The following is a 56,151-nucleotide window of genomic DNA, read 5'->3' as shown; positions in this document are numbered from 1 at the left end:
GAAACACCAGCACGTTGAGCAGGATGATGAGCCCCATGATGAGCCCGCCCCCGACCGTCGTGGCGATCTTGCGGGAATCGACGGTGTCGACGGCGTCGGCGAGAGGCCCGGTGAAACCGGTACGCATCCCCGCCTCTGAGAACTGCGTCCGGGCGGCGTCCCTGAAGGTCCGGTAGACGCCCTGGACGCCCCTATCCGCACGATTGCCGATCAGCTCGACGGAGAGCAGCTCGAAACTCCGGTCGGGTGCCGTCATCGCCGGGGCGATCGTGGGGGTCTGGGAGCGGTCGGGGAGCAGGTACTGCTGCGGACCGTCGTCCTCCCTCGGCATGATCACCCGGCGCTTGGCCAGCTTCGCCGCCTCGGCCTCGATCCGCTCCTGGTCAGCGGCGCTGAGGGCCTTGCCGTCGGAGCGGGCGACCAGCACCGTCACCGTGGTCGCGTCGGGATTCACCCCGAACCGCTCCTCGGCGATGTTCAGGGCGGCGGCCGAGTCGTAGCTACGGGGCAGGAAGTCCCCGGTCTGGTTCTGGGTGACCCGGTCGAACAGGGTCGGGATCAGGGCGCTCAACGCGACGCCCAGCACCGCCCAGAGGGCGATGACCTTCCATGGGTGTCTGGTGGAGTATCCGGTCAAGGCGCGGATCACGACGTGCTCCGGCGGACGGAAGCGGCGCAGAGTGCGTTGTCGATCAGGCGGGCCGTGGCCTGGCCCTGCTCTCGCGTGCCGGGGTAGGTGCTCCGGGAGACGATCACGCTGGTACGGCCGTCCTGGGTGACGGCGTTGTCGGTGATGAACCCGGGGGTGCCGCCGGGGTGCGACCAGGCCGTGACCCCGCAGCTCAGTCGCTGCTTGGCCATACCCAGCCCGAACTCCCTGCCGGGCACGCCGACAGGGACCGTGGTCATCATCTTCTTCAGTTGTTGCTGCGACAGCACCTGCTCGCCCAGCAGTGCACGCCAGAACCTGACCAGATCTTCCGTGGTGGTGACGGCCTCGCCCGCCGCGCCGGCCCAGCCGAGGCTGAGCAAGGTGGAGCGGAACGGGCGCGCGGTTTCGGCGTCCTCGGTGTAGGACTGCACGTGCGGCTTGGGCAGGAGCGGGGAGTCGCCGGGCAGGGTCGTGTTCCGCAGCTTCAGCGGCTTGATGATCCGGCGCGTCACCTCCTCGCGCCAGGAGTTCCTGGCGGCCTTCTCGATGATCATTCCGGCCAAGGTGTAGTTGATGTTGGAATAGCTCCAGCGGGAGCCGGGGGCGAACAGCGGTCGATGGCCGATGCTGAGCGCCACCAGCCGCCGCGGGCTCATGCGCAGGAACCGGTAGGTGCGGTAACCCCGCTCCGTGTGCATCTTCTTCTCGATGTCGCCCACGGAGTCGTGCAGGCCGCTGGTGTGCTGGAGCAGGTGCTTGACGGTGATCGCGCGTCCGTCGTTGCCGTTGCCGCGCACCAGCCCGGGAAGCCACCGCTCGACGCTGTCGTTGACGGAGAGCCGCCCTTCCGCCTCGAGCTGCAGGATCACGGCGGCGACAAAGGTCTTGGTGTTGCTGCCCATCCGGAAATGCCCGCCGCTCGGGACCGGCACCTGGCGGCCCAGCACCGCCGTACCACTGGATGCGGCCAGATCGGCGCGGGGCGAACGCACCCGAGCCTGCACGCCCAGCGTGCCGGCGTCGCGGATCGCGTCCAGGTCCGCTTGCAGGGCCGCCCGGTCGTAACCGGGGGAAGACGCGTGCGCCGGGCTCACCGCCAGCACACCGGCCGACACGGCCACGGCCGCTGTCGCCACGACCGCATGGAATCGACGCTGGCCAACACTCATTTTTGCCTCCTGGCAGATGTACCTGGTGCCGGGGGTTCCCGGCCGGTATCCAGACCATCAGTCAGAAGAGCGGCAAACCTCCTGGCAGCGGATGATCCTGACCGGGGCCCTGAGGCCTTCCCCAAGGCCGCGACCAGGACCCTGGTCCTAGTCCAGGTCCGCGCGGTGAGAGCATCGCGACTGCTGTGCAACCCTGTTTCGGGGGCCAAGAGGCCTGATACAGGGGGAAGTCAGACATGTCCAGGAGCCGATACGTCGGGTCCGGCGATGCCCGGGAGCTGCCGTGGAGCCGTAACGACGCCCTCGTGACCGGCGGCGCCTGCGTGATGAACCTGCTCAGCTACGTGTTCTTCAACGCCTCCGACGGCCTGCACACCGTGAGCGTGACCGGGTTCCTCTTCGTCGCGCTGACAGCACTGCCGCTGCTGGCCCGGCGCCGCCACCCGGTGGCGGCGCTCGCCGCCGTCCTGGCACTCGACGCGACGGCCACCCTGACCGTGCCGCTGCCCCGGCACTTCGGCGCCGTGCTGGTGGTCGCCCTGTACTCGGCGGCCAGGGCCTGCCCCGGCCGCGTGACGGCGCTCGCGGCCGTCGTCACGGTAGCGGTGACGCTGCTGAGCCAGAGCAACGGCCGCATTCCGCCCTGGCAGGACGCGATCACCCCGCCGCTCACCATCCTGATCGTCGTCGGCGCCGCCATGGTGATGAACCGCTGGCAGCGGGAGGTGGACGCCAACCGCAGGCTCCTCGCCGACCGTGCGGTGGCCGACGAACGCCGCCGCATCGCACGGGAGTTGCACGACATCGTGGCCCACCACATCACCACCATGCAGCTGATGGCCGGCGGAGCGCGGGCCAACCTCGCAGAACCGGAGGTGGTCAAGGAAGCCCTGGTCACCCTGGAGTCCTCCGGGCGGCTCGCGTTGCGCGAGATGCGCCAGCTCCTGGACGTACTGCGGGACGGCGACGAACCCGAGGTCGCGCCGTCCCAGCCCCAGCCTGGTATCGACGACCTCGACCGCCTGGTGGCCGAATCCCGCTTCGCCGGAGTGCCGACCGAGTTCAGTGTCCACGGGCAGCGGCGCCCGTTGCCGCCGACCGTCGGCCTCACGGTGTTCAGGATCGCTCAGGAGGCCCTCACCAACACCCGCAAGCACGCGGGGGCCGCCCGCGCGTCCGTGGAGCTGATCTACCGTCAGGATCGAGTCATCGTCGAAGTACGTGACGACGGCGGGGACGGCCCGCCACAGGAGGGGGCGCGCGCCGGCGGATACGGCCTGATCGGCATGCGCGAACGCGTCGTCCTGCACGGCGGCACCCTCACCGCGGGCCCGCAGGCCGACGGGGGGTTCGCCGTGGTGGCCGACCTGCCGCTGACCACGGACGAGGCCGTCCAGCACGAAGGGGCGCACCGATGACCGCGCCGCCGATCAGGGTGCTGATCGTGGACGATCAGTTGCTGGTACGGCGCGGCCTGTCGCTGATCCTTTCCCCCGACCCGTCCTTCGAGGTCGTGGGAGAGGCCGAGAACGGCGCGCAGGCCGTCACCCTTGCCCGCCAACTACGCCCCGACGTCGTGGTGATGGACATCAGGATGCCCGTCCTCGACGGAGTCGGCGCGACCAGGGAACTCGCCTCCACCGTGCCCGGCAGCCGGGTCCTGGCCCTCAGCACCTTCGACATGGACGAGTATCTCGTGGGCGCCCTGCGCGCCGGAGCCTACGGGTTTCTGCCCAAGGACAGCTCACCTGAGGACCTGAGCGCGGCGATCCGCACCGTCCACGCCGGCGACGCCGCCGTCGCGCCACGCCTGCTCACCCGGCTGATCTCCACCTACGTACGGGCGCCTCACGGCACCCGGCCGACACCCACGGGCCTGGACGAACTCACACCCCGCGAGGTCGAGGTATGGCGGCTGATGGCCACGGGCCTCGACAACACCGAGATCTCCCGCGCCCTTGGCCTCAGCCTCTCTACCGTCAAGAACTACATCACCAGCATCTTCGACAAGCTCTCCGTGCGCGACCGCGCCCAGGCGGTCATCGCGGCCTACGAATCGGGCCTGGTCACCGCCCGCCAGGTAACCGGGAACCCGCCCACCGGATAGCGCGGCCTGCCGGTGCGGATGCTTTCACACCACCGCGTCGCCACCGTCCACGACCAGGTCACCGCCCGTCACCCAGACCGACTCCGCTGAGGCCAGGAAGACGGCGGCGCCCGCGAGGTCCTCCGGGGTCCCGCACTGGCGGGATTACCGTCGGATACCGCCCTGAGCTGGGGATAGTGTCATCCACCCGAAATTCGTCGGCGATATTGAGCGAGGGATCCGAGGATCTCCTCGGCTTTCTTGGTCCACGCGAACGGCTTGGGGGCCTCGTTCCACTGGTCCATCCAGGCGCGGATGTCCACGCAGGCCCGTGCCGCCGGGCTCGACGTCGTGAAGATCGCGCAAGATCCGGGGCCGGAGCCAGAACACGGCGCAGCCGCAAGAACGGCCAGCCAACAGCGGAACAACGCCGCCCCGACCGTCACGCCCCTGCCGTGCACCGAGCTCCCGCCGAGGCACCGGAGAGCATCGCCCAGGGCACGGCGCCTAGCCACTCCTCCGGCAACGGCGGGCGACGACGACTGCTGTCGGCGTTCTCCGGCTTTGGGGAACACCGGTACAGCCGTTGGCGCTGAGATCGATCATGGTCCGGCTGTAGTGCCGGGAAGAGCGTGACGCGGTTCTCGTAACTCTGGCCATGTGGAACACCAGTACGGCGGTTAACGCTGAGCCGGTGACCGGCGCCGGCCTGCTCGGCGTCACGGCAGAAGCCGGTCAGGAATCGCCGTGCCCGCCTCTGCGCGCCAGGGCGGCGGCAATGCCGTCCAGGACGGTTTCCAGGCCCGCGGTGAACTGGGCCTCCAGATCCCAGGGCTGGGTACCTGCGGCCATGGCCCGGGCGAGGCGGGGGAAGTCGGAGAAGTCGTCCGGAGGGCCAAGGGATGTGGCGGGCCCGGTGGAGGCTTTACCCGCGACCAGAGTGAGTGCCACACCCTGTACGTAGGAGGCGAAGGTGAACATGTGGCGGAAAGCTTCCGCCGGTTCCAGGCCGAGTCCGTCGAAGGAGGCGAGCGCGCTCTCGCTGTCGGCGGCCACTCCCCGACCGAGCCGCCCACGGGTGGAGATCATGACCTGCGGCAGGATCCAGGGGTGGCGGAGGTAGAGCTCCCAGTCGCGCCGGGCCGCCCGCCTCAGCCCTTCCCGCCAGCCGTCCGCCGGGGTCTGCGGCGGAGGCACCTCGTTCTGTGCGGCCTCCACCATGAGTGCGAGCAGTTCGTCCTTGGACGGGACGTGCCGGTAGAGGGACATGGTCGCTGCCCCCAGAGCCTCTGCGACCCGGCGCATCGACAGCGCGTCCAGCCCCTCGACGTCCACGATCCCGATCCCGGCGCTCACGATCCGGTCCACGGAGAGGGGGGACTCGGTGTGAGAGGGCGGGCCGGCGTCCGGCCCCGGAAGGCCGGAGCGCCCGTCCAGTTCGTCGTGCCCCGCGCGGCGGGCCCGGTACGCGCGTGCCTGGCAGGCGCGCGAGCAGTACTGGCGCGGGCGTCCCCGCTCCGCGTGTTCGAACGGCGTGCCGCAGTACGCGCATCGCGCATCGCCCGCCGTACCGCTGCCTCCCTCCACCACCATTCCGACCTCCCTTTTCGTCACACCGCCGGACCGTGACGAAATTCTAACGCAACGGAAGTCATGGCGACCATCTCGGGGTTTTAAAGCCTTTTTTGATTTCCTGCACTCGTGCGTATGCTGTACGCGTCGGTTTCGGAATGAGCCCTTCGCATGCGGTGGAATCCCCGGCCGACGCACAGATTCATGAGCAGAGAGAACGAGGCAGAACCGATGAACGGAACAGTGAAGGACCGCGTGACCGAACGCGCCGGACGCAGACAGTGGGCGGGCCTGGCCGTCCTCGTCCTGCCCTGCGTACTGGTGTCGATGGACATGTCCATCATGTTCACCACGCTTCCGACCCTGACCGCCGACCTCCGGCCGAGCAGCTCCGAACTGCTCTGGATCATGGACGGCTACGGCTTCATGCTGGCCGGCCTGCTGATCACCATGGGCACCCTCGGTGACCGCTTCGGCCGCCGCCGCGTCCTGCTCGGCGGAGCAGTGGCATTCGGTCTCGCCTCCGCCCTCGCCGCGTTCTCCACCACCCCGCAGACGCTCATCGTCGCCCGGATGCTGCTCGGCGTCGCGGGTGCCACGCTGGCCCCGTCCACCCTCTCCCTGATCCGCGCCATGTTCAACGATGAGAAGCAGCGCACCACCGCCGTCGGCGTGTGGACGGCCGGCTTCGCCGGCGGCGCGGTACTCGGCCCGATCATCGGCGGCCTTCTCCTGGAGCACTTCTGGTGGGGCTCGGTATTCCTGGTGAACATCCCCGTGATGGCACTGCTGCTCGCCCTCGGCCCGCTTCTGCTGCCCGAGTTCCGCGTCCCCGCTCCCGGCCGCTTCGACCTCGCCGGCGCCATCCTCTCCCTCCTTGCGGTCCTGGGCGTGATCTACGGCATCAAGTCGGGTGCGGAACACGGCTTCGGCGCTCCGGCACTGCTGTCCCTGGCCGCCGGGCTCGCCTTCGGTTACGTCTTCCTGCGCCACCAGCGCCGGAGTCCCCACCCGATGCTCGACCTGGGGCTCTTCCGCGAGCGCCGCTTCAGCGTGGCTCTCGGCATCGACGCACTCGCCACCTTCGGCATGGTCGGCTTCTCCCTGTTCAGCTGGCAGTTCCTGCAACTGGTCCTCGGCATGGAGCCGTTCACGGCAGCCCTGTGGACACTGCCCACCTTCCTCGTCATGCCGGTCGGCATCGCACTTGCCACCATGGCCGCTCCACGCCTCGGAAAAGACCGGGTGATCACCGCCGGACTGACCATCGCCGTCGCCGGGTTCATCCAGCTCGCCTTCACCGGCGCACATAGCGGCTCCCTGCACATCGTCATAGGCATGGGGATCGTCTCGATCGGCATCGCCGCCGTCTCCGCCGTCGTCACCGAGGTGATCGTCTCCGCCGCTCCGCCCGAACGGGCCGGAGCCGCCTCGGCGATGGCCGAAACCTCCGCCGAGTTCGGCGGGGCCCTCGGCATCGCGATCCTCGGCAGCATCGGCGCCGCCCTCTACCGGGCCGACATCACGGCGACGGCCCCCGGCTCACTCGACCCGCAACAACTGGAGGCGGCAGCTGCCACCCTGGGCGGAGCCGTCGACCTCGCTGCGGATCTCCCGCTCTCGATCGCGGCGGCCATGCGCGACAGCGCCTTCGCCGCCTTCGCACACGAGACCCGTATCGCGGCCGTCGTCTGCGCGGCACTGGCAGCGGCGGGCGCACTCCTGGTGGCCACAGTGCTGCGGCGGCCCCGCACCCACCCCTGACCGGTTCCTCCGATACGCGTCACGGACCGTCGGCTCCATGAACACGTACGGCCTCGTCAAGGTGTCGGTCCGCCGGCCCGCCGGCCACCGGCCAGGGAGGACGAGGGCTTAGAACTGCTAACACAATGAGCTGAGACGGCGCCAGCAGATCAGGGCGCAGCCAAGGCTGAGGAAGGCTTCGTGGATGTCGTCACGAACTTCCCAGCGGATGCGCAGTCGGCGGGAGTGATGGAGCAAGGCGAAGGTTTGTTCGACGACCCAGCGGTGTTTGCCCAGGCCGGAGCCGTGTTCGGTGCCGCGTCGTGCGATGAGCGGGCGAACGCCCAGGGCGCGAACCTGCCGGCGGTACTTGTCGTGGTCGTAGCCGCGATCGGCCAGGACGACCTCAGGTCGCCGTCGGGGCCGTCCGCGCTTGCCGCGCAACGGTGGGATCGCCTCCAGCAGCGGCACCAACTGGGTGACGTCGTTGCGGTTGCCGCCGGTGAGGATCACGGCGAGCGGGATGCCGGTGGCGTCGGTGATCAGGTGGTGTTTGCTGCCGGCCCGTCCTCGATCGACCGGGGACGGCCCGGTCTGCGCCCCCCTTTTAGGGCCCTGATGTGGGAGGAGTCCACCGCGGCCCGGGAGAGGTCGAGGGCATCGGCCGCTCGTAGTCTGGCCAGGAGCACCTCGTGCAGGCGCTGCCAGACGCCGATCTTGTGCCACTTGTTCAGCCGCCGCCAGCACGTCATGCCCGAGCCGTACCCGAGTTCCTGCGGTAGATGCTCCCAGGCGATGCCGGTGTGCAGCACGAACAAGACGCCCTGTAGGGCAAGGCGGTCATCCAGGCGCTTTCGCCCTGGCCAGCGGGCTCGCCGCTTGTATTTGGGCAGCAATGGCTCGATGACCGCCCACAACTCGTCGCTGACCTCCCACGGCTTTAGCCGCGTCACCCGCCACCCCTCTCGCCGTCGCTACAGCGAGAGATCAAAACACAGCAGAGCTCATTCTGTTAGGCGCTCTAAGCTTCGCTTTTAACCCGGTGACGGATGGTTCTCGACGTAGGACGGCCACCGCGCGATGCTCCGAGTACGACCAAGTGCCCGGAGGTGTGTGGTGGCCGTCGTTTCCAGTGTCCTCCCGCCAGACCTGGCCCGCCCCCGGCCCGCCGATTTAGCGGCATTCCGGCAGCAGTTGATGAGCTGTTTCACCCGGCGCCGAGATGCGCTGTTCGAACTCACCGACGCCGTCCTGGCCGCCGGACCGATAACCTCGCTGCCGCACCTGTCGCTGGATCCCCTGCACCGGCGCGGGCACGGCAGCGTGTATGCCGCGCTCGCCAAGGGAGGCATCAACACCGGCGCGCTGCGGGATCTGCTCGCCCGCCAACTGCGCCGGCAACCTGCGGTGTTCGCCGTTGATGTCAGCTGCTGGGCGCGCAACGATGCCGAATGCTCACCCGGCCGCGGGTTCTACTACCACCCCACCCGGCACTCGGCCGGTAAACCGATCATCGCCGGGTGGGCGTTCTCCTGGCTGGCCGGCCTGGAGTTGACAACCAACTCCTGGACCGCCCCGCTGGATGTGACGCGCCTGCCGCCCGGCACCAACATCAACGACGCCGCGGCCACCCAGATCCTCGGCTTCCTGCCGCGCCTGCCCGACGCCGATGGCCATCTGCCGCTGTTCGTCTTCGACGGCGGCTACGACGCGGTGCGGCTGGCCCTTGCCCTGCAGGGCGCACCGGCACAGTTGCTGGTGCGAATCCGCTCCGATCGCTGCCTTTACGCCGACCCGCCGCCCGCCGAACCAGACGCCCGCGGCCGGCCACGTCGGCACGGCGCCAAATTCGTCTGCGCCGATGAGAACACCTGGCCCGCCCCGAGCGCCACCCTGTCGACAGCAGACCCGCAATACGGCACCGTCACCGTGTGCGCCTGGAGCGGCCTGCACGCCAAGACCCAGCAGCATGACGGGCACGGTAGTCGCGGTCCGCGCCCGATCGTGGTCGGCACCGTAGTCCGGCTCACCGTGACCGCGCTGCCCGGCCGCACCCGTAAACCCGCAACCCTGTGGCTGTGGTGGCACGGCCCCACTGGGTATCGCCTCCTGGACCTGGAGTTGCTGTGGCGCTCCTACGTGCGAAGGTTCGACATCGAGCACACCTTCCGCTTTTGCAAGCAGACCCTGAACTGGACCCTGCCCCGGCCCCGCACCCCCGAACAAGCCGACCGGTGGACCTGGCTCGTCATCGCCGCCTACACCCAGCTGCGCCTGGCCCGCACCCTTGTCACCGACCTACACCTGCCCTGGGAGAAACCCCTGCCCGCCCGCCGATTGACCCCCGGGCGGGTACGGCGCGCATTTCGCTCCGTTCACGCGGAGGTTGGCACTCCCGCCAGCGCGCCACAACCCTGCGGGCACTCCCCGGGCCGCCCACGTGACACTCCCCGTGGCCCTGCTCCCCGCCATCCGGCCATCAAAATGACCAACCAGGCGGCCTGACACTCATCACCGGGTTAAAAGCGAAGCTAAGCGCCAACCGCTGTACCGATGTTCCCCGAGGCCGTTCTCATAAACGATCCATTCCCAGGTCAAGATCAAAAGCGGTGGCGAAGGCTCGTCGGACCGCCGATCGGCTCTCAGCTTCGGCCTAGAGCGATTCACCCCAGCAGGCCAGCGCCATTCCCCGAGGGACACGTTCTTCACCAGTGCGCGAGCGCGGCGAGCAGCCGCTCGCGCTGCGCTTCCCCCAGGTCACCGGCACGTCGCTTCACCCCGACCCCGCACGTCGCCATCACTGCGGCGACCCTGGCCGGGCCATAACCGGGCACCGCCCGCAGCACCTGAGAGACCCTCGTCCTCTTGACGAGATCATCGTGCGGTCAACACCTGTCCCGCCATCGATGGGCCTCCAACATCGGTTGTCCCCCTCCCGACATCGTCGGGTTCGGCGGTGCGTCGGCCTCCATCATGGAGCACTGTCAACAAATGTGACAGTAAGCCCAGTTCGCCGTACCGCTCCTACTCGGGGGCCAACCCGCAGAGGGCGCCGCCCTGTCAGGGCGGCGCCCGGTCATGGAAACGGCGTGGACCACCTCGGTCTCCGAGGTGGTCCACGCCAGGTGGGCCGTGCGGCGGGGGAGGCGGCCGGCGCGCCCCGGAGGGCGACCGCCGTACGGCGGCCTCCCGCCGCGCTATGCCGGGCGTCCCGCGGGCCGGCCGCCGGTGGAGCGGGTCATCGGGCTGCCCGCCGTACGCGCCGCGCCGCCGTCACTTCCCGATCCCGTCGGCCAGGCCCTTGACGATGTAGCGCTGGCCGAAGAAGAACAGCGCCACCACCGGGACGGCCGCGATCACCATGCCGGCGAAGACGACGGGGAACTCGGTGCCGTGCTTGCTCATCAGGCTCGTCAGGCCCACCGGGAGGGTCTGCACGCCGCTGCCGCTGGTGAAGACCATCGCGAAGAGGTATTCGTTCCAGGCGAAGAGGATGTGCAGCAGGACCGTCGAGGTGATGATCGGCTTGCACATGGGGAGGATGATCCGCCAGAACGCCGTCCAGCGGCCGGCGCCGTCCACATCGGCGGCCTCGTCGACCTCGCGGGGGAGATCGAGCATGTAGGCGCGGATGAGGAAGGTGGTGAAGGGGACGCGGAAGGCCGTGTACAGGATGAGCAGCGCCCAGAAGCTGTTGTACAGGCCCATCGCCTGGAACATCTTCACCAGGGGCACGAGCGCCACGGTGGGGGCGAGCATGAGCCCGCCGAGGATCACCGCGGTGATCACCTTGTTGAGCGGGATGTTCACGCGGGTGAGGCCGTAGGCGGCCCAGGCGCTGACGAACACGGTGGCGACCGTCGACGTCACGGTGACGAGCACGCTGGTGGTGAGATAGTCGCTCACCCCGCGGTTCCACGCCTTGCGGTAGTTGTCGAAACTCCAGTCGACGGGGAGGGCGAAGGGGTTGCCGAAGAGCTCGGCGTTGGTCTTGAACCCGTTGAGCGCCATCCACAGCAGCGGGTAGAGCACGACCACCGCGAGGCCGAGGAGGAAGGCCCACATGAACAGGCGCGCGATCACGCCGAGAAAGCCCAGGCGACTCACCATTCCACCCTTCTCCTGCGGGTGACCCACAGCTGCGCCATGGCGACGCCGAGCGTGATCACGAAGAGCACTGTCGCGATCGCGGCGGCGTAGCCGAAGTTGTTGCGTACGAAACCGCTGCGGTACAGCCAGGTCCCCAGCACCTGGGTCGAGTTGTCGGGCCCGCCGCTGGTCATCACCATGACCTCGTTGAACACCTGGAACGCGCCCGAGATGGTGACCATCGTCATGAGGCCGGTCATCTCGCGCACCAGGGGGAGGGTCACATGGACGAAGCGGCGGACCGGTCCGGTGCCGTCGATGGCCGCCGCGCCGTAGATCTCCGAGGGGATGCGCTGGATCGCGACGGCGAACAGCAGGGTGGAGTAGCCGAAGCCCTGCCACTGGCTCATCGCGATGATCGCGAACATCGCGGTGCTCTCCTGGCCCAGCCATGACTGGCCGAACTGCCCGAGCCCCACCGCTTCGAGCGCGTGGTTGAGCAGGCCCAGGTTGGGCTCGTAGATGAAGTAGAAGAGCAGGCCCGCGACGGTCAGCGAGATCGCCGAAGGGATGAAGTAGACCGCCCGGAGACCGCGCCGCCACCGCTCGCTGCGGATGCTCTCGATGAGCGCGGCGAGCAGGAGCGCGCCGAACACCTGGAACACGATCGAGACCACCGCGTACAGCAGGTTGTTGCCGAACGACGACCAGAAGACCGGGTCGTCGAGGAGCTTGCGGTAGTTCTCAAGCCCGATGTATTCCTGGCTCCCGCTGTAGATGTCCCACTTGAGCGTGCTGAACCCGAAGTTCTGCACGAGCGGCAGGTAGACGAACACCCCGACCAGCGCGAGTGCGGGGATCACCCACGCGAGCCCGAGTGCCCTGTGAAAGATGGTGCGCACCGGCATGCTCTCCTTCGGCCGCGCGGGCTACTTGGCCGATGCCGAGGCCCGGCGCACGCTTTCGAGCACCTTCTCGGGGGTCATGCCACCGCTGATGAGGGCCTCCCCACCGGCCAGCCAGGCGTCGGCGACCTCGGGCACCGTCACCATGTCGAGCCAGCTGGCCAGCTGCGGCGCGCGGTTGACCGCCTCGATGCCCTCGAACACGGCCTTGCTCGACGTCTCGGGCGTGACGGCGCCGATGACCGTGCTGGGCTGGCCGTACGGCGGCGCGGAGAGCTTCTTGGCGTTCTCCAGGCCCGTGGCGAACTTCATGAAGTCGACGGCGAGCGCCGCGCGTGGCGACCTGGCGTTGACGAGGTATCCCTCGGGCGCCCCCTCGATCACCTTGGGGTCGCCGCCGGCGGCCGCGGGGACCGGCAGCGGGAAGATGCCGAAGTTCTCGGCGGTGAGTCCCCGGCCGGCGGTCGCGTTGTCGAATTCGAGGACCTCCTGGTAGTACATCGCCGCCTTGCCGCTGGCGAACGCCTCCTGCGCCGAGGTGTAGAGCACGCCGTTGGTGCCGCTGCCGGTGTCGGTGCACTCGTCGACGAGGGTCTTGAACTGCTTGAGCGCGGTGAGGTAGCCGGGATGGTCGAGCTTGGCCGTCGCGGGGTGGAAGTCGGCCTGGAGGGTGGCGCCCGGCACGTTGTAGGCCGACAGCTGCTGCAGGTAGTGCAGGGCGGGCCAGCCGTCCTTGTTGCCGAAGGCGACGGGCTCGTACCCCGCCTTGCGCAGCGCGGTGCAGCTGCCGATGAGCTCCTCGAAGGTGGTGGGCGCCTTGACCCCGGCCTTGGCGAACGCGGCCTTGTTGTAGCCCATGAACTTGCCGTTGTTGTAGAGGGGGATCCCGTAGTACTTGCCGTCGTAGGCGAAGGCGGACAGCGACGCCTTGCTGAAGGTCTTCCCCCACGGGGTGTCGGGGCCGATCACCTTGGTGAGGTCGGCCGCGCGGCCACCGCGTACGAAGTTCTCCGCCCAGTTGCCGGTCCAGGTGAAGTAGATGTCGGGGAGGGCGTCCGAGGCGGTCAGGGTCTTGGTCTTGTCCTTGATGCTCTGGTCGGTCTCCTGGATGAGCTCGACCTTCACCCCCGGGTGCATCCGCTCGTAGTCGGCGGCCAGACCTTCGAAGTAGGGGCTGAGGGGGTCGCCGGCGAACTTGGTGAGGATGCTCAGAGTTCCGGAGAACTCCACTCCGGCGGTGACGTCGGCCGCGGGGGCGGTCGCCGTCCCGCCGGAACAGCCGGCGAGGGCGAGCACGGGGGCCCCGGCGAGTGCCGCGAACGTCGTCAGTGCGCGAGGGCGCATGGGCTTCCTTTCTCTCGGGGGAGAGGGGACCGCCGGTGCTGTGGCACCTCAGATCCGCCGTGGGGGTGTCTCCGACACGAACCGCTTGGTGTCGGCTGACTGTACAGATGAACTGATACCGGTACCAGACCTGAAATCAAGATCTTATTTTCCGTGCCCGGACATGACGCCGTCCTGTTACATAGAACCAAGTCAGAGCGTGTTGACCGGCCGTTGTCGGCTGCGGTGTTGACGGGATCACGCTCTCTGTGCCAGCGTGATCCCCGCGTGATACCGGTATCAGGCCGCAGGGCGGCGCCGGCCGCAAGCATTCCCGAAAGGACGCGAAGATGCTCGGATTCAACGAGCCGGAATTCCTCTCGCAGATGGCGAGCGCGGTGGCATTGCGCCCCCAGATCGAGGAGCTCGTCGATCGGCTCGTGGACGAGGGGTTCGACAACCTCTTCCTCATCGGTGCCGGCGGCACCTACGCCCAGATGTGGCCGTACGAGCACCTCGCCCGGCGCGGCTCCACCCTCGACGTGCGCGCCGCGATCGCGGCGGAGCTGCTCGTCTCGGGCGACGCGGCCCTCGGCGGACGCTCGGTGGCGGTCTTCACCTCGGTCTCGGGCACCACCGACGACAGCATCCGCGCCATCGACTACTGCAGGTCCAAGGGCGCCTACACGATCGGCTTCACCGGCTACCCCGACTCGCCCATCGCCCAGAACGTCGACGCCGCGCTCATCACGGAGCCGAAGACCTGGCCCTTCGACCCGCAGCTACTGCTCTTCATGGGCCGGCTGCTCTGGCGGAGGGGCGAGTTCGACGGCTACGAGAAATTCGCCGACGAGGCCGCCGACCTCCCGCGGATCCTCGTCGAGGTGGCCGAGCAGGCCGAGCCCGTGGCGGCCGCCTTCGCCGAGGCCCACAAGGACACCGACTACCACTTCCTCATCGGCGGCGGGAACCTGTGGGGGTTCACCTACCTGTACTCCATGTGCATCCTTGAGGAGATGCAGTGGCTGCGCACCACCAGGGTGCACAGCGCCGAGTTCTTCCACGGCTCCCTCGAACTGCTCGAAGAGGACACGAGCGTGATCGTCTTCCAGGGTGAGGACGAGACGCGCCCCCTCACCGACCGCGCCGAGGCCTTCGCCAGGCGCGTCTCGAAGGACGTCACCGTCTTCGACACGCGCGACTACCCGCTCAAGGGGATCAGCCCGGAGTTCCGTGGCCTCCTCGCGCCGCTCGTGCTCGACACCGTGATGGGCCGCGTCAGCAAGCACCTTGAGAGGGTGCGCGACCACTCGCTCGACCTGCGCCGCTACTACCGCGTCATGGACTACTGAGTCCCGGCCCCCGCCCGGACGGTCGCCCGGGCGGGGGCGCCCCACGTGCGGCCTCCGGCGGCCACCCCTCGCACGTGCCGCAACCGGCCGCCCGCGTACGGCGGTGCCGTCACGCATGCCACAGATCGACCGTCCGCGTACGGCGGTGCCGTCACGCATGCCACAGATCGACCGTCCGCGTACGCCGGTGTGCCACGCCCGGCGCCCGCGCGCCCTCCCCGGCCCCGCTCCGTGGCGCCCCGCGCCCAGGAGAAACCACGGGCCCGCGCACAGGAGAAATCTATGAGAGTCCTCGGCTTCGGCGACAACATCGTCGACCGGTTCGTCGACCGCGGCGTCGACTACCCGGGCGGCAACAGCGTGAACGTCGCCGTCTACGCCCGCCGCCTCGGTCTCGGAGCCGGCTACCTGGGGGTCTTCGGCGACGACGACCTCGGCCGCTTCCTGAGGGAGTCGATCGCCGCCCAGGGGGTCGCCGTCGACCGCTGCGCCGTGCGGGCCGGGGAGAGCGGCGTCTCCACTCTGCGCGTCGACGACGGCGACCGCGTCTTCCTCGGCTGGAACGGCGGCGGGGTCACGGTGCGGGAGCCGCTCGTGCTCGACGTCGGGCTGCTCGGGTACGTGTCGTCCTTCGATCTGGTGCATTCGAGCGTGTACTCCGGCAGCGAGGGCGAACTGCCGAAGCTCGCCGCGCTCGACACGCTGGTGAGCTTCGACCTCTCCAGCGAGGAGGAGTTCCGCACCCCCTCCTACCTCGACCGCGTCTGCCCGCACGCCGACCTGGTGCTGCTGTCCTGCTCCCACCTCGACGCGACCGCCACGCGCGCGCTCCTGGCGGAGGCCGTACGGCGGGGCGCGCGGCTCGCGCTCGCCACCCGTGGCGTGGACGGAGCGATCGCCCACGACGGCCGCGTCACCGTCACGACCCCGGCGCGCCGGGTGGAGGACCCACAGGAGATCATCGACACGATGGGCTGCGGTGACGCCTTCCTCACCGGGTTCGTGGTCTCGCTGCTGCGCGACGGCTGGTCCGCCGACAGCCCGCCGGGGCATCACATGATCGAGCGTGCTCTGCACGAGGGCGCGGAGGCGGCCTACGGGCAGTGCTTCGTCGAGGGCGCGTTCGGCCACGGCCGACCCGCCGGGCGGCCTGCCGTGGCTAGCATGTGGCGAGCCTCCGAACGCGAGAAATGAGGGACGCGATCCATGCCAGCTGACCGGGGCCAGGCGGCGGGGCGGCCGACGATCTCCGAGGTGGCCGCCGAGGCCGGTGTCGGCCGCGCGACCGCGGCCCGCACGCTCGGCGGGTATGGGTACGTCAGTCCGGAGCTGCGGGAGCGGGTGCTCGCGGCGGCCGCGAAGCTCGGCTACCGCACGAACGCGCTGGCCCGCAGCATGTCGACGGGGGTGAGCCACACCCTGGGGGTGATCGTCGCCGACATCGGCAACCCCTTCTTCGCCGGCGTGGTGCGCGGCATCTCCGACACCTCCCGTGCCCGGGGCTTCGACACGATCGTGCTGAGCACGTACGAGGATCTCGACGAGGAGGTCGCGGCGACGAACGTGCTCATCGACAAGCGCGTCGACGGTGTCATCATCGCCTCGGCCGCGGTCGACCGCGGCGAGGTCGCGCACATCAGGGCGGCGATGGACCGGGGCATCCCCGTCGTGCTCGTCGACCGCGCGATCGCGTCGCTCGATCTCGACGCGGTCGTCATCGACAACCGCGACGCGGCGCGGGAAGCGGTCGAGATGCTCATCGCGGCCGGGCACCGCCGCGTCGGGTTCGTGTGGGGGCCGCCCGCGGCGGAGGCGCCCGCGACCCGGCGCGGACTGCTGACGGAGGCGTCCCGCAACCTGTGGACCGACGGAGAGCGGCTGCGCGGATATCTCGACGCGCTCGACGACGCGCGCATCCCCTTCGATCCCGAGCTGGTGATGGTCGGACGCAAGACCGAGGAGCGGGCGACCCAGGAGGTCGCCCGCATGCTCGCCCTCCCCGACCGGATGACCGCGGTGTTCTGCACCGAGACCGACGCGGTGACGGGAGCCCTGCGCGCCCTGCGGGCGGCGGGGCTCTCCTGCCCGCGCGACATCGCGCTGATCGGTTTCGACGACAGCTCGTGGGCGGCGGTCATGGAGCCGCCCCTGACGATGATCGAACAACCCGTGCACCAGCTCGGCGCGAAGGCGGCGGAGGTGCTCCTCGACACCTTCGAGGGGGCCGAGCCCCGCCGCGAGATGCACACGCTCCGCTCACGCCTCGTCGTGCGCTCCTCGGTCGCCCCACCGCCCGGCGCGTGAGACGGTGGGTGGTCCTTCGGACCCCGTCCGGCGCGTGCCAGGTCATTCCTCGCCGCGCTGAAGCCGGGGCTGACGTGCGCTGACACCGTTCCGGGCGGCAGGCGGCCCCGGCCGCCGGCGGGTCTCGGAAGCACGGACGGCACTCGGGTTTGCCCTGCCTTTCATCGCCGCTTCCTACCGTGGAGTGATGACACCCTTCCACCGATATCTCGCGGAAGAGGTCGCGGTCGACCACGCCGACGGACTCATCCCGCGTCGCGAGGCGCTGCGCCGCCTGACCCTTCTGGGGCTGGCGCTGCCCGCGGCCAGCGCCCTGCTCGCGGCCTGCGGAGCCGGCCGGGAGAGCGCCGCGACCGCCGTCGCCACGTCATCAGCCCCCGCCTCTCCCGCCGGTCCCTCCCCGCCGGCCACCGAGGCGATCACCTTTCCGGGGCCCGAGGCGGGGGTCACTCTCCAGGGCGCCTGGGCGGCGGCTGCGGACCCACGGGGCGCGGTGCTGGTCATCCACGAGAACCGCGGGCTCAACGACCACATCAGATCGGTGGCCGGGCGCCTGGCGGCCAGTGGTTACTCCTCGCTCGCCCCCGACCTGCTCTCCCGGGAGGGCGGGACCGCGTCCTTCGGTGACCCGGCGCAGGCCATCGCGGCCCTGGGCCGCGTCCCGGAGGACCGTTTCGCCGCGGACATGAAGGCCGCCCTGGACGAGCTGGAGCGGCGCGCCCCCGGCAGGAAGCTCGGCGCCGTCGGCTTCTGCTTCGGCGGAGGCATGGTCTGGCTGCTGCTCTCCTCGGACGAGCCGCGCCTGGCGGCGGCCGTTCCGTTCTACGGCCCGCTCCCGGAGAACGCCGACTTCACCGGTGCCAGGGCCGCCGTCCTCGGGATCTACGCCGGACAGGACGACCGTGTCAACGCCACCCGCGCCAGAGCGGAGGCCGGGCTGAGAAAGGCGGGTCTGAAGTATGAGATCGTCACCTTCCCCGGCGTCGACCACGCCTTCTTCAACGACACCGGCCAGCGGTACAACGCCGCGGCCGCCGCCCAGGCCTACCGGCGTGTCCTCGACTGGTACGGCCGCTATCTGGCCTAAGACCCGCTGAGGACTCTCGACGGCGGCGCGGTCGCCGGCCGCGCTCCATGCGGCCGACGGCGACGGCGGTGTCGCAGGCGAGGTGAGGTCCGGGGACCGGTGCACATCCCCTAAAGTCGGGCGAATGGCCCCGACTCCCTCCCGGCTGGCCTGGCTGGACGCCCTGCGCGGACCCGCCGCGCTGGCCGTCGCGCTGCACCATTCCGCCTGGACCTTCATCCCCGGCATCTGGGCCGAGGTGGACCGCAGGATCGACGTCGGCACCTGGGGCGTCTTCGTGTTCTTCCTGGTCAGCGGCTATATCATCCCCGCCTCCCTGGAGCGGCGCGGTGACCTGCGGGCCTTCTGGATCGGCCGGGCCTTCCGCCTCCTCCCCCTGCTGCTGGCCGCGCTCGGCCTGGCGCTCCTGCTCGCGTACGTCGGCGTGTTCGCCCTCCATCCCGGTCTGGGCCTGCGTCCCCTGCCCCTGGCCGTGCTCGGGAACGTGACGATGCTGCAGGAGCTGCTCGGCGTGCCCGCCGTCATCAACGTGATGTGGACGCTCTCCTACGAGATGGCGTTCTACCTGCTGGCGGCCGGGCTGTTCACCGTACGGCAGGCGCACCGGTCGGCCACGACCGCGGTCGTCCTGGCGCTGCTGGCCGTGCTCCTCGGCCTCCTGGCGCCGGGCCCGGTGATCGGCGGCCGCGCCGACCTGGCCGCCGCGCTCCTCGGTGTCGCGGTCGTCGTGGTCATCGCCGTGTCGGCGTGGGCGCGTGGCGGGGTGCGCGCGGCCGCCGCGGTGGCGGGCGGCCTCCTCGGCCTGGCGCTGGTGATCCTGGGCAGCCGGATCGGGGCGTGGCAGGGGCTGATCATCCTGGCCACGATGTTCGCCGGCACGGCCGTGTACCGCGCCGAGCAGGGGACGGTCCGGTGGCGCACCGCCGTCGCCGCCGTGCTGACGGTCCTGGCCTGCGGGGTCTTCGCCAAGGACGACCCCGGCTGGGCGCCGGCGATCCTGTTGGCCGCCGGTTTCTTCGCGGCGGCGTTCGCGCTGCGGCACAGGTCGTTCCCGCGCGGGCTCGCCCACCTCGGGGTGATCAGCTTCTCCCTCTACCTGCTGCACCCGCTCCTGCTGCGGGTGAGTCCCGGCCTTCCGCTGTACTTCCTCATCCTGGTGCCGCTCGGCTACCTGACCCACCGCCTGATCGAGGCCCCCGCCCAGCGCCTCGGCAGGCGGCTGGCCAGGTCTCCCGTGCGGGAGTCCGCGCCGGGGTCCGCCGTGCGGGAGTCCGCGCCGGACGGGACCTCCGGGTGAGGGCGACCACCTGGCCGTCTCACGCCCACCCCGCCGGGGCCTCGTCGGGGCAGGCGGGCAGGGTGACGGTCACCGTCAGGCCACCGCCGTCGCGCGGGCGGGCGGTGACCTCGCCGCCGTGGGCCTGGGCGACGGAGCGTGCGATGGACAGGCCGAGTCCGGCGCCCTTGGCGGTGACCAGGCGGTCGGCCCCCAGCCGGCGGAACGGCTCGAAGAGCGCCGGGATCTCGTACGGCGGCACCACCGGCCCGGTGTTGCCCACCTCCACCTCGGCCCGGCCGTCGTCCCGGGTACGGCTGGCGACGCGCACCCAGCCGCCGCCGGTGTTGTGCCGGACGCCGTTCTCCACCAGGTTGTGCACCAGCCTCTCCAGCAGGAGCGCGTCACCGGAGGTGAGCGCCTCGCCCGCCCGCTCGTGCACGGTGACCCCGGCCCGCTCCGCCTCCGGGGCGGTCTGCGCGACCACATGACCGACCACGTCGGCCAGGTCGACCGGGAGCCGCTCGGTGATCTCGTTCTCCGACCCGGCCAGCAGCAGCAGCCCGGCGATCAGCCGCTCGTGCCGGGAGTTGATCTCCAGCAGGCTCTCGCCCAGCTGTTTGACGTCCTCGGAGGCCGACCGGCGGTGCATGGCCAGCTCGACCAGCGCACGGCCCACGGTCAGCGGGGTGCGCAGCTCGTGGGAGGCGTTGGCGACGAAGCGGCGCTGCCCGTCGAAGGACCCGTCGAGCCGCTCGACCATGATGTCGAAGGTGTCGGCGAGATCCTTGACCTCGTCGTCCGGGCCGCGCAGCGCGATGCGCTCGTGCAGTCCCCGGCCGGCCGCCGGGGCCGCGGCGATCCGCCGGGCGGTGTCGGTGACCCGGTGCAGCGGGGCCAGCACCCGGCCGGCGACCAGCCAGCCGAAGCCGGTCGCGGCGCCGCCGACGATGACGAAGACGATCCCGCCCAGGGTGAGCAGCGAGGTGGTCGCGGCCTCGTGCAGGGTGTCCTGCTGCTTCCTCATCCAGCTCTCGGCGTCGGCCCCGGTGAGCATGTTGCCGTCGTCACCGAGGGCGTACGTCTGGTCCCTCGGCGGCGTGCCGGCCGGAAGGGAGATGCCGACAGGCGCCTCACGGGTGATGAGCTTCAGCCCCGAGCGGGTGAGCTGCTGGTTGAACAGCGCGTACGTGGTGCCGAGCAGCACCAGCCCGGCGACGATGAACAGGCCGCCGTAGAGCAGGGTCAGCCGGGCCCGCAGGGTGATGCGGTGCGGCAACAGCCTCGGCACGTTCACGGGATCCGGTATCCCACTCCCGTGACGGTCTCGACGACCGGCGGGGCGCCGAGCTTGCGGCGCAGCTTGAGGACGGCGAGCCGGACGGCTCCGGTGAACGGGTCGGCGTGCTCGTCCCACGCCTTCTCCAGTAGGCGCTCGGTGGGGACCACGGCCCCGTCGGCGCGCAGCAGCTCGGCGAGGACGGCGAACTCCTTCTTCGACAGCGGCACGTAGCGGCCGTCGCGGAACACCTCGCGGCGTGCCGGGTCCAGGGTGATGCCCGCGCGGCGCAGCACCGGCGGCGCGGCCGGGCGCGAGCGCCGCCCCAGCGCCTGGACGCGGGCGGCCAGCTCGGGGAAGGCGAAGGGCTTGGTGAGATAGTCGTCGGCGCCGAGCGACAGGCCGCTCACGCGGTCGGTGACCTCGGCGGCGGCGGTGAGCATCAGCACCCGCGCCGCCGACCCGGCCTCGACCAGCTCGCGGCAGACCTCGTCGCCGTGTACGGCGGGCAGGTCCCGGTCGAGGACGACCACGTCGTAGTCGTTGACGCCCGCCCGCTCCAGCGCCGCCGCGCCGTCGTACGCCACGTCGACCGCGTGGACCTCCTCCCGCAGCCACTCCGCGATCGCCCCGGCGAGCAGCGGCTCGTCCTCCACCACCAGCACCCGCATCTGCCGTCCCCCTCTTCATGGCTCCATGGGCGGGGCCGCCCCGCGGATCGGCGCGGGGTGGTCCCCGGGCAATGGTCGCCGATCGGGGTGTTTCCTCGCCGTTAGTGATCATTTCCGGTGAGGGCGGAAACGCCGGGGAAACACGGTGTCGCGTTGTATCACCTCCCGTCGGGCCGGAAGCGGTCCGGCCACGGACGGAGGAGACGACGCGATGCGACCACGGACCCGCGACACGCTGGCGGCACTGCTGCTGGCGCTGACCCTGCCCCTGACCGGATGCGGCTCGGCCGACGACGGCGGCGGCAAGGTGGCCTCGGCCGGCGGTGCGAAGAAAGGCGACAGCGGCGCCGCCGCCGCCACGGACCTGGACCGGGACGAGATGGGGGTGAAGTTCGCGCAGTGCATGCGTGAGAACGGCATCGACATGGAGGACCCGGTGCCGGGCAAGGGCATCATGCTCAAGGTGGGCAAGGACGTCGACAAGGCGACCATGGACAAGGCCATGGAGGCCTGCCGGCAGTACAACCCGCAGGCGGACGGCTCCGCGCAGGCCGACCCCGAGATGGAGGAGAGAGGCCGCAAGTTCGCCGCGTGCATGCGCGAGAACGGCGTGGAGAAGTTCGCCGACCCGCCGGCGGGCCAGCGCGGGATCAGGATCGACAGAGAGATCGGTGAGGACCCGGACTTCCCCCAGGCCCAGAAGCAGTGCGAGAGCATCTTCAGCGGCGGTCCGGGCGGTCCGGGCGGTCCGGGCGGCGGAGCGGACCAGTGACGGGTGAAGCCGCCGTGGAGAACCCGGAGGACCGGCCGGGCCGGGCGGTCGCGGGGGAGGCGCGCCCGCGCCGGCGCGGGCGCCGCGGCAGGCGGATCGCCGTCGCGGCCGTCGCGGCGGCCGCGGCGGGCGCGGCGGTCACGGCCACGCTGGGCCTCGGCGGTGGCAGCCCGGCGGGCGGCACGGTGGAGAGCGGGCTGCCGCCGAAGACCGCCGGGGTGACCCGGCAGACGCTCGTCGACACCCAGAGCGCCGACGGGGAGCTCGGCTACGGCCCGGCCACCACCGCGACCAGCCGGCTGTCGGGCACGCTCACCCGCCTGCCCGACACCGGGGACCGGATCACCCGCGGCAGGGCGCTGTACGAGGTGGACGACAGGCCGGTGACGCTGATGTACGGCGCGCTGCCCGCCTACCGCGCGCTGTCGCAGGGCGTCGAGGGGCCGGACGTCGAACAGCTGGAGAGGAACCTGAAGGCGCTCGGCTACCGCGGGTTCACGGTGGACGAGGAGTACACCTACGCCACGGCGGAGGCGGTCATGCGGTGGCAGGAGGACCGGGGGCTGGAGGAGACGGGCACCGTCGAGCTCGGGCGGGTGGTCTTCGCTCCCCACGCCGTCCGCGTGGAGAGCCTCCAGACCGGGGAAGGCGACCTGACGGCCCCCGGTGGCAAGGTGCTGGCCTACACCGGCACCACCAGGGCCGTCACCGTGGAGCTCGACACCGCCGACCAGCGGCTGGCCAAGAAGGGGGCCAAGGTCACCGTCACGCTCCCCGACGACACGACGGTCAGGGGCCGCGTCGACGAGGTCACCACGGTGATCGAGCCGGGTGACGGCCAGGGCGGAGACGCGCAGACCAAGGTCGAGGTGGTCGTCGGGCTCACGGGCCGGAACGCCCGGAAGGCCGTCGGCGCCTACGCGCTGGCCTCGGTGGACGTCTCCTTCACCGCCGGCACGCGGAAGAACGTGCTCACCGTCCCGGTCGCCGCGCTGCTGGCGCTGCAGGAGGGCGGCTTCGGGGTGGAGGTCGTCAAGGGCTCCACGTCGACGTACGTCCCCGTCCGGACCGGCCTCTTCAGCGGTGGCCGGGTGGAGATATCCGGGGACGGGATCACCGAGGGCACGGCTGTGGGGATGCCGAAATGATCTCCCTGACGGACGTGACGAAGGTCTATCCCGGCGGTGTCACCGCGCTCGCCGGTGTCTCGCTGCACATCGGCGGCGGCGAGCTGGTCGCCATCGTGGGGCCGTCCGGCTCCGGCAAGTCGACCATGCTGAACGTGCTCGGCACCCTCGACCGGCCCACCTCGGGCACCGTGCGCATCGGCGGACACGACGTGGGCCGGCTCTCCGACGCCAAGCTGTCCGCGCTGCGGGCCGGTCACATCGGCTTCGTCTTCCAGCAGTTCCACCTGGCCGCGGGCACCGCGGCGCTGGACAACGTGGCCGACGGGCTCCTGTACTCCGGGCTGCGGGCCGGTGAGCGGCGCCGTCGCGCCGCGGCGGCGCTGGAGCGGGTCGGCCTCGGTCACCGCATGGACCACGAGCCGCACGAGCTGTCCGGCGGCGAACGCCAGCGCGTCGCCGTCGCGCGGGCCGTGGCCGGCGACCCTCCGCTGCTGCTCGCCGACGAGCCGACCGGCGCTCTCGACTCCGCCTCCGGGGCCGGGGTGATGCGGCTCCTGCGGGAGCTGCACGCCGCAGGCACCACCGTCGTGATCATCACGCACGACCGGGAGATCGCCGCGTCCCTGCCCCGCCAGGTGCGGATGCGCGACGGCCGGGTGGTGGCCGACTCCGTGCGGCGCGACACCGCCGCGTCAGGGGTGGGCTGATGGCCGCCGACGTGCTGCAGCCGGCCCGGATGCGGCCGCGCGACGTGGTCAAGGTCGGCGCGGTGGGCCTGCGCACCCGCCCGATGCGGGCCTTCCTCTCCGCACTGGGCATCGCCATCGGCATCGCCGCGATGGTCGCCGTCGTCGGCATCTCCGCCTCCTCCCGTGCCGACCTCGACCGCGCCCTCGCGTCGCTCGGCACCAACCTGCTCACCGTCACGCCCGGTACGACCATGTCCGGCGAGCAGGCCCAGCTGCCCGTCGAGGCCGAGGCGATGGTGGGCCGGATCGGGCCGGTGGAGTCGGTCTCGGCCATCGGCCGCGTCGACGACGCGAAGGTCTATCGCACGGACAGGGTCCCCACGGCGGAGACCAAGGGGATCGCGGTCTACGCCACCCGCATCGATCTGAGCGCCGCCGTCGGCGCGCAGGTCAGGAGCGGCACTTGGCTCAACGCCGCCACGGCCGCCTACCCGGCGACGGTGCTCGGCGCGACCGCCGCCGAACGGCTCGGGATCGGCCAGGCCAGGCCCGGCACGCAGGTGCTGATCGGCGGAGAGTGGTTCACCGTGGTCGGCGTCCTCGCCCCGGCCCAGCTCGCCCCCGAGCTGGACACCGCGGCGCTGGTGGGCTGGCCGGCGGCCGAGTCCGTACTCGGCTTCGACGGGCATCCGACCACCGTCTACACCCGTTCCGAGGAATCCCAGGTGGAGTCGGTCCGCTCGGTGCTCGGCGCCACCGCCAACCCGGAGGCGCCCAACGAGGTCCAGGTCTCCCGTCCCTCGGACGCGCTCGCCGCCAAGCAGGCCACCGACGAGGCGTTCACCGGGCTGCTGCTCGGCCTGGGCGCGGTGGCCCTGCTCGTCGGTGGCGTCGGGGTGGCCAACACCATGGTCATCTCGGTGCTGGAACGGCGGGCGGAGATCGGCCTGCGCCGCTCGCTGGGCGCGACCCGGGGCCAGATCCGCACCCAGTTCCTCGCCGAGTCCCTTCTGCTGTCCGCTCTCGGCGGGGCCGGCGGCGCGCTGCTGGGCACCGTGGTCACCTCCGGCTACGCCGTCTACCGGGGCTGGCCGACGGTCGTCCCGCCCTGGGCGGTGCTCGGCGGCCTCGCCGCCACCCTGGCCATCGGCACCCTGGCCGGCCTCTACCCGGCGATCCGCGCCTCCCGCCTCGCCCCCACCGAGGCGCTCGCCACGACGTAGGCCCGCCGGTCGGGGCCGTCCGCGGAGCCGGGTGGTCCCGACCGGATGGTGCCGGGGGCCTCGACCGGATGGTGCCGAATGATCCCGACCGGATGGCGTCGGGCGGCCCTGACCGGATGGTGCCGGGGGCCTCGACCGGATGGCGCCGGGCGGCCGCACGGTCCCGCCGTACCGTCGCCGGCGACGGGTCGGAGCTCGCCGCTCTCGATCGCCTCCTGCGAACCTCATGGGAGGCGGATCACCTCATGGGAAGCGGATCAAAGGGGCGGATGCCTTTTCCCATGCGACCGCGGCCCGGCAGCCGCAGCGGGCCCTCGACGCCGCCACCGGTCACGGCGGTGGTTACCCCGCGGTCACGCGGTTCCGGAAAAGTGCCTTCTACCTGCGCGGAGCGTCAGAGGCCATGCTCTACGCATGACCGTCATCGATCGTCTCGACTACGTCCCGTTCCCCGAGGATCCACACAACCACAAGCCGGGCTCCCGCCACTCCCTGGTGCTCGACCCGGTCCGCGCCGACGGCAGATACGTCAAGGACCTGGTGCTGAACTTCGAGCATCTCGCGGCGGAGGAGATCATCCCGGTGCATGTGCACACCAACGAGGAGGTTCTCATCATCGACGAGGGCGAGGCGGAGGCGTTCTACGACGGTGAATGGGTGCCGGTGGGGCCCGGGGCGGTGATCCTGGTGCCCCCGGGCGTGCCCCACGGGTTCCGTAACCGGTCGGGCAGCAGGGTCAGGCTGCACGCGGTGTTCGCCGGGCGCGTGGTCGGCACCCGGCTGCTGGAGCGGAGCCCGGCGCCGGGCACCGAGGACGACCCGCTGCCGCCGCCGTACATCATCGACTTCCGCGAGCTCGTCGGCGGCGCCTGACGTCGGCGGGCCGGGCGGGACCAGGGCGCGGCGCCCGCCCGGGCACCGCGCCGGCGGCGGAGGCCGGGCCGGCGACGGGCGCCGCCGACCCGGCCGGCGGCCGTCCGCGTCCGCACCGGTCAGGCCGGCGCCGTGATCACTGGCGCGTCATCGCGCCGAGGGTCTCGGTCATGTGCTTGCGCAGCTCGCCCAGGCGCACGTCGAGAATGAGCTCGGCGATCTCGGGGTTGCTCTGGATCATCTCGCGCAGGCCGCTCTGCCCGGGGCCGTGGACGAAGCTGTGACGGACCAGGGTCCGGTCCGGGGAGTCGCCCGGCTCCAGCTCGTAGCGCCACCTCGACGACGGGCGCTCCGGGTCGCCGTCGCGGTCGAGCATCACCCACGCGAACGTGCGCGGGCGCTCCACCTCGGTGACCACGCCGGTCACCGTCCAGACCCTCCCCTCCCGGCGGTTGCGGCCCTGGAAGCGCACCCCCTCCCGCGGCTCCGGGGCGTCGTCGCCGAGCCAGGAGCCCTCCTCGCACTCCGGGCTCCACTCGCCGATGCGGTGCACGGCCGTGATGAGCTCCCACAGCCGCTCGGGCGGCATGTCGACGGTGGTCTCCAGGTCCACCCGCGCTCCGGTCACGCCGTAGTCCGCCATGCCTGAGTCCTCCACGCCTGCCTCCGCACGCTCACGGCACCCACGCGGTGCCCGCCGTCGCCGACCGACTCCTACGATGAACGATCAATCCGTCCGTGGACAGAGCCTTTTTCTCCGAGATTGCTCAGCTGTGTCCCCCCGGTGCCGTCCGGCGGGAGAAGGCGCGGCGGCGGGCCGTCCCATCAGCGCCGAGGAGTGGCGGCGGTACGCGGGGGACCTCCCCTACCAGCGGGTCCGCCCCTGAAGCAGCGGGTCCGCCGCTGATCGACCCCCCGGCGGCGGGGAATCAGCGCCACCGGTAGGTCCACACCGAGACGGAGGGCGCCGGACCGCGGGCGTCGAGGAGCGGGATGTCGAGCCGGGGGTCGCTCAGGGCGGCGGCCAGCGGCACGTCGTCACAGATGTGGGCCATCATCACCGGGCATGCCCCCGACTGGCCGGCCAGGAGCACGGCCTGCCCGTCGTGCCTCCTGAGCCGGTCCTCGAAGAAGGAACGCCACTGTCCCGCCACGTGCGTCCAGGACGTGCCGCCCTCGTAGGGGCCGTCGACGGCGGCGGACCTGCGTGGCGTCTCCTCCAGGGGCCTGCCCTTGTGGATCCCGTAGTCGACGTTGTTGATCCGGGCGTCCGGGACCGGGGCGGGGATCCCGAAGAGGTCGGAGACCACTCTGGCGCTGGTCAGGTGCCTGAGCGTGGTGGGGCAGTAGACCGCGCGGTATACGGGAGCCAGGGATCTGAGGATCTGCAGCGCCGGGCCGAGCCCGTCCCTGAAGCGGCGCAGCGCCTCCGGGAGGACCTCCTGGTCGCGCGACCGGAGACCGAGCCGGTTGTCCCGGGACGGCAGATGTCCCAGGGTGGCGATGGTGACGGCGTGGGCCACGGCGATCCCCTCGATTCCCGATGCCTGCGAGCATGGCGCTCCCGGAGCCGGTCCGCGGCCGGCCTCAGAGCCCTGACCTGTTCCGCAGCCCCGTGCACCGCACCTGCCGGGCGGCGCAGTCGATCTCCAGTCCGGTCGCGCGCGACCATTTCCGGAAAAGCACCTCTCCCGCGCCGATCACCGCGGGCACGCCCAGCTCCCCCGCGCGGATGGCCATGTGGGAGTTCGCCCCTCCGTACATCGTGACGAAAGCCTGGATCCCGTGGGAGAAGATGTAGTCGTAGCCGGGGTCGGCCGCGGTGATCAGCAATATTCCGCCCCTGAAGTCCCGCGGATCGTCATCCGGTGTGACCACCCGGCCCGAGGCCCTCTTCTGCGTCACGAAATTCGGTTCGGCCCGCTCCCGGCCGAAGGCCCACACGTCGCAGGGGCGTCTGATCAGGGAGGGCAGTGTCATCGCGCGCGTCGACTCGTATGATCCGCGCCCACGCGCGACGGCGCTCTCGATGACACGGCCGGGGTCCCCGCTCGACGCGTAGAGATCACCGATCACGGCCGCGTCGACGTAGGAGCAGTCCTCCAGCGTGTATCCGTACTTCCGGGCGAAGCCGCCGAGGATGCGGAGCATCTCGCTCAGGTTCCGGGTGAACAGGTATTTCGCCCTCTCGCGGCCGTCGATGGCGGCGCGCACGAAATCCAGCAGCTCGTAGGCTCCCAGGCGGATCCCGTGCTGCCGCAGGAGCAGGTCGAGGCGGTCGGCCCGGGCACCGGAGAGCACCGGGTCCGGGGGAGGGCGGTGGGGCCGGCCCCACTCGGCGTCCCAGTCGAAATAGTGGTCCGGCGCCTCGTCGTAACGGGGGGAGAGGATGTCGTAGGTCCCGGGGCGGAGATGCCCGTGGCGCAGCAGGAAGTCCCGCCGGTCGAGTGTCGCGAGATCGGCGTTCAGCTCCGAGGTCACGCTGGCCGCCCCCCGCATGAACGCCTCGAACTCCGCGTCGTCGAGCAGCGGCGGGTCGAGCGTCCGCAGTGACCTCATCAGCTCCACGGCGATGAATCCCACCCTCGCCAACCCGGCGAACGGGAGCGTCCCGTAGCGCCTGCAGTCCTCCATGAGCCAGTGCATCTTGCCGATGTCGGAGAGTCCGGAGCCGGTCACGGTGTGGAAGCGCCGGCCCAGCTCGGACAGGCGCGCGAGGTCCCTGGCCCAGGGGCCGTCCGGTCCGATGGCGCGGTTGGTCAACGTCCTCAGGCTGGACAGGAGCCGTCCGCACTCCTGCGCGCTGAACCCTTCCTCCCGCAGCCGCATGAGCCTGTCCGGCAGGTCCAGCGAGTAGCAGCTCAGCAGGATCTCGAACTCGATCTTGTCGTGGTTCTCGGGTTCGGTCTCAAGCCGCCGCAGGTAGTGGTTGACCAGGCGCTCGGCCAGCTCCCCCTCGACATCCTTGGGCAGGAAGGAGTTGAGGCTCACCCGCACGTCGACGTAGGGCTGGCCGGCCAGGCTGATCAGGAGCGGGAACCCAGACAGATCGCGGTATCCGTAGCCGTCCCGGCTGGCGCTCCAGACCGAGTCGGTCAGCAGCCGCCGGTACAGCGACAGCGCCAGCGGGCGGGGCCGTACGCCGACGACCTCCGCCGGGTTCCAGTCCGGCATCACGCCCAGCAGGGTGCGGTCACCGTACAGGTAGGGGTGCGGCCCGCTCAGCCGACGGATCGCCGACTCGACCTCGGTGATCTCCCGGGCCAGCCGGGCCCGCCGGGGCGGGGGCAGGACATCGCAGACCAGCCTGCGCACCTGAAGGACGAACACCTGCCCCCCGGTGTCCACCGCGAATTCGACGTCCAGCGGGACGTCGGGGCCGAGGACGCCCTCCAGCTCACCCAGCGCCTCGAACAGCCCCGCGAGCTCCGGCACGGGGGCGGCCGAGGGCGCCTCCCGGTGCCGGAGGTAGATCTTCGGCTCGCAGGAGCGCCCCGCCGTGATCGAGTCGGTGGTCCCCGAGGCGTCGTCGTAGTTGATCACGAAATACGGGCTGCCCGTGGTGGGGTCGGCGGTGAAGGCCACACCGCTGAGCGCCACATCCCGCAGCATGGGCTGGACGAAGATCTGGTCGTCCGGGCTGCCGCCGCCGTAGGAGCAGGCCACCCGCGTGATCGACCGGCGTACGGCGCTCCTGCCGAGGACGTCCAGCTCGGACAGGAACTCGCCGGCGTGGGAGACGTCCTCGCGGTCCTCCGCGAGCGAACTGCTCCGGACGATCACGGGAGCGGCCGACCAGGGGGTCTCGAAGATACGGTCGAGCACGCTATGGGGGGACCTCTCCCATTCGGCCACGGTGAAGCGGACCTGCGGCAGCACCCGGGCCGTCCGCAGCGCCGAGGCCAGACATTCGAGCGTCTCCGCCTTCGATCCGAGCTCCACGGTCGGTCCCTCCCTCGCCTCCGCTCACCGGCCCGCGTATCCGTACCGGTCGAGAATGGTGGAGTATCTCTCCTGGAACTCGCCGAGGAGCTCCTCCGGGAACTCGTCCCTCCACCGGTGGGCCTGGCCCAGGACGAACGTCCTCGCCGACGGGTTGTAGGCCCGCTCCCCTATCGCGGACGGATCGCCGCAGACCCCGAGAAGGACCATCAGCCGGGCGACGGCGTTCTCGCGGAGACCGTCGTCACCGCCGCCCCTGCCGCCCACGAGCTCTTCGTAGGAGGTGGTGAAGACGTCGGGGTGGTCGAGCAGCCACGCGTTGTCGGTGAACGACCACTCCAGATAGGGGCCCAGGTTCCGGATCGCGTGCGACAGCCGCCGCTCGGGCGTGGGGAGACGCTCGAACATCCTGGCGTTCATCATGTGGAACGGCAGGCGGGTGAAACTCTTCCCGGCCCCCTGCCTCAGGAGATATCGGATCAGGGAGAGCACGACGGCCCGCGGGTCCCGATAGTGGAACACGACGGGGAACTCTCTCTCGCACCACGCGTAGAAGAGGGGGCGCGGATATTGCGCAGGGCCGCCCACCGCGGGCATGGGGAGAGAATGGACGACATACGCCGAGCCCGGCCCCAGGGTCGCGAGATGGTCCTCCTCGTGCTTCTCCCAGAGCCCGTCCTCGTAGGGCGCGGGCCCCGTGCCCTCTCCTGAGACGTCGTAGCCCATGGCGCGCACGAGTTCGGCGACCAGGTTCGTCCCGCTCTTGTGCAGGGCGACCACGCCGAGGAAGGGCTCACGCCGGGCGGCGTGCAGGACGTGCGCCCGTGGATTCCGCCCGACCGCCCGCTGCAGGCGCCCGCGGTCGCAGCCCGCCAGCCCGACCACCACGTCGGCGGCCGGGCCGGACCCGGCGCCCGGAGCGGCGTGGTGGACCACGACACGGCCGGGCGGGTGCCCGGAACGGAGCGCGGTCCGCAGCGCGTCGGCCGGCGCCCTGTCACCTACGACGAGGAAACGCCGCGCGCCTTCCGCGGCAAAAGCGCCGCACGCCTCCACGTAATCGCTCATGTCGCACTGTGAAGGGGTGAGTATTCTGTGCACGGCTCCCCCGGACGGTCAGCGCGCACCGGCAAGGCGGCCGCCGGCCAGCGGGACGGAGTCGGAATCCCGGCGGTGACGGAGACCGTTCGTCGGGAGACGTCGCCGTCCTCCGCGGGTTTTCCGTGAGTTTCCGCGAGTTTAACCGCGGGGTGTCTTCCCCGCCCTGGCGGCGCGGGCCACATTGCCCTTCCCGACGGCCCGGCCTCGCGGGGGACGCGGGACCGCTCCGGCGGGATCCGGGCGACTGGGCTCAGCGGCCTCCCGGAGTGACCAGCCCCGACTCGTAGGCGAAGACGACGAGCTGGGCCCGGTCGCGGGCGCCGAGCTTGGTCATCGTACGGCTGACGTGGGTCTTGGCGGTGGCGTGGCTGATGACCAGCTGCCCGGCGATCTCCTCGTTGGACATGCCGGCCGCCACCAGGGCCAGCACCTCGCGCTCCCGCCCGGTCAGCCGTTCCAGGCCGGGGCCGGCCACCGGCCTGGGCGGGGCGGAGACGTATTCCTCGATCAGCCGCCGGGTGACCGAGGGCGACAGCAGCGCGTCGCCGCGGGCCGCCACGCGCACCGCCTGCAGCAGTTCGACAGGCTCGATGTCCTTGACCAGGAAGCCGCCGGCCCCGGCCCGGAGCGCGGCGAAGACGTATTCGTCAAGGGCGTAGTTGGTCAGGATCACCACGCGCACCGCGTTCAGCTCGGGGTCCGAGCCGATCATCCGGGTGGCCTGGATCCCGTCGAGCAGGGGCATCCTGACGTCCAGCAGCGCCACGTCCGGCCGCAGCGCCCGGCAGAGCTCGACGGCCTCGCCGCCGTTCCCGGCCTCGCCGATCACCTCGATGTCGTCCTCGTAGTCGAGCAGGGCCCGGAAGCCCGCGCGGATCAACGGCTGGTCGTCGGCCAGCAGCACTCGGATCATGAGCTCACCAGCGGCAGCTCGGCCCGGACCTCGAACCCGCCCTCCGGGCGCGGTCCCGCCGTCAAGGACCCGCCCACGGCCAGCGCGCGCTCCCGCATGCCGATGATCCCCATCCCCTGCCCCGCGGCCGTCGCGTCCGACCGCCCGTCGTCCGCCACCCGGAGCACGATCGTTCCAGGACGGTACTCGGTCGTCAACGTGATCGACGCGGGGCCGGCGTGGCGCAGCACGTTGGTGAACGCCTCCTGCGCGATGCGGTAGGCCGCCCGATCGACGTCCGGTGCGAGCATGCCGGCCTCGCCCACCACGGTGACCTTCACCGGCAGGCCCACCGCCTCCGCCCTGGCCACCAGCCGGGGCAGTCGGGCCAGCCCCGTCCCGGGGTCCTCGGCGTCCACCTGCCGGAGCACGCCCAGTGTGGCGCGGAGCTCCCGCATGGCCTCGTGGCCGGAATCCCTGATCGCGGCCAGTGCCTCACGTGCCTGCTCCGGCCTGCGGTCCAGCAGATGCGTCGCCGCCGCGGCCTGGATGTTGATGACCGAGATGGCGTGGGTGAGCGTGTCATGCAGTTCCTGGGCGATCCACAGCCGCTCCTCGCCCGCCCGGCGCAGCGCCGCCTCGTCCCGGGTGCGCTCGGCCTCGACCGCCCGCTGCTCCACCTCGTGCAGGTAGGCGCGGCGGTTGCGGACCATCTCGCCGACCACCACCACCGCCACCAGCCAGCCGCTGAGCAGGCTGAGGCCGCCGGGCTCCGGGTCGGTGTCGGCCAGCGCGACGAGGACGCCGACACCCACGGCCAGCGCCGCGGCGAGCACGACCGCCAGGCGCCGCCGCCCAAGGGTCGCCGCCGTGTAGATCGCGATCAGGGCGGGCGCGGCGGCGAAGATCCCCGGATATCGCATGCCGTAGTAGGCGATGCCGCACCCCACCGCGACCACCCCGGTCCACACCGGCGCGGTACGCCGGAAGGCGAGGGAGAGCGCCGGCAGCACGAGCAACGACAGGCCGAGCGCGTCCAGGGGGCGCTCGGGCATGCCCGAGGAGGACAGCCTGCCGTAGGTGCCCGCGACGCCCAACGTCAGCACGGCCACTGTGATCAGCGCGTCGAACTTCCGGCTCTTCATCCCCGAAACGGTAGGACACCGGACCGGCGGGGCCGACGGGCGGGCGGATGAGGTCGTGCGTACATCCGTGGTCGTACAATCGTCCCCCGCTGGCGCGCCGTACATCCCGGGACGTACGGCGGAGCACCGCCCACGGGGGACGATCTCCCGGACAGGGCACGCCAGCATGGCGTTCATGAGCGTCTCATCCACCGCCCGTCGCACCCGCGCCCCCGGCTGGACCGTCTGGTCGTTACGCGCCGGCGCCACCCTGCACCTTCTCGGCGTGCTCGGACAGGCGGCCCTGGCCGGACTGTTCGTCACCGGCGACGTGGACATGCTCACCTGGCACCGCGGCAACGGCGGGTTCACCCACGCCATGCTCTACCTGCAGCTCGTGTCCGCGATCCTGCTGTGGCGGCCGGGAAGGGGCCCGCTGTGGCCGGCCGGGGCGAGCGCGGCGCTCGTGGCCGCCGAGACGCTGCAGATCATGCTGGGACAGGAGCGTGTCATCGCCGCGCACTTCCCGCTCGGCATGGCCGTCTTCGGCGCATCCGCGGTGATGACCGCCTGGACCTGGCGGGGGGCGGCGTGATCTCCCGACGGGGCTTCCTCGGCCTGCTCGGCGGCACCGGGCTCGCCGTCGCCGGCTGCGGGACGTCGACCGCCGAGACCGCCGGCCAGACGCTGACCAGCGCGCTGGCGCCGCCCACGCCGTTCACCGTGCCGCTCCCGGTCCCCAGGACCGCCGTTCCCGTACGGCCGGGCCACTACGAGGTGGTCCAGCGGGCGGCCCGGGTGGAGATCATCCCGGGCACGACGACGGAGGTCTGGGGCTACGACGGCACCTTCCCCGGTCCCACCTTCGACCTGCGCCGCGCCGAACCCACCGTCATCCGGGTCCGCAACGAGCTGCCCGTGCCCACCTCCACGCATCTGCACGGCGGGGTCACCCCGCCCGGCTCCGACGGCTACCCCACCGACCTGGTGGTGGCCGAGGGCAGGGGGTTCCGGCCGCCGCCCGGCGCGCACGCCGCTCACGACCCGTCGCTGTGGACCTTCCACTCCGGGGCCAGGGACTACCTCTACCCGCTGGACCAGCGGGCGGCCACGCTCTGGTACCACGACCACCGGATGGACTTCACCGCTCCGCAGGTCTGGCGGGGCCTGGCCGGCTTCCTGCTGGTCCGCGACGACGAGGACGACGCGCTGCCGCTGCCGAAGGGCGCGCGGGACCTGCCGCTGATGATCTGTGACCGGTCCTTCGAGGAGGACGGCGCGTTCCGCTATCCGGAGGTGGACCCGAGCCTGCTGGTCAAGGCGGGGGTGGAGGACGACTTCATGGAAGGCGTGGAGGGCGACGTGATCCTGGTCAACGGCGCCCCCTGGCCGGTTCTGGAGGTGGACGCCGCCCGCTACCGGCTGCGGCTGCTCAACGCCTCCAACGCCCGCCGCTACCGCCTCGAACTGACGCCCGGCGGCAGGTTCGTCCAGGTCGGCAGCGACCTTGGGCTGCTGGCCGCCCCGGTGACCCATGACGCGATCACTATCGCCCCGGCGGAACGGTTCGACGTGGTCGTGGACTTCTCCGGCCACCCCGTCGGCGCCGAGGTGACGCTGGTCAACACGCTGGGCACCGGGCAGACGCGGAACGTGATGCGCTTCCGCGTCGCCCGGAAGGCGAAGGACGACAGCACGGTCCCCAGGCGGCTGTCCCGGATCGAGCCCCCTGACCGGTCCGGAGCCGTGGCCACGCGGACCTTCGACTTCCGCAGGACCGGACAGGGCGGCGGAGCGGCCTGGACGATCAACGGGCGGCCGTTCCGGCCGGGCAGCCCGCTGGCCAGGCCACGGCTGAACACCACCGAGGTCTGGCGGTTCACCAGCGATTTCCACCACCCCGTACACGTGCACCTGGCCCGTTTCCAGGTGCTGTCACGCGGCGGCAGGCCGCCCGCCCCGACGGACGCGGGCTGGAAGGACACCGTCGACGTCCGGCCCTACGAGGTCGTCGACGTCCTGGTCCGCTTCGAGGGATACCGGGGGCGCTACATGCTGCACTGCCACAACCTCGAACACGAGGACATGGCGATGATGGCCGACTTCGAGGTGGTCTGACCGGCCGCGGCGGCTTCCCCGGACGGCGGTTCCACCGGACAGGGTCCGGCCGAGCCGCCCCCCGCCCTGCCACGGACCTCCCTGGGGGATATGTCACGACTTCTCAGGAATTGTGGCGATGTGAGATCCGGAGACCGGGGTCAGGCCCGGACGTCGGCCACCGGCGTCGCGTCCGCCCTGGCCGGCGCCGGACGGCCCAGCGATCCGCGCAGGACACGGAGCACGATGGCGGGGGACAGGAGCCTGGCGGGCGGGTCGATCAGGTTGAGGACGCGGAGGAAGGCGGCGCCGAGCACGGGGTCGGTGGTCGCCGCGGCGTGCAGCCGGTTGACGTAGGCGTTGGTGAGGCGGACGGCCACCGTCCGCCGTCCCTCCACCTCCGGGAAGCGCAGGTCGGTCCCCACCGAGATCGACCAGGGGGTGTCGATCAGCTTGGCCGCGCCGCGGAAGAACCGCCGCGCCAGCCCGTCGGTCCCCTGCGCGATCAGGCGGCGCAGCAGCAGCGCCTCCAGCGCCGCGACCGTCATGCCCTGCCCGTAGATGGGGTTGAAGCTGCACAGGGCGTCGGCCACCACGAGATAGCCCTCGGGGAAGCGCCGCAGCCGCTCGTAGCGCCGCCGCAGGCTCGCGGGGAAGCGCATCTTCACCGGCGCGTCCAGCGGCACCGCCGACCGGAGGATCTCGGCGATCTGCGGTGCGGCGAGCGTGCCGGCGTACTCCGCCATGTCCTCGTCGCCGGTGGGCGGCTCCTCGCCCAGCATGCCGGACAGGGCGACGCTGATCCGGCCGTCCTCCTGGGCGGCCACGATCCCCGCGCGCGGCAGCCCGGGGACGGCGTTGGTGAGCGCCCCCAGCAGTCCGTCGAGATGGTGCGGCTCCCGCCGGTAGCTGCGGGTCACGTAGGTGACGCCGACGCGCACGTGCTCCTCGGGGGCGCGCTCGTAGCCCAGCCGTTCCAGCCAGACCGGGGTGCGGGAGGCCCGGCCGCCCGCGTCGACGACCAGGTCGGCGCCGATGGCCGACTCCACCGCGCCGCTGGTGCGCGGCAGCACCCGCACGCCGGTGACCCGCCGGGAGTCGGGGGTCGCGGTGACTCCCAGCACCTCGCACGCGGGAAGGACGCTCACCCCGGGCAGCGCCGCGACGCGGGCCCGCACCACGTGCTCCAGGAGCGGCCTGCTGACACCGAAGGCCATCAGTGGGGAGGGCGCCCGGCGCATCCGGTATCCGTCGTTGTACCAGTGGACCTGGTGCTGGAGGTCGATCAGCGGCGCCCCCAGCGAGGCCAGCTCGTCCGACAGGCCGGGGAAGAGCCCTTCGAACAGCTCCCTGCCCCGCGCCAGCAGGACGTGCAACTGCCGGTCCTGCGGGACGCCACGCCGCCCGACCGGGTCCTCGGGCAGCAGGTCGCGGTCCACGACGGTGACCTTGGCGTACGTTTCGCTGAGTGCGCGGGCGACCAGCAGTCCGCCGATGCTGGCGCCGATGACGATCGCGCTGTCGGCCTGTGCCATGCGCAGCAGCGTACGTCGGCGGGGTATGGCCCTGGCATCTTCACGTGTGCTCGATCCGCGCGGCTCGCACCGGCGCGGGCCCGCCGTACGGGCGGTGCGGGCAGGCCGGGCGGGAGGTCAGCCGAGAAAGTCGAACGCCAGGCCCGCGCCGCCGTCCAGGGCGCGGCGGTAGGCGACCCAGGCGAGCGCCAGATCCTGCCAGGGCAGCCCGACCGGCGCGTAGACGGTGACCTCGTCGCCGCCGCGACGGCCGGGCACCTCACCCCGCAGCACCTGCGCCAGCGTGCCCGCCGCGTCGGCCGCGGTGAGCCCCGCGTTGCCCAGCGCGCCCATCGCGACCGCCAGGGACACGTCGTCGACGATGACGCGGCCGGCCCGTAGCAGGGACGCGGCGAGCTCGGACTTGCCGGGTTCGTCGGCGCCCAGGGAGGTGACATGGGTGCCCGGCCCCACGTCCGAGGCCCCGAGGAGGGGCTCACGTGACCAGGTGGCGAGCACGGAGATCTCCGCGCTCCCCGCCGCCGTGGCCGCGTCGGGGACGACCTCGCAGCCCGCGCTCCGGAAGGCGGCGGCATGGCGCCCGGCGAAGTCGGCGGCCCGCCGGGCGTCGAGATCGGCGACCACCAGGCGGTCGAGCGGCCGCAGCGCCGCCAGGCCCCGGACGACGAGGTCGGCCTGGGCGCCGGCGCCGACGACCGCGACGGTGGCGGCATCGGGGCGGGCGAGCGCGTGCGTGCCGAGCGCCGCCGCGAGACCCGTCCGCCACGCCGTCACCGTCGCCGAGTCCATCAGTGCCAGCAGCTTGCCGCTCCCGAGATCGTGCAGGCAGACGACACCGCGCAGTGCGGGCCGCGCGTCCGGGAACTTGGCGTTGACCTTGACCGTGTACGCGGGGATGCCCTCGACCAGTCCCGGGATGAGGGCGGTGGCCGTGCCCGGCCCGGGGAGGTCTGTGCGGATCCGCTGAGGCCCGACGGCCGGGGCCCCGGCGACGAACCCCTGCTCCAGGGCGCTGAGGCAGTCCTCCACATCCAGCAGGCGTTCCAGATCGGACCGGGACAGAAGCAACGTCACAGGACGATCATGTCATCCACGCCGCCGGCTGATCCCCTCCGGTGGGGAACGGGCCGAGCACGGCGGCCGGAGCCGGGTCGGTTCCTCGGTTCCTTCTTGTAAGTGAAGGCGCCATGCGACACCATGGACGGCGATGGAAGAAAGCACTCCGAAGTCGCCGGCGCACTGCTCCGCCGTCGAGGACGACTACGACGCCCGCCAGTGGGACACCAGGGAGGACTGCGAGGTCCGCCAGATCCTCGACCGGGTGGCGGACAAATGGTCGCTGCTGGTGATCGCCCTGCTGGACCGGCGCGTCCTGCGCTTCACCGAGCTGAGCCGTAAGATCGACGGCATCAGCCAGCGCATGCTCACCGTGACCCTGCGCCAGCTCGAACGCGATGGCCTGGTGCGCCGCACCGTCCATCCCGTCGTGCCTCCCCGGGTGGACTACGAGCTCACGCCGCTGGGCGTGACCCTGCACGACACCATCCAGTCGCTCGTCATGTGGACGGAGAAGCACCAGAGCGAGATCGCCTCCGCCCGCGCCGACTACGACGCCCGTGCCGACGTCACGCCGGCCGTGACGGAACCCAGGAGACCGGCGGCCGACCGTAACGTAACCCGGGCCGGCGGACGCGACGGAACCCGGACGGCGGCCGCGGTCCGCGACGGAACCCGGACGGCGGCCGCGGTCCGCGACGGAACCCAGACGGCGGCCGCGGTCCGCGACGGGAGCCGGGCCAGGGCGAGCGGGGGGCGGTGCGAGACGTGCGGCGCTCCCATCCACTCCGCCCGCACGGGCCGGCCCGCCCGGTTCTGCGGTACGGCATGCCGCCAGAAGGCGCACCGCCAACGTGCCCGTGCCCGCGAGCTGAGCTGATCCGGACGGCCCGCGCCGGAGGCTGAGCCGGTCCGGACCCGGGTGGCCCGTGCCGGAGGCGGTCAGGCGGCCGTGGCGGGCAGCGGCAGCCGTACCGACACCTGGAAGCCCGGTCCGTCGGCGCGGCGGCCCGCGGTCGCGGTGCCGCCACAGGCGGTGGCGCGCTCCTGGATGCCGATCAGGCCGTTGCCGCCCGAGGGGAGGGAACGGCCCGAGCCGGGGCCGTCGTCGGTGACGTCGATCGTCAGAGCGTCGTCGTCCCAGCGGAGCCGGATGTCGGCGCGGGAGGCGCCGGCGTGTTTGACGATGTTGGTGAGCGCTTCCTGGGTGATCCGGTAGGCGGCGACCTCGACGTCGGGAGGGAGCGGCCGGGGCTCGCCCGAGGTGCTGTAGGCCACGTCGAGCCCGGTGCCCGTGACCTGGCCCGCCAGCGTGGGCAGGTCACCGATGGTGGGCTGCGGCGCGCGGGGCCCCTCTCCCTCCTTGAGCACGCCCAGCATCCGCCGGAGCTGGAGCATCGCGTCGCGCCCGGCGGCGGCGATCGCGTCGAAGGCCGCCTCGGCCCTGGCCGGATCGCTCCTGACCACCACGGGCCCCGCCTCGGCCTGGACCACCATGAGGCTCACCGCGTGGGCCAGGATGTCGTGCATGTCGTGCGCGATCCTGGCCCGTTCCCGTTCGGCGGCCCGCTCCGCCTCGACCTGGCGCTCGTGCTCCAGGCGGGCGGCCCGCTCCTCCAGGGCCGCCGCGTAGGCGCGGGAGACGGCGGCGGCCCTGCCGATCGCGTACGCGGCGACGAACAGCACGATGCCGCGCAGCGCGGTGTCGGACGAGCCGACCAGCAGCATCCCGCCGCAGGTCGCCAGGACGATCATGGACAGGCGGGCCCAGCGGGAGGACCGCATGGCGACGGTGTACATCGCGACCAGCCCGCCGTACCAGATCGGCTGTGACGGCAGGTTCTCGGCGAGGTCGTACAGGGAGGTCGCCAGGAGGGTGAAGATCAGCACGGGCACCGGCATCCGGCGCCGCCAGGCCAGCGGCGTCACGGCCACGACCACGACCACGTATCCCCACCAGTGCCAGGGGACGTCGTGGGGGTTGTCGCGGCCCACGAACGGCCACAGCTGCACCACCATCACCAGGGCGGTGAGCGCCACGTCCACCCACTGGGGAGGAAGGGTCCGTATCCGGCGGCGTAACAGGGCGATGAACGGCAGATCGGGCACGGTGTCCAATCCTGCTTCCTCCCCCGGCGCGCCGGTACGGCGGGGGGACCACGGCCGGGGCCGTAGCCGGGACCACCGCCCGGACCACGACCACGCGCGGCCGACCGGCGGCCGGGACGCGGCCTGCCGGTCGGCCCGTTCCGGGCTGCTCACGCGTGGGTGGTGGCGCGCCGGGCGGAGTGGGCGGCGGGCCTGGCGGCGGGGGCCAGCTCGCGGGCGAGGGGGACGAAGGAGACGAGCAGGAAGATCGCGCCCACCGGGATGAGGTCGCGGTCGACGATCGGGAGGACGAGGTCGATCAGGACCAGCAGCGGCGTCCAGACCTTGACGCGGCCGATGACGGCGAGCTGGACGACGAGGGCGAGCTGACCGAGGTAGAAGAGGTAGGGGCCGCCGTCGTAGATCGCGATGGAGACGCCGGGGACGGCCTGGACCCGGTCGAACAGGACGCCCATCGCCGCGTGGTCGGCGGAGAGGAACCCGACCACGATGTCGATGACGAACTGTGTGGCGGCGGCCAGGATGCCGACGGTCCCGAGCCCGGCGCTCACCGTGGCCACGACACCGCGGCCCGCCATCCGGCGCATCTCCCAGAAGACGGGGACGAACAGGGCCAGGGCGGCGAGGAAGGCGAGGTGGCCGGTGGTCCAGGCGAGGCCGGGGCCCCTGCTGCCGTCGAGCCCGTCGAGGATCCGGATGATCCCGTAGGCGAGGACGAGCAGGGGGGTGGCGATGAATGCGAAGCGGGGGTTCATGTCAGGGCTCCAGGCGGTTGGCGGATAAGGCAATCCTGGTTTTCCGCCGCCGGAAAGTGATCGCCGGTGGGAGCGATCCTCGGTCTCACCGGTGAGGGGGAACGGATATCCCCCGTACCGGCGATGTCAGCGGCCCGGCGGGCACGGGAGCATGACACCTCTCACGGAACCTCCGCCCGCCGCCCGCCTGCCGCCCGCCGCCTGCCACCCGCCGCCCGCTGCCCGCCGGCGGCCGTGGACCCCAGACCGGCCGCCGCCGGTCCCCGGCCGCCGTCAGCCGGCGGCCAGTGGCCGGCCGCCGGCTCCCGGTGGTCACACGCGGGCCAGGACGAGGCTGAAGTCACCGGTCGGATCGGTGTAGTGGCGGCTCACCGCGAACCCGGCCGCGGCGAGCTCCGCCCGCAGTCCCTCGGGGCGGAACTTGGCGCTGATCTCGGTGCGCATCTCCTCCCCGGCCGTGAAGGAGACGGTCAGGCCGAGGTCGCCGACCCGCACCCGCATGGCCCGGCCCGCCCGCAGCCGCATCTCGATCCAGTCGTGCTGCATGTCATAGAGCGCGACGTGCTCGAACGCGTCCGGTTCGAAGTCGGCGTCCAGCTCCCGGTTGACCACGCGCAGGACGTTGCGGTTGAAGGCGGCGGTCACCCCGGCCGCGTCGTCGTAGGCGGCGACCAGCCGCCCGGTGTCCTTGACCAGGTCGGCTCCGAGCAGGAAAGTGTCGCCGGGCCGGAGGGTGGTGCGCAGCTCCTTGAGGAACACCTCGCGTGCCGCCGGATCGAGGTTGCCGATGGTGCCGCCGAGGAAGGCCACCATCCGCCGCCCCTCGCGCGGCAGCAGCGCCAGATGGTGCTCGAAGTCGGCGCAGACGGCCCGTACGGCCAGGCCGGGGTAGCGGGTGGTGAGGCGCCGCGCGGCGTCGCCGAGGGTGACCGCGTCGACGTCCACCGGCGTGTAGGTGCGCAGCGTCCCCGCCGCCGACAGGGCGTCGAGCAGCAGGACGGTCTTCTCGCTGGTCCCCGAGCCGAGCTCGACCAGGGTGTCCGCGCCGCTGCGCGCGGCGATGTCGACGGACTGCCGGCGCAGGATGGCCAGCTCGCGGCGGGTGGGGTAATACTCCGGCAGCCGGGTGATCTGGGAGAACAGATCGCTGCCGGCCGCGTCGTAGAACCACTTGGGCGGCAGCCATTTGGGCGTCGACGACAGTCCGGTGCGGACGTCGTGTTCGAGTGCCTGACGCAGGTAGTCGTCACCGAGATGGTTGACCAGATTCATGGATGACTGGCTGACGGACACGGGGCCTCCTGGGTCGATGGGTCAGGGGCGTCCTCGCCTGGCGGCCGGTCGGCCCGTGACCGGGGTGCTGTGGTTACCGGTGATCTCGATCCGCCCGGTCACGTCCCTCCTCGCCCGGCGGCCCGCCGGCCCGTGACCGAGATGCCATGTCTCGCGGTGATCTCGCTCCGTCCGCTCACAGTGGCTGGATGCACACGCCGTCGGGAGAGGCGAGGACCAGTTTCCGGTCCGGTACGGCCTGCCAGCCGGACCGGTCGTCCAGCGGCTCGCTCGCCACGAGCACGCCGTCGTCGAGGTGGAGGTGGAGGGTGTCGCCCCAGACGGTCGCGGCGATCGACGCGCCGTCGCAGGCGAGCAGGTTCAGGCGGGCGCCGGGGTCCTCCGCCCCGGCCCGGGTGACGACCTCCGCCAGCGCGTCGCCGAGCGGCAGCCCGGCGCGTCGCCGGGTGAAGACCGCGGCGGCGAGCCACGCGGAGTCGCAGGCGCTCTCCGCGTCGCGGGCGAGCCCGCGGACCACCTCCCGCGCGACCCTGCCGTTGTGGCTGAGCAGCCACGGCCCGTCGGCGAAGGGCGCGGTCGCGCTCTCCTCGATCGGCATGCCGACGGTCGCCGACCGGATGGCGGCCAGCAGGCAGCCCGAGCGGCCGATCTGGGCGAGGGCGGGCAGGTTGGCGTCCGTCCAGATGGGGACGGAGCGGCGGTAGCGGACCGGCTCCGGGCGGGCGGCGTCGTACCAGCCCATGCCGAAACCGTCGGCGTTGACCGTGCCGTGGCGCTGCAGGCGCGGGGCGTAGGACTGCCGGAGCAGGCCGTGCTCGGGTCCGTGGATCAGCGAGGCGAGGGTCCGGGGAGCGCCCAGCCAGGCGGCGTGGCGGCACATCTACGCCTGCTCCGGGGAGGCCGACCGGGCGCAGCGGAAACCGGAGAAGATCTGCCTGCGGATCGGATGGTCCCAGTTCCGGAACGTCGTGCGGACCGCGGCCGGGTCGGCCGCCCAGGATCCGCCGCGCAGCACCCGGTAGTCCTTGCCGAAGAAGACCTCGCTGTACTCGCGGTAGGGGAAGCTGCGGAAGCCGGGGTAGGGCAGGAACCGGGAGGCGGTCCACTCCCACACGTCGCCGACCATCTGCTCGGCGCCGTAGGCGCTCGCCCCGGCGGGGAAGGCGCCCAGCGGCGCGGGCCGCGCCGCCCGGTGCCCGAGGTTGGCCCGGCCGGGTCCGGGGGCGTCGTCACCCCACGGGTAGGTCCGCGACCGCTCCGCCGCGGGATCCCAGCCGCAGGCCTTCTCCCACTCGGCCTCGGTGGGCAGCCGCTTGCCGGCCCAGCGGGCGTAGGCGTCGGCCTCGTACCAGCAGACGTGCTGGACGGGCTCGTCCATGGGCACGGGCTCGGGCCGGCCGAAACGGGTGCGCCACCAGATGCCCCCGTCCCTGGTCCAGAACAGCGGGGCGTGGGCGCGGGTCTGCCGGCGCCAGCCCCAGCCCTCCGGCGTCCACCAGCGGGGGTCGTCGTAGCCGCCGTCCTCGATGAAGGCGGTGTAGGCGCGGTTGCCGACGGGGAGCCTGTCGATCCAGTAGGCGGCCAGGTCGACCCGGTGGGCGGGGCGTTCGTTGTCGTAGGCCCAGGGCTGGGTGTCGGTGCCCATCAGGAAGGGACCGGCGGGGACGAGCACCTCCTCGGCGCCCGCGGGCCCGCCGGACGGCAGGCCGCCGTCGCGGACCAGGCCCGGCTCCTCCGACAGTTGCAGGGTGGCGAGCATGGTCTCGTCGTGCTGGTGCTCGTGCTGGATCACCAGGCCGAAGACGAAGGCGTCCCGGTGCAGGGGGTCGGGGCCCTCCAGGTCGATCGCGTCGAGGACGTCCAGCACCCGGCCGCGCACGCCCTCGATGTAGTGGCGCGCCTCGCCCGGCCCCAGGATGGGCAGGCTCGGGCGGTCCTTGCGCGGGTGCTTGAACGCGTCGTACAGGTCGTCGATCTCGGGGCGGAGCGGGGTGATCCCGCCGGCCTCCCGCAGCACCCACAGCTCCTCGTAGTTGCCCACGTGCGCCAGATCCCACACCAGCGGCGACATCAACGGAGAGTGCTGTCTGACCAGCAGGTCGTCCTCGGTGTCGGTATAGGCCAGCGACCGGTTACGCACCGCGACCAGCTCGGCGGCGATGCGTTCCTTGAAGTCGTTCATGCCTGTCCTTCCTCGGTCAGCCAGGCCGACAGGCTCCGCGCCGGCCCTTTCACCAGATCCAGCAGGTCCGCGGCCGGCGGGCGGCCGGTCGTCACGTGGCGGTCGGCGAACGCGGCCACCTCGCGGACCAGGTCCGGGGCCGCGCCCAGGCGGGGCAGCGCCGCGAGGGCGGCCTCGAAACAGGTCTCGGCGGCGCTCCTCAGCCGTGGCTCCGCCAGGCCGAGGCGCGCCGCCCACGGCCACATCCCCGCGTACGGCTCGGCGGCGGCCAGCGCCGTGTCGGCCGCGCGGTCGTCCATCACGAGGGCGTGGGTCACCGCCACGCACACCGGCCAGCTCGCCGGGTCCTGGGCGTCGAGGTAGCGGATCTCCAGCCAGCCGCGCGGCCGCACCGGAGGGAAGATCGTCGTGGCGTGGTAGGCCAGGTCCGCCAGGGTCGGCGGGCGGGTGGGGGCCGACAGCCAGTCGCGGAAGGTCGAGCCGTCGCGGACCGTGCGGCACCGCTCACCGTCCTCGCGTACGAGCATGAGCCGGGCGTCGAGCAGGTATTCCGCCCAGGCCGAGGCCGGGTCGCCGGTCGCGGGGACGGGGGCCGTCCGGGTCCGGTCCAGGTTCTCCCACACCGCCTGGCGTCCCGACATCCACCCGCACGGCCGGCCCCCGCTGAGTGGTGAGTTGGCGAAGGCCGCCGTCAGGACGGGCCCCAGCAGGTGCGTGCGCTCCCACCGGACCGCGGGCCTGCCGCCCAGGTCCAGGTTGACCTGGATCGACGCCGTCGAGCACATCATCAGGGACCCGTACGGCGTGCCGAGGAACTCGGCCATCGCCTCGTAGCGGGGCAGCCGTAGCTGCCGTCGGGCTGGCCGTACCGGGTCGAGACCCACCCCGGCCAGCGCCAGGCCCGCCTCCCGCAGGGCCGCGCGCGCGGCGTTCACGTCGGCGGCGAGGCGGGCGATCGCCTCCGGCAGCGGACCCGCCGGGCCGGAGAGTTCGAGCTGGCCGCCCGGTTCGAAGGTCACCCGGCTCCCGCCGGGCAGCGGGGGCAGCGCGTCGGCGATCCTGGCCAGCGGGACCTGGCGGGCGGGGGCGGCCCGGTCGAAGACCAGGAATTCCAGCTCGATCCCCACCTGGTCCCCGGTGGAGCCGCGGAAGCAGCCTCGCGCGAAGTCCGCCACATCCGAAGCGCCCCGGACCAGCGCGCCCTCGGCGGCCAGATCGATCATCGTGCCCCCTTTGCCCGATGTGTACGGGTCTATAGACCCGCGAGGCGCGCAAGCGTTACAGCGGGCCGGGGTGTAACGGATCGACCGCGAGCGGCACTACGGTCACATGGGGCACAGGTGAGAATGATGCGAGCCGGATCCCGGTCCCGGCGCCCGGTCGGCTGCCGTGAGGCCGTCGGGCTCGTCACCGACTACCTCGACGGGGCGCTCCCCGCCGGGCGGCGGCGGCGCATGGAGGCCCATCTGGCCGGGTGCGCCGGCTGCTCGGTCCATCTGGAGCAGATCCGGGCGATGGTCGAGGCCCTCGGCTGCCTCCGGGGCGACGGCGTCACGGGCGGGGTGCTCAGGAGGCTGCGCGTGGCCTTCTCCGGCCCGGGGCCAGGGCCGTCCCGGGCCGTGGGAGGCGGGCGGTAGCCGGCGTCAGGGCCGTCCCCGGTCGCGGAAGGCGGCCAGCAGCCGCTCGCGCGCTTCGCCGGGCAGGGCCGTGGGCGGCAGCTCGCCGAGGGCGCCGATGGTGGCGCGGAACTGGCCGAGGTAGCGCTCGCAGCCCTCACAGCCGCCGAGATGTTCCTCGAACCGGCCTCCCCTGGGCGCGTCGAGCTCACCCTCCAGGTAGACGGTCACGAGTTCCACCACCTCGTCGCAGCTGAACCGCTTCACGACGCTGACCGCCTTACCGTCTCGATGCTGAACCGATTCCACTACGCCGACCGCCTCGCCGTCTCGAAATACTCCTCCAGCCGCCCGCGCACCGCAGCGCGGGCGCGGTGCAGCAGGACACGCTGGTTGGCCGCGGAGATCTCCAGGATCTCGCAGACCTCCTCCGATGTGCACCCCTCGACGTCTCGGAGTGTGATGACCGCCCGCTGCCTGGGGGGAAGCTCGGCCAGGGCCGCCGCGATCCGGCCGCGCACCTCCGAGGCGAGCACCTCGCCCTCAGGGGTCGGCCAGGCGGTGGGCAGTTCCTTCCAGTGTCCGGGGAAGGGGTCGTCCACGCCCTGGAAACGCGAGCGGTCGACAGTCGGCCGCTCCTGCTCGAAGACGCTGCTCCAGGGGACCGTGCGGTTCTCGCGCACGCCCCGCTTCTTGGCCGTGTTGACCAGGATCCGGTAGACCCACGTCTTGACGGACGAGCGGCCTTCGAAGCCCTCGATCCCCCTGATCACCGCCAGCCAGGTGTCCTGCACGATCTCCTCGGCGGAGTCGTTGGTGGACACGTGCGAGCGGGCCAGCCACAGCATCCCCCGCGACCAGGTGTCCAGCAGCGCCGCGAACATCGTCTCGTCCCCGGCGCGCAGCGCCGCGACGACGACATCGTCCGGGGGGAGCCTACCGCCCGTGAAGGGCTCCACGATTGTCTCCTCCTGGTCGGGCAGCTGGGACATTCATGACGTCGTGGTGCGTCCTCTCCGTTGAAGCGCTCCGGAGCGCGGCCAGTCCCGGAGATAGAAGATTCCCGCCCTGAGCTGGGACGACACCTTCTCCTCCCCGGCCTGACCGCCGGATGTCCGCAGTCTTCTCCCTGCACAGTCCCATGACCGTCCCGTTCGTTACGCGGTCCGGGCCCGCCGGACCCGAGGTAGAGAGGTCCGAGGTAGAGAGGTCCGAGGCAGAGAGGTCCGAGGTAGAGAGGTCCGGGGTGAGGAGGTTCAGGACGGCGGCGGGCGCAGGCCCGTGAGACGGCACAGTACGGCGAAGCCGTCGGCGGTCCCCGGCCAGTGGCGCTCCACCGCCTCCAGCCCCGCCCTGCGGACCACGCTCCGCAGGACGGCGGTGACGATGATGGCGTCGTCGGCGTAGCCCAGCACCGGGACGAAGTCGGGGATCAGGTCGATCGGCAGGGCCAGGTAGACGAGCAGCAGGCCGAGCAGTACGCGGATGCCACGGGGGAGGGTCCGGTCGGCGGCCAGGCGCCGCAGGAGACGCAGGAGGTCGGGCAGGAGCCGGAGGGCCTCGGTCAGCAGCGCCCCCCGGGGCCGCATGATCACCAGGGCGGCGGCCAGGGCCAGCCAGACGGCGGCCAGGCCGGCCGCGACGCCCCAGACGACATTCCACCACGACACGTGAGCGAACCTACCCCGGCGGCCCCGGGGCGCCGCCCGCCCCGGTCTACCGGGATGTCCCGGCCGCCTCAAGGGTCTCGCGGGAGGGCTCGGCGGCCGTCGCGGTGCGCCTGCGGAGACCGGCCGCGGTGACGGCCGCGGCGAGGAGGACCCCGACGAGCGGCACGAGCAGGGCCGCGCGGAAGCCGTCGAGCCCGGCCTGGGGCGAGCCGCCGGTCCCGGCGACGGCGGCGCTGACGGCGGTCACCGCCGACAGGCCGAGCGCCGAGCCGAACTGGAAGGAGGTGTACAGCAGGCCGCCGGCGAGCCCCTGCTCCTCCTCCGCGATGCCGTCCGTGGCGGCGATGGTGAGCGGCCCGTAGGTCAGGGCGAAGGCGAGGCCAAGGATGATCATGGTGGGGAACATGGCCGCGTAGGTCCAGTCGAGGCCGATCGGCAGGAACAGCGCGTAGGCCACGGCGGCGAGGACCAGGCCGCCGAAGATCACCCGGACGTTGCCGAAACGGTTCACCAGTCGCGGCGTGACGGTCGGCGCGAGCACGGCGTCGACGCCGACGGCCAGGAGGGCGAGACTCGTCTCCAGCGTCGACCAGCCGCGCAGCTCCTGCAGGTAGAAGACGGCGACGAACTGGAAGCCGAAGAACGACCCGGCGAACAGCAGCGCGCCGAGGTTGGCGCGGACCAGCGGGCCCGAGCGCAGGATGCCCAGGCGGACCAGCGGCGAGGCCGACCGCCGCTCGATCATCACGAAGGCGGCCAGCAGCGCCAGACCGCCGGCGAACGCGCCGGCCGTCCAGCCCCATCCGGCGCCGGGCTCCTCTGACCACCGTGAAGACGAGCAGGAGCATCGCTCCCGTCACGCTGGCCGCGCCGGCCAGGTCGAAACCGTGGGGAGAACGCTCCGGACGCTCCTCACGCGGGATGAGGAGGACGGCGGCCAGGAGGATCAGGGACGCCAGGACGACCGGGGCGAAGAACACCCACCGCCAGTTGACCGCGGTCAGCAGACCTCCGACGACGAGCCCGAGGGAGAAGCCGGCCGCCGCCGTCCCCGCGTAGACCAGCAGGGCCTTGTCACGCTGACGGCCCTCGGCGAAGCTCGTCGTGATGATGGCCAGGCCCGCGGGCGCCATGAACGCGGCGGCCGCGCCCGTCACGAACCGGGCGACGATCAGGATCCACCCCTCGGTCGCGATCCCGCCCAAGCCGGAGAAGGCCAGGAAGACCACGAGCCAGAACAGGAACATCCGCCGCCGGCCCAGCAGGTCCGCGGTCCGCCCGCCCAGCAGCATGAAACCGCCGTAGCCGAGCACGTAGGCGCTCATCACCCAGCTCACCGAGCCGGTGGACATGCCCAGGTCGGACCGGATCGACGGCAGGGCCACGTTCAGCATCGCCACGTCGATCCCCTCCAGGAAGATGGCGCCGCACAGCACGAACAGCACGCCCCAGGCGCGTCCGTTCATGCGGCCGGTGCCGGTGCCGAGTGGTGGGGACTGCGGTGTGGACACGGGATCACTCCTCGGGATGCGGGGGAGGAGGGGCCGGGCCGGCCGCGTTCGGTTTCCTCGGAGCCGGTCAGTTCCCTCTTGTAAGTATTCGCATCATGCGGCACCGGGGAAGGGGGACGGAAGACGGCACTTCGGAGTTACCGAGTCATCGCGCGGATACCGGGGCGGCCGCGCCGGCGGCCGGCGGGCGGCCCGCCGGCCCCCCGGCACCGCTCCGGACGGACGGCCGTTACCGGCCGGCGCCCCACCGGACTGGCGTATCCTCTGGCACATCGGGCAGGGTCGGGCGGGGCCGTACGGCCGCGCGGCATCACACAGTCGCAGTGACCGTAACGGATCCGGGGCCGCGCCCGTAACCGAGGGGAGGCCGTAACGGATCCCGGGCCGCGTCCGCGAGACGTAACGTAACTCGTGCCGCTGTCATGTGTAACGGAACTCCGGCCGTCGGCCGTGACGGAACCCGTCCGCGGCCGCCACCGGGGACGTCCGAGGGGAGGCGTCAGTGCGCGGTCCAGCCGCCGTCGACGGGCAGGACGGCGCCGGTGATGTAGGAGGCGCCGGGGCCGGCCAGCAGGAGCGCGGCGGCGGTGAGCTCGGTGGGGTCGGCCCAGCGGCGGGCGGGCACCTGGTGGTCGAGGAACTCGCGCACGTGCGGGTCGTCGTCGACGCCTTCGTTGAGCGGCGTGCGGAACGGCCCGGGGGCCAGGGCGTTGACGCAGATGCCGGTGCCGGCGAGCTCGACCGCCAGGCTCCGGGTGAGCTGGATCACCGCGCCCTTGCTGGCGGCGTATCCGGCGCGGCCCGCGGCGCCCACCACGCCGAGGGCGCTGGCGAGGGTGACGATGCGGCCGTATCCGGCGGCGCGCATCACCGGCACCGCCGCCTGGCAGGCCAGGAAGGTGCCGACGACGTTGACCTCGAGGCAGTGTCGCAGAGTGGCGGCGTCGAGGTCGGCCAGCTCGCCCCGGGCCTGGACGCCGGCGCTGGTCACCAGGATGTCCAGGCGGCCGTGCCGGGCGACGACGTCGTCGACGACTCCGCGCACGGAGTCCTCGTCGCCGACGTCGCAGGCGATGCCCGAGGCGTGTCGGCCGGTGGCGGCGGTGATCTGCGCGGCGGCCCGCAGGCAGGCGTCCTGCCGACGGCTGGAGACCACGACGGTGCAGCCGGCCTGGGCGAGCGCCAGCGCGATGGCCTGGCCGAGCCCGGCGGAGCCGCCGGTGACCAGCGCGACCTGTCCCGTGAGGTCCGCGCCGCCGGTGGTGGGGAGTCTCTCGGTCACGGGGCCAGCATGTCAGCGCCCCCGGCGCGACCGGACGGCGGCACCCTGGATCAGGCGTCGCCGGTGGCCGGTGTCAGTCCACCGGGACGGGCCGGGGGTCCTCGGCCGCGCGGAGGTCGTAGCGGTCGCGGGCGGCCATGATCTCGGGCACGTGGTCCTCCGACCAGCGCCTGATCCCCGCCATCAGCGCGACCACGCTCTGGCCCAGCTCGCTGAGCGAATACTCCACCCGGGGCGGGATCGTCGGATAGACGGTGCGGACCACCACCCCGTCACGCTCCATGGTCCGCAGTGTCTGGGTGAGGCTCTTCTGGGTGATCCCGTCGAGACGGCGGCGCAGCTCGCCGAACCGGACCGGGCCGTCCTGCAGGGCGTCCACCAGCAGGCAGGTCCACTTGTTGGCGATGGCCGCCAGGACGGTCCGTGAGGCGCATTCCTTCAGGTAGGCGTCGACGGCGCCGAACTCCCGCAGGTGGGACATGGTATCCATAAGGTACCTATATATCGCAAAGGTGCCTTCTTTCCTAGTTATACCGCTGTCCACCACGATTGATCTCGACAGGGTTCCCCTACCAAGGAGATCGAAATGCGTGCCGTCACCCAGTCCGCCTTCGGCGGTCCCTCCGTTCTCCAGCTCGCCGAGGTCGACCGGCCCGTGCCGGACCACGGGCAGGTCCTGATCAAGGTCGAGGCCGCCGGGGTCAACCCGGTCGACGGGGCTGTCCGGTCCGGTGTCTACCCGCTGCTCGGCACGCCGCCGTTCAGCCTCGGCTGGGACGTCGCGGGGGTGATCGAGGCCACCGGGCCCGGCGTGTCCGCGTTCGCCCCCGGCGACGAGGTGCTGGGTCTGCTCGCCTTCCCGGGTGCGGGCAACGCCTATGCCGACTACGTCCTGGCCTCGCCCAACGAGATCATCCACAGGCCCGCCGGGCTGACCGCGCAGGAGGCGGGCGGGCTGCCGCTGGCCGGGCTGACCGCCTGGCAGGCGCTGGTCGGCATCGCGCGCGTCGGCGAGGGACGGCGGGTGCTCGTCCACGCAGCCGCCGGCGGGGTCGGCCACCTGGCCGTCCAGATCGCCAAGGCGCATGGGGCGCACGTCGTCGGCACCGCCCGGGCCGCCAAGCACGCCTTCCTCCGCGGCCTCGGCGCGGACACGCTCATCGACTACGCCACCGAGGACTTCGCCACGGCGACCGAGCCCGTGGACGTGGTGTTCGACCTGGTGGGCGGCGAGTACGGGGAGCGCTCCGCCGCCGCCCTGAAGCCCGGCGGCCTGCTCGTCGGCGCGCTCGGCGGCAACCTCGGCATCACCCCGGAGCGCGCGGCCGAGCGGGGGGTACGGCTCACCGTGGTGAACGTGCGTCCCTCGGCGGCCGATCTGACCCGCCTCGCCGCCCTGGTGGAGTCCGGGCGGCTCAGAGTGCACGTGGACCAGGTGCTGCCGCTGGCCGAGGTCGCCAAGGCGCACGAACTGCTCTCGGCCCGCCGTACCACCGGAAAGATCGTCCTGGTCCCGTGACGCCCGGCGGCGCGCGCGGCCGGAGCCGGAACGTGGTCGCGACGTTCCCGCTCACCGGCCGTGCCTGACCGGCCGTGCCTGTTCCCCACCTGATCGCCCGGCCTGCGGGCGGCCCGGAGTCCTGCGGACGCATGCGATTCCCTACAAATAACCCTACTGGGGGTATGTGTGGGTTATAAATAGGGATAGCCGGTCCGGGGCGGCCGCTCCGCCGGGGCGCGGGACGCCCGGGACCGGCCCCGTCGCGGCCGTCGAAGGGATCATGTGGTGAAGCGTGTGCTGCTGCTGGCGACCGGTGACACCATCGCCTACTCCAGCCGTCCCGCGGGTGTCGCGTCCGGCGCCCAGCTCCTGGCGGCGATCCCTCCGGCCGAGCTCGCGGCGGAGGTGGTGGTGGAGGACGTGATGGCGGAGCCGAGCTGGGACATGTCGCCCTCGACCATGTTCGGGCTGGCCCGCCGGGCCCGTTCGGCGATCCTCGAACAGGGATTCGACGGGGTCGTGATCACTCACGGCACCGACACCCTGGAGGAGAGCGCCTTCCTCGCCGACCTGCTCGCGGGCCGGGCGGCCGAGCGCGGCGCGATCGTGCTGACCGGCGCCGTGCGCCCCCTGGACGAGCTGTCCGCCGACGGCCCGCGCAACCTGGCCTCCGCCGTCGCGGCCGCCGCTGACGGCGCGCTGCGCGGCGCCGGGGCCGTCGTGTGCCTCAACGACGAGCTGCACGCCGCCCGCTGGGCGAGCATGACCGACGCCACGAGCGTGGCGGCCTTCTCCTCGGCGCCCTTCCCCGCGCTGGGCCGTGTGGCCGGCGGGCGGGTCGAGATGCTGGCCGCGCCGCCGCCCCGGCCTCCGCTGGTGGCGGGGGAGCCGGAGGCGGACGTCGCCCTGATCAAGACCTATCCCGGGATGGACTCCGTGCTGCTCACCGCGGTCGTGGACGCCGGTGCCCGGGGGGTGGTGCTGGAGGGCACCGGCATGTCCAACGTGCCGGTCGGCCTCTTCGCGACGATCAGCGAGCTGACGGAGTGGGGCATCCCGGTGGTCGTCGCCTCCCGCTGCCGCACCCGTGGGGTCCCGCTCGACGACCTGCCCCTCGGCGTGGGGCTCGCCGCCAAGGTGGGCGCGATCGGAGCCCGTGACCTCGCGCCGTCGAAGGCGCGCTGCGCGCTGATGGTGGCCCTCGGAACGGGTGGGCCGCGGGCCGTACGCGACTGGTTCGGCAGGCTCTGACGCCCCGGGCCGCCGCTCGCGGGCCCGGGGGACGTCTCGGCGTCCGCGGCGCCGGTCAACGCGGTGGTGAACAGGGACATCCCGATGACGATCAGGGCCAGGCACCGGAGCCGGGACGATCGCATGGTTCCTCCTGACAGCCGGGTGGCTGTGAAGGCGGCCCCACGCCGGGAGAGACTCTCATCGCCGGGAATCAATCGCCGGCGGCTTTCCGTCAGGCCCCGACAGCGTCCGGGGCGAAGGGCCGGGAAAGGCGTCTCCGCCGCGATCGCGGCCGGAGAGCCAGACCGCCGCCGCGGCGAGGGCCGCGAGCGTCCCGCCGGCCCAGGTGACGCCGGAGGCGCCCAGGGAGTCCACCGTCACCCCGCCGAGCAGGGCGCCCAGCGAGATGGCCGCGTTGAACGAGGAGACGAACAGCGCCGCCCCCGCCTCCGGGGCCTGGGGTACCGCGCGCAGCATCCAGGTCTGGAGGCTGACCGAGACGCCGCCGTAGGCGAGCCCCCAGACGGCGAGCAGGACGATCATCCCGGCCCGCACGGCGCCGGGGCCGGGCAGCAGCAGCACCACCGCGGCGAGCGTCCCGGCGATGAGCAGGACGGTGCCGCGCACGTTCCGGGCCGCCGCCGGACCCGCCGCGAAGTTCCCCGCGACCCCCGCCACGCCGTACACCAGCAGGAGCGCGCTGAGCAGGCCGGCGCCGGCGCCGGACACCTGCCCGACGACCGGGCCGAGGTAGGTGAAGGCCGCGAAGTGGCCGGTGACCAGGAGAAGCGTGACGGTCAGACCGGTGCGCACCCCCCTGTCCCGGAGCAGGCGGGGGACCTGCCCGAACCGGATCGCCCGCGTCGCGGTCAGCGGCGGCAGCAGCAGGGCCAGCGCGGCCGTGACCGCCGCGCACAGGAACGCCAGCGCGGCGAACGCGGCCCGCCAGCCGGCCAGCTCGCCGACGAGCGTCCCGGCCGGGACCCCGAGAACGGAGGCGATCGAGACGCCTCCGAAGATCATTGATGTCGCGGCGCCGGTGGACCGCTCCGGCACCAGCCGTACGGCCAGGCCCGCGGCGATCGACCAGAACCCACCGATGCCCAGGCCCACCAGGGCCCGGGAGGCGATCAGTGTCGGCGCGCCCGGGGCCAGGGCGGACAGCAGGTTGGCCACGGTCAGCAGGGCCATCAGCGCGCACAGCACCAACCGCCGGTCGGCCCGGCCCGCGGCCACGGTGAGGACCGGGGCGGCGAGCGCGGCGACGATGCCCGGCAGCGTCACCGCCAGCCCCGCCACACCGGCGGAGATCTTCAGATCGGATCCGACGGACGTCAGCAGGCCGACGGGTGACATCTCGGTGGTCACCACGGAGAAGGTGCCCAGGGACACCGCGACGACCGCGGGCCAGTACGCCCGCGACGGCCGGTCCCCGGCGGGGGAAGCGCTGGTTGACATGTCTGACAGCCTTCAGCCGCGCCCCCGGCGGAACAACGCCGAAGGTCTCATCCTTGGATGAGGTGGGCTAATGGATGGGCGGAGCGGCAGGCGCGTGGAGGTGGCCGTGGGCGGAGTGGAGATCCGGGAGCTGGAGTGCTTCCTCGTGCTGAGTGAGGAACTGCATTTCGGCCGGGCCGCCGAGCGGCTGTACGTCTCCCAGAGCCGCGTCAGCCAGCTGGTGCGCTCGTTGGAGGAGCGGGTCGGGGCCCGGATGTTCGAGCGCACCAGCCGGCGGGTCCGGCTCACCCCGCTCGGTGAGCGCTTCGCCGAGGAGCTGCGCCCCGCCTACGCCTCCCTCCGGCACGCCGTCGAACGGGTCCGGTCCGCGGCCCGCGGCGTCGCCGGCGTCCTGCGGGTCGGGTTCCTCGGGACCTCCGATCAGGAGGTCATGGAGATCGTCGGGATCTTCCAGGAGAGGCACCCCGACAGCGAGGTCGTCACCGTCGAGATGCCGATATCCGACCCCTTCGGCCCGTTGCGGCGCGGCGAGGTCGACGCGGCGTTCGTCTGCGGGCCGGTGGAGGAGCCGGGGTTGGTCCTCGGCCCGCGGGTCAACAGCGAGCCGCAGACGCTCGCGGTCTCCACCCGGCACCCGTTCGCGCGCCGTGCCTCGGTAGCCGCCGAGGAGCTCGCCGGCTGCCCGGTCATCCGGATCGCCGGTCCCGCGCCCCGATACTGGCGGGAGCTGCTGTCCCCGTCCGTCACGCCGGCGGGCCGGCCGGTGCCGGACGGGCCGGCGGCCTCCACGATGCAGGAGGCGCTGTCGATGATCGCGGCCAACCGCGGCGGGATGCTGTTCTGCGCGCTGACCGAGGACTACCATCACCGCCCCGACATCGTCTTCGTCCCCGTCGAGGGGCTGCCCGACTCCGTCCTCTCCCTCATCTGGCACCACGACAACGAGACCGCCCGCCTGGCGGCCTTCCGGCAGGTCACCGCCGACCACCTGCGAGGCCGTCCGGCGGGGCGCGTCCCGGAGCGCCCGCCGGCACCCGCCGCGGCGTCCTCGGCGGGTCCACCGGCACCCGTCACGGCGTCCTCGGCGGGCCGCCGCGCCGCGGGCGGTCTCGCCGGCGCGCTCGCCGGCCACGTGGCCGCCTCCGGCCGGGGGGTGTGAGCCCGGTGCGGTCCTGAGGCGCCGGCCGGAGCCGGGCGGGCGCCTACTTGAGCGGGTCGTGTCCCCAGTTCATCAGGGAGCGTCTCCACCGGGTGTCCTCGACGTCGCCGGAGGGGCGCTGCGCGAGGTGCCGGCGGACGTAGCCGGTCACCTGCCGCATGTGGGTGTAGTCGTCGTCGGAGAGGTCGTCCTCGCGCTTGCGGAGGATCTCCAGGATGCGGCGGCCCGACTCGTGGCCTGTCGACTCGCCGCCACCGGTCTTGTCCCCGCTCCCCTTGGACTCCTGGGTCTCCAGCCAGCGCTCCAGCTCTCCGGCCGTCATGTTGATCGCATGGTGGAAATCCGTGGCGATGTCCCGCCTGTCCTCGGCCATGTCAGTCCTTCCTCCGCGGTGCCGACGACCTGTGCACGGCGCTTCCGTCGCTCCGGCACTCGCTCGT

General features: G+C 72.2%; 52 protein-coding genes and 3 pseudogenes (1 of these 55 cut by a window edge). 21 read left to right on the top strand and 34 right to left on the bottom strand.

The genetic code is table 11. The features are described 5' to 3' along the window. A protein-coding gene (locus J2S55_RS15280; protein WP_306861063.1) for an MMPL family transporter crosses the window boundary here: on the bottom strand, window positions 1-649 show its start. It extends 1,574 nt beyond the left edge of the window; only the first 649 of its 2,223 coding nucleotides appear in the window; it begins with the start codon at window positions 647-649; its stop codon lies beyond the left edge, outside the window. Then, window positions 646-1,788 (bottom strand): serine hydrolase domain-containing protein, encoded by a 1,143-nt coding sequence (locus tag J2S55_RS15275; protein WP_306861061.1) that lies wholly within the window; start codon window positions 1,786-1,788, stop codon window positions 646-648. Before J2S55_RS15275 ends, J2S55_RS15280 begins: the two co-directional genes overlap by 4 nt. Before the next feature lie 269 nt (window positions 1,789-2,057). Here J2S55_RS15275 and J2S55_RS15270 point away from each other — a divergent pair, with 269 nt between their 5' ends. Together J2S55_RS15270 and J2S55_RS15265 are read left to right on the top strand one after the other, a co-directional pair. Then, window positions 2,058-3,239, top strand: coding sequence for a sensor histidine kinase (locus J2S55_RS15270; protein WP_306861059.1), 1,182 nt, complete (start codon window positions 2,058-2,060; stop codon window positions 3,237-3,239). Next, a complete protein-coding gene (locus J2S55_RS15265) occupies window positions 3,236-3,928 on the top strand; it encodes a response regulator (RefSeq protein WP_306861057.1) in 693 nt (230 codons plus the stop codon). Before J2S55_RS15270 ends, J2S55_RS15265 begins: the two co-directional genes overlap by 4 nt. A gap of 24 nt (window positions 3,929-3,952) precedes the next feature. Here the strand turns inward: J2S55_RS15265 and J2S55_RS15260 are convergent. Both J2S55_RS15260 and J2S55_RS15255 read right to left on the bottom strand, forming a co-directional pair. Further along, window positions 3,953-4,054, bottom strand: a pseudogene (locus J2S55_RS15260) (SDR family oxidoreductase); the annotation flags it as partial. Between the two features lie 588 nt (window positions 4,055-4,642). Then, a complete protein-coding gene (locus tag J2S55_RS15255) occupies window positions 4,643-5,500 on the bottom strand; it encodes a TetR/AcrR family transcriptional regulator (protein ID WP_306861055.1) in 858 nt (285 codons plus the stop codon). A gap of 210 nt (window positions 5,501-5,710) precedes the next feature. Here J2S55_RS15255 and J2S55_RS15250 point away from each other — a divergent pair, with 210 nt between their 5' ends. Continuing rightward, window positions 5,711-7,243 (top strand): MFS transporter, encoded by a 1,533-nt coding sequence (locus J2S55_RS15250; RefSeq protein ID WP_306861053.1) that lies wholly within the window; start codon window positions 5,711-5,713, stop codon window positions 7,241-7,243. Window positions 7,244-7,360: 117 nt separating this feature from the next. Here the strand turns inward: J2S55_RS15250 and J2S55_RS15245 are convergent. Continuing rightward, window positions 7,361-8,175 (bottom strand): IS5 family transposase gene (locus tag J2S55_RS15245; protein ID WP_370879673.1). Its coding sequence is split into 2 segments (ribosomal slippage): window positions 7,361-7,818 and window positions 7,818-8,175, totalling 816 coding nucleotides; the frame shifts between segments, so codons are not numbered across the junction. Between the two features lie 163 nt (window positions 8,176-8,338). Between J2S55_RS15245 and J2S55_RS15240 the strand changes: the two genes are divergently transcribed. Continuing rightward, window positions 8,339-9,727, top strand: a complete 1,389-nt coding sequence (locus J2S55_RS15240; protein WP_306861049.1) for an NF041680 family putative transposase — start codon at window positions 8,339-8,341, stop codon at window positions 9,725-9,727. A 200-nt stretch (window positions 9,728-9,927) separates the two neighbouring features. On the opposite strand, the pseudogene J2S55_RS15235 reads toward J2S55_RS15240, so the two are convergent. The 4 genes and pseudogenes from J2S55_RS15235 to J2S55_RS15220 all read right to left on the bottom strand — a co-directional run. After that, window positions 9,928-10,092 (bottom strand): annotated as a pseudogene (locus J2S55_RS15235) (hypothetical protein); the annotation flags it as partial. A 403-nt stretch (window positions 10,093-10,495) separates the two neighbouring features. Next, window positions 10,496-11,332, bottom strand: a complete 837-nt coding sequence (locus J2S55_RS15230) for a carbohydrate ABC transporter permease (RefSeq protein ID WP_306861045.1) — start codon at window positions 11,330-11,332, stop codon at window positions 10,496-10,498. Further along, a complete protein-coding gene (locus tag J2S55_RS15225) occupies window positions 11,326-12,213 on the bottom strand; it encodes a carbohydrate ABC transporter permease (RefSeq protein WP_306861044.1) in 888 nt (295 codons plus the stop codon). The genes J2S55_RS15230 and J2S55_RS15225 overlap by 7 nt, the downstream gene beginning before the upstream one ends. Before the next feature lie 27 nt (window positions 12,214-12,240). Further along, entirely contained in the window at window positions 12,241-13,560 is a 1,320-nt protein-coding gene (locus J2S55_RS15220; protein WP_306861042.1) for an ABC transporter substrate-binding protein, read from the bottom strand. 329 nt (window positions 13,561-13,889) lie between these two features. Here J2S55_RS15220 and J2S55_RS15215 point away from each other — a divergent pair, with 329 nt between their 5' ends. The 5 genes from J2S55_RS15215 (at window position 13,890) to J2S55_RS15195 (ending at window position 19,579) form a co-directional block, all read left to right on the top strand. Then, the gene (locus J2S55_RS15215; RefSeq protein ID WP_306861041.1) at window positions 13,890-14,891 is read left to right on the top strand and encodes an SIS domain-containing protein; all 1,002 of its coding nucleotides are present in this window, start codon (window positions 13,890-13,892) and stop codon (window positions 14,889-14,891) included. A gap of 282 nt (window positions 14,892-15,173) precedes the next feature. Next, complete coding sequence (locus J2S55_RS15210) at window positions 15,174-16,085, top strand: PfkB family carbohydrate kinase (RefSeq protein WP_306861040.1); 912 nt, start codon at window positions 15,174-15,176, stop codon at window positions 16,083-16,085. Window positions 16,086-16,097: 12 nt separating this feature from the next. Further along, entirely contained in the window at window positions 16,098-17,195 is a 1,098-nt protein-coding gene (locus J2S55_RS15205) for a LacI family DNA-binding transcriptional regulator (RefSeq protein WP_306861038.1), read from the top strand. A gap of 187 nt (window positions 17,196-17,382) precedes the next feature. Further along, the gene (locus J2S55_RS15200) at window positions 17,383-18,282 is read left to right on the top strand and encodes a dienelactone hydrolase family protein (RefSeq protein WP_306861036.1); all 900 of its coding nucleotides are present in this window, start codon (window positions 17,383-17,385) and stop codon (window positions 18,280-18,282) included. 124 nt (window positions 18,283-18,406) lie between these two features. Beyond that, window positions 18,407-19,579 (top strand): acyltransferase family protein, encoded by a 1,173-nt coding sequence (locus J2S55_RS15195; protein WP_306861034.1) that lies wholly within the window; start codon window positions 18,407-18,409, stop codon window positions 19,577-19,579. A gap of 19 nt (window positions 19,580-19,598) precedes the next feature. Here J2S55_RS15195 and J2S55_RS15190 read toward each other — a convergent pair whose 3' ends face one another. Together J2S55_RS15190 and J2S55_RS15185 are read right to left on the bottom strand one after the other, a co-directional pair. Next, complete coding sequence (locus J2S55_RS15190; RefSeq protein WP_306861033.1) at window positions 19,599-20,855, bottom strand: sensor histidine kinase; 1,257 nt, start codon at window positions 20,853-20,855, stop codon at window positions 19,599-19,601. After that, on the bottom strand, window positions 20,852-21,508 hold the full coding sequence (locus J2S55_RS15185; RefSeq protein ID WP_306861031.1) for a response regulator transcription factor: 657 nt from the start codon (window positions 21,506-21,508) through the stop codon (window positions 20,852-20,854). The genes J2S55_RS15190 and J2S55_RS15185 overlap by 4 nt, the downstream gene beginning before the upstream one ends. Before the next feature lie 211 nt (window positions 21,509-21,719). Between J2S55_RS15185 and J2S55_RS15180 the strand changes: the two genes are divergently transcribed. From J2S55_RS15180 to J2S55_RS15160, 5 genes are all read left to right on the top strand, one after another. Continuing rightward, window positions 21,720-22,280: a hypothetical protein gene (locus J2S55_RS15180; RefSeq protein WP_306861029.1), complete on the top strand. Its 561-nt coding sequence runs from the start codon at window positions 21,720-21,722 to the stop codon at window positions 22,278-22,280. Then, entirely contained in the window at window positions 22,277-23,428 is a 1,152-nt protein-coding gene (locus J2S55_RS15175) for an efflux RND transporter periplasmic adaptor subunit (protein WP_306861027.1), read from the top strand. The genes J2S55_RS15180 and J2S55_RS15175 overlap by 4 nt, the downstream gene beginning before the upstream one ends. Further along, a complete protein-coding gene (locus J2S55_RS15170) occupies window positions 23,425-24,117 on the top strand; it encodes an ABC transporter ATP-binding protein (protein WP_306861025.1) in 693 nt (230 codons plus the stop codon). The genes J2S55_RS15175 and J2S55_RS15170 overlap by 4 nt, the downstream gene beginning before the upstream one ends. Then, entirely contained in the window at window positions 24,117-25,322 is a 1,206-nt protein-coding gene (locus J2S55_RS15165) for an ABC transporter permease (RefSeq protein WP_306861022.1), read from the top strand. The genes J2S55_RS15170 and J2S55_RS15165 overlap by 1 nt, the downstream gene beginning before the upstream one ends. Window positions 25,323-25,736: 414 nt before the next feature. Next, on the top strand, window positions 25,737-26,195 hold the full coding sequence (locus J2S55_RS15160) for a cupin domain-containing protein (RefSeq protein WP_306861019.1): 459 nt from the start codon (window positions 25,737-25,739) through the stop codon (window positions 26,193-26,195). A 136-nt stretch (window positions 26,196-26,331) separates the two neighbouring features. Here J2S55_RS15160 and J2S55_RS15155 read toward each other — a convergent pair whose 3' ends face one another. The 6 genes from J2S55_RS15155 to J2S55_RS15130 form a co-directional block, all read right to left on the bottom strand. Then, the gene (locus J2S55_RS15155; RefSeq protein WP_306861018.1) at window positions 26,332-26,838 is read right to left on the bottom strand and encodes an SRPBCC family protein; all 507 of its coding nucleotides are present in this window, start codon (window positions 26,836-26,838) and stop codon (window positions 26,332-26,334) included. A 286-nt stretch (window positions 26,839-27,124) separates the two neighbouring features. After that, entirely contained in the window at window positions 27,125-27,718 is a 594-nt protein-coding gene (locus tag J2S55_RS15150) for a histidine phosphatase family protein (protein ID WP_306861016.1), read from the bottom strand. A 64-nt stretch (window positions 27,719-27,782) separates the two neighbouring features. Further along, the gene (locus J2S55_RS15145; RefSeq protein WP_306861014.1) at window positions 27,783-30,137 is read right to left on the bottom strand and encodes a PEP-utilizing enzyme; all 2,355 of its coding nucleotides are present in this window, start codon (window positions 30,135-30,137) and stop codon (window positions 27,783-27,785) included. Window positions 30,138-30,161: 24 nt separating this feature from the next. Next, on the bottom strand, window positions 30,162-31,205 hold the full coding sequence (locus J2S55_RS15140; RefSeq protein ID WP_306861012.1) for a hypothetical protein: 1,044 nt from the start codon (window positions 31,203-31,205) through the stop codon (window positions 30,162-30,164). A 283-nt stretch (window positions 31,206-31,488) separates the two neighbouring features. Continuing rightward, window positions 31,489-32,151: a response regulator gene (locus tag J2S55_RS15135; RefSeq protein ID WP_306861010.1), complete on the bottom strand. Its 663-nt coding sequence runs from the start codon at window positions 32,149-32,151 to the stop codon at window positions 31,489-31,491. After that, entirely contained in the window at window positions 32,148-33,275 is a 1,128-nt protein-coding gene (locus tag J2S55_RS15130; protein ID WP_306861008.1) for a sensor histidine kinase, read from the bottom strand. Before J2S55_RS15130 ends, J2S55_RS15135 begins: the two co-directional genes overlap by 4 nt. A gap of 175 nt (window positions 33,276-33,450) precedes the next feature. On the opposite strand from J2S55_RS15130, the gene J2S55_RS15125 reads away from it, so the two are divergent. Further along, window positions 33,451-33,849: a hypothetical protein gene (locus J2S55_RS15125; protein ID WP_306861006.1), complete on the top strand. Its 399-nt coding sequence runs from the start codon at window positions 33,451-33,453 to the stop codon at window positions 33,847-33,849. Continuing rightward, window positions 33,846-35,372, top strand: coding sequence for a multicopper oxidase family protein (locus tag J2S55_RS15120; RefSeq protein ID WP_306861004.1), 1,527 nt, complete (start codon window positions 33,846-33,848; stop codon window positions 35,370-35,372). Before J2S55_RS15125 ends, J2S55_RS15120 begins: the two co-directional genes overlap by 4 nt. A 140-nt stretch (window positions 35,373-35,512) precedes the next feature. Here the strand turns inward: J2S55_RS15120 and J2S55_RS15115 are convergent, their stop codons facing one another. Beyond that, on the bottom strand, window positions 35,513-36,886 hold the full coding sequence (locus tag J2S55_RS15115; RefSeq protein WP_306861002.1) for an FAD-dependent oxidoreductase: 1,374 nt from the start codon (window positions 36,884-36,886) through the stop codon (window positions 35,513-35,515). Between the two features lie 117 nt (window positions 36,887-37,003). Further along, window positions 37,004-37,960 carry an ornithine cyclodeaminase family protein gene (locus J2S55_RS15110; protein ID WP_306861000.1) on the bottom strand — a complete coding sequence of 319 codons (957 nt, stop codon included), beginning with the start codon at window positions 37,958-37,960 and terminating at the stop codon, window positions 37,004-37,006. A gap of 133 nt (window positions 37,961-38,093) precedes the next feature. Between J2S55_RS15110 and J2S55_RS15105 the strand changes: the two genes are divergently transcribed. Further along, a complete protein-coding gene (locus J2S55_RS15105; protein ID WP_306860998.1) occupies window positions 38,094-38,822 on the top strand; it encodes a winged helix-turn-helix transcriptional regulator in 729 nt (242 codons plus the stop codon). 62 nt (window positions 38,823-38,884) lie between these two features. Here the strand turns inward: J2S55_RS15105 and J2S55_RS15100 are convergent, their stop codons facing one another. The 6 genes from J2S55_RS15100 to egtA form a co-directional block, all read right to left on the bottom strand. Next, entirely contained in the window at window positions 38,885-40,051 is a 1,167-nt protein-coding gene (locus tag J2S55_RS15100) for a sensor histidine kinase (protein WP_306860996.1), read from the bottom strand. A gap of 149 nt (window positions 40,052-40,200) precedes the next feature. Next, window positions 40,201-40,806 (bottom strand): hypothetical protein, encoded by a 606-nt coding sequence (locus J2S55_RS15095; protein ID WP_306860994.1) that lies wholly within the window; start codon window positions 40,804-40,806, stop codon window positions 40,201-40,203. Between the two features lie 312 nt (window positions 40,807-41,118). Next, the gene (egtD, locus tag J2S55_RS15090) at window positions 41,119-42,078 is read right to left on the bottom strand and encodes an L-histidine N(alpha)-methyltransferase (RefSeq protein WP_306860992.1); all 960 of its coding nucleotides are present in this window, start codon (window positions 42,076-42,078) and stop codon (window positions 41,119-41,121) included. Between the two features lie 196 nt (window positions 42,079-42,274). Further along, window positions 42,275-42,979: an ergothioneine biosynthesis protein EgtC gene (gene egtC / locus J2S55_RS15085; protein ID WP_306860990.1), complete on the bottom strand. Its 705-nt coding sequence runs from the start codon at window positions 42,977-42,979 to the stop codon at window positions 42,275-42,277. Further along, window positions 42,980-44,281 (bottom strand): ergothioneine biosynthesis protein EgtB, encoded by a 1,302-nt coding sequence (gene egtB, locus J2S55_RS15080; protein WP_306860988.1) that lies wholly within the window; start codon window positions 44,279-44,281, stop codon window positions 42,980-42,982. Beyond that, the gene (egtA, locus tag J2S55_RS15075; RefSeq protein WP_306860986.1) at window positions 44,278-45,504 is read right to left on the bottom strand and encodes an ergothioneine biosynthesis glutamate--cysteine ligase EgtA; all 1,227 of its coding nucleotides are present in this window, start codon (window positions 45,502-45,504) and stop codon (window positions 44,278-44,280) included. Before egtA ends, egtB begins: the two co-directional genes overlap by 4 nt. A gap of 123 nt (window positions 45,505-45,627) precedes the next feature. Here egtA and J2S55_RS15070 point away from each other — a divergent pair, with 123 nt between their 5' ends. Further along, window positions 45,628-45,918 carry a zf-HC2 domain-containing protein gene (locus tag J2S55_RS15070; RefSeq protein WP_306875433.1) on the top strand — a complete coding sequence of 97 codons (291 nt, stop codon included), beginning with the start codon at window positions 45,628-45,630 and terminating at the stop codon, window positions 45,916-45,918. Window positions 45,919-45,924: 6 nt separating this feature from the next. Here J2S55_RS15070 and J2S55_RS15065 read toward each other — a convergent pair whose 3' ends face one another. The 7 genes and pseudogenes from J2S55_RS15065 to J2S55_RS15035 all read right to left on the bottom strand — a co-directional run bounded on the left by J2S55_RS15065 (window position 45,925) and on the right by J2S55_RS15035 (window position 50,850). Then, window positions 45,925-46,164, bottom strand: a complete 240-nt coding sequence (locus tag J2S55_RS15065; RefSeq protein ID WP_306860984.1) for an anti-sigma factor family protein — start codon at window positions 46,162-46,164, stop codon at window positions 45,925-45,927. A gap of 41 nt (window positions 46,165-46,205) precedes the next feature. Continuing rightward, on the bottom strand, window positions 46,206-46,889 hold the full coding sequence (locus J2S55_RS15060) for an RNA polymerase sigma factor (RefSeq protein ID WP_306860982.1): 684 nt from the start codon (window positions 46,887-46,889) through the stop codon (window positions 46,206-46,208). A 264-nt stretch (window positions 46,890-47,153) separates the two neighbouring features. Beyond that, window positions 47,154-47,567, bottom strand: a complete 414-nt coding sequence (locus tag J2S55_RS15055; protein WP_306860981.1) for a YkvA family protein — start codon at window positions 47,565-47,567, stop codon at window positions 47,154-47,156. A gap of 46 nt (window positions 47,568-47,613) precedes the next feature. Further along, complete coding sequence (locus tag J2S55_RS15050; protein ID WP_306860978.1) at window positions 47,614-48,312, bottom strand: MFS transporter; 699 nt, start codon at window positions 48,310-48,312, stop codon at window positions 47,614-47,616. A gap of 307 nt (window positions 48,313-48,619) precedes the next feature. After that, window positions 48,620-48,961: pseudogene (locus tag J2S55_RS15045) on the bottom strand (MFS transporter); the annotation flags it as partial. A gap of 616 nt (window positions 48,962-49,577) precedes the next feature. Beyond that, entirely contained in the window at window positions 49,578-50,360 is a 783-nt protein-coding gene (locus J2S55_RS15040; RefSeq protein WP_306860977.1) for an SDR family NAD(P)-dependent oxidoreductase, read from the bottom strand. Window positions 50,361-50,433: 73 nt separating this feature from the next. Continuing rightward, complete coding sequence (locus J2S55_RS15035; protein ID WP_306860975.1) at window positions 50,434-50,850, bottom strand: winged helix-turn-helix transcriptional regulator; 417 nt, start codon at window positions 50,848-50,850, stop codon at window positions 50,434-50,436. Window positions 50,851-50,946: 96 nt separating this feature from the next. Between J2S55_RS15035 and J2S55_RS15030 the strand changes: the two genes are divergently transcribed. Together J2S55_RS15030 and J2S55_RS15025 are read left to right on the top strand one after the other, a co-directional pair. Next, on the top strand, window positions 50,947-51,879 hold the full coding sequence (locus J2S55_RS15030) for an NADP-dependent oxidoreductase (RefSeq protein WP_306860966.1): 933 nt from the start codon (window positions 50,947-50,949) through the stop codon (window positions 51,877-51,879). A 267-nt stretch (window positions 51,880-52,146) separates the two neighbouring features. Further along, complete coding sequence (locus J2S55_RS15025) at window positions 52,147-53,112, top strand: asparaginase (protein WP_306860964.1); 966 nt, start codon at window positions 52,147-52,149, stop codon at window positions 53,110-53,112. Window positions 53,113-53,292: 180 nt separating this feature from the next. Here the strand turns inward: J2S55_RS15025 and J2S55_RS15020 are convergent, their stop codons facing one another. Then, window positions 53,293-54,552 (bottom strand): MFS transporter, encoded by a 1,260-nt coding sequence (locus J2S55_RS15020; protein WP_306860962.1) that lies wholly within the window; start codon window positions 54,550-54,552, stop codon window positions 53,293-53,295. 70 nt (window positions 54,553-54,622) lie between these two features. Here J2S55_RS15020 and J2S55_RS15015 point away from each other — a divergent pair, with 70 nt between their 5' ends. Next, window positions 54,623-55,711 (top strand): LysR family transcriptional regulator, encoded by a 1,089-nt coding sequence (locus J2S55_RS15015; RefSeq protein WP_306860960.1) that lies wholly within the window; start codon window positions 54,623-54,625, stop codon window positions 55,709-55,711. A gap of 43 nt (window positions 55,712-55,754) precedes the next feature. Here the strand turns inward: J2S55_RS15015 and J2S55_RS15010 are convergent, their stop codons facing one another. After that, window positions 55,755-56,084: a DUF3140 domain-containing protein gene (locus J2S55_RS15010; RefSeq protein WP_306860958.1), complete on the bottom strand. Its 330-nt coding sequence runs from the start codon at window positions 56,082-56,084 to the stop codon at window positions 55,755-55,757. Window positions 56,085-56,151: the final 67 nt, after the last annotated feature.

The organism is Streptosporangium brasiliense (assembly GCF_030811595.1).
Taxonomy (GTDB): domain Bacteria; phylum Actinomycetota; class Actinomycetes; order Streptosporangiales; family Streptosporangiaceae; genus Streptosporangium; species Streptosporangium brasiliense.
This window is presented reverse-complemented; position numbering and strand designations above follow the sequence as displayed.

Excerpts from the sequence above, each read along its gene's own strand:
- J2S55_RS15270 (WP_306861059.1), top strand. The coding sequence starts at position 2,058 with ATGTCCAGGAGCCGATACGTCGGGTCCGGCGATGCCCGGGAGCTGCCG.
- J2S55_RS15265 (WP_306861057.1), top strand. The coding sequence starts at position 3,236 with ATGACCGCGCCGCCGATCAGGGTGCTGATCGTGGACGATCAGTTGCTG.
- J2S55_RS15255 (WP_306861055.1), bottom strand. The coding sequence starts at position 5,500 with ATGGTGGTGGAGGGAGGCAGCGGTACGGCGGGCGATGCGCGATGCGCG.
- J2S55_RS15250 (WP_306861053.1), top strand. The coding sequence starts at position 5,711 with ATGAACGGAACAGTGAAGGACCGCGTGACCGAACGCGCCGGACGCAGA.
- J2S55_RS15230 (WP_306861045.1), bottom strand. The coding sequence starts at position 11,332 with ATGGTGAGTCGCCTGGGCTTTCTCGGCGTGATCGCGCGCCTGTTCATG.
- J2S55_RS15220 (WP_306861042.1), bottom strand. The coding sequence starts at position 13,560 with ATGCGCCCTCGCGCACTGACGACGTTCGCGGCACTCGCCGGGGCCCCC.
- J2S55_RS15215 (WP_306861041.1), top strand. The coding sequence starts at position 13,890 with ATGCTCGGATTCAACGAGCCGGAATTCCTCTCGCAGATGGCGAGCGCG.
- J2S55_RS15210 (WP_306861040.1), top strand. The coding sequence starts at position 15,174 with ATGAGAGTCCTCGGCTTCGGCGACAACATCGTCGACCGGTTCGTCGAC.
- J2S55_RS15205 (WP_306861038.1), top strand. The coding sequence starts at position 16,098 with ATGCCAGCTGACCGGGGCCAGGCGGCGGGGCGGCCGACGATCTCCGAG.
- J2S55_RS15200 (WP_306861036.1), top strand. The coding sequence starts at position 17,383 with ATGACACCCTTCCACCGATATCTCGCGGAAGAGGTCGCGGTCGACCAC.
- J2S55_RS15195 (WP_306861034.1), top strand. The coding sequence starts at position 18,407 with ATGGCCCCGACTCCCTCCCGGCTGGCCTGGCTGGACGCCCTGCGCGGA.
- J2S55_RS15185 (WP_306861031.1), bottom strand. The coding sequence starts at position 21,508 with ATGCGGGTGCTGGTGGTGGAGGACGAGCCGCTGCTCGCCGGGGCGATC.
- J2S55_RS15180 (WP_306861029.1), top strand. The coding sequence starts at position 21,720 with ATGCGACCACGGACCCGCGACACGCTGGCGGCACTGCTGCTGGCGCTG.
- J2S55_RS15170 (WP_306861025.1), top strand. The coding sequence starts at position 23,425 with ATGATCTCCCTGACGGACGTGACGAAGGTCTATCCCGGCGGTGTCACC.
- J2S55_RS15165 (WP_306861022.1), top strand. The coding sequence starts at position 24,117 with ATGGCCGCCGACGTGCTGCAGCCGGCCCGGATGCGGCCGCGCGACGTG.
- J2S55_RS15160 (WP_306861019.1), top strand. The coding sequence starts at position 25,737 with ATGACCGTCATCGATCGTCTCGACTACGTCCCGTTCCCCGAGGATCCA.
- J2S55_RS15155 (WP_306861018.1), bottom strand. The coding sequence starts at position 26,838 with ATGGCGGACTACGGCGTGACCGGAGCGCGGGTGGACCTGGAGACCACC.
- J2S55_RS15140 (WP_306861012.1), bottom strand. The coding sequence starts at position 31,205 with ATGAGCGATTACGTGGAGGCGTGCGGCGCTTTTGCCGCGGAAGGCGCG.
- J2S55_RS15135 (WP_306861010.1), bottom strand. The coding sequence starts at position 32,151 with ATGATCCGAGTGCTGCTGGCCGACGACCAGCCGTTGATCCGCGCGGGC.
- J2S55_RS15130 (WP_306861008.1), bottom strand. The coding sequence starts at position 33,275 with ATGAAGAGCCGGAAGTTCGACGCGCTGATCACAGTGGCCGTGCTGACG.
- J2S55_RS15125 (WP_306861006.1), top strand. The coding sequence starts at position 33,451 with ATGAGCGTCTCATCCACCGCCCGTCGCACCCGCGCCCCCGGCTGGACC.
- J2S55_RS15115 (WP_306861002.1), bottom strand. The coding sequence starts at position 36,886 with ATGGCACAGGCCGACAGCGCGATCGTCATCGGCGCCAGCATCGGCGGA.
- J2S55_RS15105 (WP_306860998.1), top strand. The coding sequence starts at position 38,094 with ATGGAAGAAAGCACTCCGAAGTCGCCGGCGCACTGCTCCGCCGTCGAG.
- J2S55_RS15095 (WP_306860994.1), bottom strand. The coding sequence starts at position 40,806 with ATGAACCCCCGCTTCGCATTCATCGCCACCCCCCTGCTCGTCCTCGCC.
- egtD (WP_306860992.1), bottom strand. The coding sequence starts at position 42,078 with ATGAATCTGGTCAACCATCTCGGTGACGACTACCTGCGTCAGGCACTC.
- egtC (WP_306860990.1), bottom strand. The coding sequence starts at position 42,979 with ATGTGCCGCCACGCCGCCTGGCTGGGCGCTCCCCGGACCCTCGCCTCG.
- egtB (WP_306860988.1), bottom strand. The coding sequence starts at position 44,281 with ATGAACGACTTCAAGGAACGCATCGCCGCCGAGCTGGTCGCGGTGCGT.
- egtA (WP_306860986.1), bottom strand. The coding sequence starts at position 45,504 with ATGATCGATCTGGCCGCCGAGGGCGCGCTGGTCCGGGGCGCTTCGGAT.
- J2S55_RS15070 (WP_306875433.1), top strand. The coding sequence starts at position 45,628 with ATGATGCGAGCCGGATCCCGGTCCCGGCGCCCGGTCGGCTGCCGTGAG.
- J2S55_RS15060 (WP_306860982.1), bottom strand. The coding sequence starts at position 46,889 with ATGTCCCAGCTGCCCGACCAGGAGGAGACAATCGTGGAGCCCTTCACG.
- J2S55_RS15050 (WP_306860978.1), bottom strand. The coding sequence starts at position 48,312 with ATGATCGAGCGGCGGTCGGCCTCGCCGCTGGTCCGCCTGGGCATCCTG.
- J2S55_RS15035 (WP_306860975.1), bottom strand. The coding sequence starts at position 50,850 with ATGGATACCATGTCCCACCTGCGGGAGTTCGGCGCCGTCGACGCCTAC.
- J2S55_RS15030 (WP_306860966.1), top strand. The coding sequence starts at position 50,947 with ATGCGTGCCGTCACCCAGTCCGCCTTCGGCGGTCCCTCCGTTCTCCAG.
- J2S55_RS15020 (WP_306860962.1), bottom strand. The coding sequence starts at position 54,552 with ATGTCAACCAGCGCTTCCCCCGCCGGGGACCGGCCGTCGCGGGCGTAC.
- J2S55_RS15015 (WP_306860960.1), top strand. The coding sequence starts at position 54,623 with ATGGATGGGCGGAGCGGCAGGCGCGTGGAGGTGGCCGTGGGCGGAGTG.
- J2S55_RS15010 (WP_306860958.1), bottom strand. The coding sequence starts at position 56,084 with ATGGCCGAGGACAGGCGGGACATCGCCACGGATTTCCACCATGCGATC.